Origin of the sequence: Herpetosiphon gulosus, assembly GCF_039545135.1 — a bacterium.
GTDB classification, from domain to species: domain Bacteria; phylum Chloroflexota; class Chloroflexia; order Chloroflexales; family Herpetosiphonaceae; genus Herpetosiphon; species Herpetosiphon gulosus.
Window position 1 is genome coordinate 1 of record NZ_BAABRU010000005.1, and the last position, 57671, is coordinate 57671.

Here is a 57671-nt window from a genome sequence, read left to right on the forward strand (position 1 = left end):
CAAATTGGTACGTGTCGAGGTGGTTGTGCCCCACGCTGCTCCATCCCGAACCAGGCCGTGAACGCGACACACACCGAGGCTACTGCAGCACCCGCTGTGGGAACGTAGGAGGATGCGTACCGCTCCATAAAGACTCCGTTGGTAATCCAACGGAGTCTTTTGTTTTTAGCATCGTAATGATCGAAAAGCCATGGATCGTACATCCATGGCTTTTTGATTTGGACTTATGGTTGATAGAAGACGCTGTAACTGAGATTATTGGTTTGCAGTTGCCAGCCATCACGTTGAAGTGCTTGGGCTAAGCGGCTCTTATTTTCTACAATCGCACAGCCAATTGTATATTGATTAAATACTGCTTGATAATCACCAGTGTTTTCCATCGCAACGTTGGTTTGGATAAAATCACGGCTATACGGATCAAAGCGGTTATCAATAAATACGGGCTTTTGGGGCAGGAACCAGATTAATTCGCCACCAATATCATAGCTATTATACATATTGCTAGGGCATTGCTTCAATGCTGTTAGAATTGGCTCGGAAAGCAGCGGTTGGCGTTGGTTCCAGACAAAAAACACTAATAGGATGGCAATGATGCTGGTGATGCCAACTAAACCCAATTCTATTGGCTCAACTTTACTGGATTTAACAGTAATTGCTTGCTTGGGCGCTAACATTTGAGCTAGACATAAAACTGCTAAGCCATCAAAAAAGATACTTTGACGCACTGAACGAAATGCCATAAAGCCAAATAGCATGGTTGCCAAGAGCAAAAACCAATCGTAACTCGTGCTTGGCTTGAAGCGCTTTCTATACCAAATAACCCCAACTAAACCAACTAACAAGAAGAATGGATAACTATTGATACTTGTGATACTTTGGCTACGCCATTCTTCAATAAAACTATAAGTACTACTATCTAAAGAGTTAAGCGTAAAAAGCCAAAGCTTATAGCCATGTGGATTTGCCAAGGTTGCAATAACTGATACAGTACCAATCAGTAGCCAATGGATAATTGCCTCACGTTTGATTAACGCAGCAATGCCAACCAGCCCAAGCAGCACAATCCCAATCACAAATCCAGCATGCAAATTTGCCCAAACTAACATAAACGGTACAATCCACCAATGCAGCTTTGGCTGGCGAATCAGTACAATTAAACTGATAAATAGAAAAAATGAGATAATTTGTGGCCGAATACTCCAAGCATTAATATTATCAATAATACCTAAGGTGATTAAGAAGAGAGTTAATTTAGAACCAGTTGGGCTTATTCGATAGATAATTAACCATGTAAGCGTTACTAATAATGCAAATACGATCACCAATAAGCTCAGCCCACCGATTGAATAAATAAGATACATCAATAACTGGGTTAGCCACTCATGATTTGGCCAATCGGCATTGAGGTTTGTCCAGCTATAGAGATCGCTGGTAATAATACTTTTTTGTTGAAAAATATCTTGACCTGTACGCAAGAGCCACCATGTATCGCTGCCAAAATTCATACAGGCACTCATTGCAAAAATCAATATAAATGCAATCAGAGTTAGATAATTTTGTTGAAGCAACCAATTTTTAAGGGCTTTGAGCATCGTAATCCTCGCTAAGCGTTAACGGCTGAATATGAGGATTATACTGGATTTGCGGCCTAAACCGCCAAGCCTACTCGTTAATCATTACGATTAATCAAGTAGGCTTCGTAGTTTAGCGGTTGATCGTCGAAAGTACCCGACTTAGTACATCGTTGATCGAATGTTTGGTTGTATCGAGGTAAATATCGGCAGCAGCTCGCGCTTCTTGTAAACGCTGTTGCTGCTGGTTGTGCAACCAAGCAGGGAAACTGGGTCGGCCACGTTCATGCACGGCTGGTAAATCTACATCAAGATAAATTAAATAGTTGGCTTGATGTTTGCGCCAAAGCCCGCGAATGCCCGAATGTTCTTGGGCGATTACTCGCACTTGGATTCCATAGGTTTCCAACCCTTGGCGTAAGGTTGATTTACCTGCGGCACATGGCCCCACAATTACCACTGTTTCAGCTTGATTACCCATCGGCGGTTCCTTTCAGCGTATCTGCTGACCGCCAGCTTGGTAACGATGAAGCCTGTGAATTAGGCTCGTTCGACCGGAAAACACACGGTCATGCGGCGAACTTTATTTTCCGACTCCATCGGTAAGGCGGCCATCACGATCACGCTCATATCGTCGTTCGGTCGATTTTGATCAAGTTCCACGGCACGTCCTAGTAAATCATCGGTAACTTCTTGGGCTGTTCGTCCTTGGCGAACATTAAAATTGCCAAGATAGTTGTCTAGCTCAATACTTTCGTTATAGCGGCGGCCTGCATGCAGAATGCCATCGGTAAATACCACCACATATACATAAGGCCGTAAGCTAATTTTGGTGATGACTGGTTTGGTCATCGAGTAGAGCCCAATTGGTGTCGATGGCTCGTTGTAGGTCGTCATCCCCTGCTCATCGATGACATAAAATGGGCAAGGGTTATTTCTTGATACTAACACACTTCGCGCTGAAAGATCTACTGAAAGTATATTAAGCGTTGCTGAGACTTGCCCATGACGATAGGCATACAGGTAATCGTGAACCGCGCGAGCAACAGCACCATCGCGTGCTCCATCTTTAAGCATTGAAATTGCCCTAGTGGTTACAAGGTTACTCAGGGTCTTGGCTCCTCGCCCACTACCTTGCCCATCGGCTAATACAAACGAAAATCCGCCATGCGGTCGTTCGATCATCTCAAGGGTGTCGCCGCTTTCTGGAGTGGCATACTTGCCAATTTTTGCAACACCAACTTGCAGTTCCAACATAACAATCCTCAGATTTCTAGTATTGATGGTGCGATTGCCTTACTTGCATCATACCACGAGACAGCCCGCCTTGGGTGCGGTACAATTGGCCTCGCAACAGAAGGAGGTCTCTGTGGAGCAGCGTGTTTTACGATTTGAAACGCACACTGGGGTACGCATCTACAGCCTTCCTGTAGAGGTTTTTCCTCAATTTTATGCCAATGTGTATCTGGTTGTCGCCGATGGTTTGGTCTGTTTGATCGATACTGGCTCTGGTCATGGTAATTCCAATAATGATCTCGTCGCAGGCTTTGCAGCAATTCAAGCTCAATGGGGCGAAAAGCTGAGTTTAGCCGATGTTAATCAGATTATTCTGACCCATGCCCATATTGATCATTTTGGCGGTTTGGCCTTTATCCGGCAATTTACCCAAGCCCCAACCGCTATCCACATTGCCGATCGGCGGGTGATTACCAATTATGATGGGCGCTTGTTGTTTGCTTCCAAGGCGTTAAGTCGCTTTTTGCGCCATGCTGGGGTTTCGGCTGAGCAACATCAGCATTTGATGGGCATGTATTTGCATAATAAAGATGCCTTTCGGCCTCAGCCAATTGAGCAAACTTTTGAAGATGGCGATCGGCTTTGCAATTTGTTTGAGGTTATTTACACACCTGGCCATTGCCCGGGCCAAGTTTGTTTGCGTTTGGATGAGGTGTTGTTTAGTGCTGATCATATTTTGGCGCGAACCGCTCCGCATCTTGCGCCCGAAATGATTACCCCAGGTACAGGTTTGGAGCATTATATTAGTGGCTTGCACCAAGTAGCTAAACTCACTGGCATTGAATTGACCTTAGGCGGCCACGAGCAGCCAATCGAAAACTTAGCCCAGCGTTTGGAGCAAATTTTCGCTTCTAATCAACGTAAAATCGATCGGATTAGCGATTTGCTCAAGGCCCAGCCGCAAACTGTAGCCCAGCTTAGCGCCGCCATGTATCGAGGCTTGCAGGGCTACGATCAGTTATTAGGCATCGAAAAAGTGGGAGCATTCGTTGAATATTTGTATTTGCGCGGCTATGTGCGGCCAGTCAATATCGCCCCCGATGATGATGATCGTGATCCAATCAATGTGATGTATGAATTGTTTTAAGTGTTTCCCTATGTTCCGCTAGCACCAATGATCCGTTGTTTTATCGAGCGATGTCTGTCTGCCCTCATTGCACTTTAGGGGGTGCCGGGGGATTAAAGCCCCCGGCGTTTCCCGCCTTGAGGCGGGACGGAAGGGTGGTGATCACCGATGAATGTTAATCGTCAATGATTTGGTTAAAACCTTACCCTTGAAAGAGCAGACCAAGCGATGAGGGTGACTACTTACTCGCCAGTGAAGAAGGTTTGGATATCATATTGCACGTTGTTGGCCCATTTGCTAATTGGGTTGTCGAGGGCAATATCGTTCAGTGTGCTCATTTGGCCAGTTACCAGCAAAATCCCCACGGCAATCAACAAAATACCGCTGATCACGCTGGTGGAGTGTAAAATCACGACGCGCTTGCCAAGATTAAATTCTAAAGCCCGCCCACGCAGAATCTTCCAGCCCTTGGAGCCTTGGCCAAGTTTGTTGAAGAAGGTTGCCACGATCATCAAGGGCAAGGCCAATCCAAGCACATAGATAAAGGTCAACGTTGCGCCAGCAATAATCGAAGCGCCAGTTGAGATCAATAGGGTCAAAATTGCCCCAAGAATTGGCCCAATACAAGCCGTCCAACCGAGGGCAAAGGTTAATCCATACAGATAGGCGCTGCCAACAGTGGCGCTAGAGCTACGTTTGATATTCGCTCCGGTAAAGCCAATTCCGAAAATGCTCATCACACCCATAACAATGATAATCACCCCGCCAATTTGGGCAAACAAATCTTTGTTGGATGAAATGCCACGAATCGCTTGGCTGGTGGCAGTAATCGCCATGCCCAACACCACCATTGTAGTTGCCAAGCCAGCAAAAAATGCTAACGATGAGATGACTGTGCGTTGGCGTTTTTGGGCAAGGCTTTCAGCACCCGCACTATTAATGCCAAATGTCCATGCAAAGTAGGCTGGTAATACTGGCAAGGTACAGGGCGAGAGGAATGATAAAACTCCCGCCATAAAAGCCGGAACCGCCAAGGTGATTACATTTTGGCCACCTTGGGCGACTCCAATCAGCAAAATTGCCGCTACCACAAACACGGCTAGCCCAATTATAGCCATGGTAAACAGTCGGGAGGGTTGGCGCTGTGTTTGCGCTTGTTGCATAGCTTATCCTTCGTGACGAATTAAGGCATCGGTCATTCGACAAACATCGACCATTGCGGCAACATCGTGCACCCGCACAATATCGGCTCCTGCTTGAATTGCATAGGCCACGGTGGCGGCTGTACCCCAGAGTCGTTGCTCAACAGGTCGGTTTAATGTTATCCCAATCATGGATTTTCGGCTAGTGCCAACCAACAAGGGGTAGCCTAAGCTGGCAATTGTGCGTAGTTGACGTAATATTTGTAGATTTTGCTCAGGGCTTTTGCCAAAACCAATGCCTGGGTCAAGCACAATCAAATCGTTGGCGATGCCTGCTTGCAGCGCCAACTCGATGCTCTGGCGTAATTCAGCACAAACCTCGCCGATAATATCGCCATATTCGCTAGCAGCGTAATTTGTGCCATGGGCAAATTGTTCAACCGTGCTGACTCGATTGTGCATCAAAATGATTGGGACTTGGGCTTGTGCCACCAGCTGTGCCAGCGCCATATTCCAACTACCATCAGCTTGGCGTAAGCCCCAAATATCATTAACCACATTTGCGCCAGCCTCAAGCGCAGCCGCGACAACTTCGGCTTTGTAGCTATCAATCGAAATTGGTAATTGGCAAACTTGGCGAATTGCTTGAATCGCCGGGACAACCCGCGCAATCTCCTGCTCGATGCTCACACTGCTAGCTCCAGGCCGTGTCGATTCGCCACCAATATCCAAAATATCGGCTCCTGCAGCGGCAAACTCCAGCGCTTGCTGCTGAATTTGGCTGGTTCCCGCCTCAAACAAGCCATCGTTGGAGAAGGAATCGGGGGTGACATTGACAATGCCCATGACCAAGGTTTTTCGACCCCAATCCCATTGAGTTGCACCAAGTTTGAGGCTGCCCCGCGCTTGATTGTGTAGCAATAACGCGCCAATTTGTTGAGCTAAGGCTTGCAAGGCAGGCAACGGAATCGCTTGAAACTTGCCACATAAGGTTCGCCACGAGCGTTCATTGGCCCACGCCAATACATTAGTTGGCTGCGTACTTTGGCCTAGGTAGACGTGTGGGCTGACTAAGGCATCGCCATCGAGCGCCAATAATTCTTGCTTCACAATCATGGCCGTATGCGGATCAACCTGATCGCAATGCAGCATAATCAAGTTGGCTTTGGTCAATACTCGTTCAGCAGCATTAGGATACGTTTCAATTTGGGCGATCACCTGCAACAGTTCTTGGCGTTGCTGGGGATAATATTGACGGATATTATAGGCAAATTCAGGCATGATCGAATCTTTCGTGCTAAGTCATGGCCATTCTAGCTGATATGTTGTGAGTTGCGACTCAGTTCAATAGCTGATTTTAAGGGTTAATCCGCATTCTGCCCAATTGGAAGCCCGATTTTGAGTCACGAAGGACACGAAGCGCACAAAGAGTAATTACTTCATGTTCTTTGTGGGCTTCGTGGCTCATTCTGCCTTTTGAGATTTCAGTTTCTTGGCTTTTAGCAGATTCAGAATGGCTAAGGTTTCCAGGCGAGGAGTAACCCATTCAGTAGGCCATAACCATATCTAAGGCTACCAAAATAATGCTGGATCAGCGTTTCAAAGTTGTGCTTGCTGACCATCGCCTCGTGAGCAGCTTGGTTGCGGATGCTGACGATCTGACTTAACATATCGATCCATTTGGTAAATGGAAGTTGCTGGCCGGGTGCAATATTGGCATTCCAATGGCCATTGTTCACGATATGCTTCTCAAGAGTAAGGAATGTCTGACCGCCGTAAAATTTGGCGTTGCCAAGCGTACCAAGCGTTTGCATTAGTTCCTTGCCGTTGGTTCCGTACAACACAGGTGTGACGCGATAGAGGGTATTTCGGGTGATGAGTTCTAACACGCCAGTGAAAAGCAGGGTTGGCCCTGCAAAATTGGCGGCACGCAGTTGCTCGGTCTGTTCCCACAGAAACCGTGCCAGCGCTAGCGTCTCGCGACTATTAGAATCAAACAGCGGTGTTTCATCAAATAGATCATCAATTTCTAGGCGATTGCGGAGCCAAGCCAAATAATCGGCCAAGTTGGGCTGGATAAATTGCTGATAGCGTTTGACGACCATCCGCACCTGTGTAGTCGCTGTCTCCAGAATTTCTTGATTGGGTGTCTTGGTTGAGTCACGTGTTGCCTTAATTGTATCGATGACATCCTGTAATTCAACGAGGCGGCGTGGAGGCTGAACTCTGTCCATCCCTTTGATGTGACAGACCATAGCATTGTTACAGCAATCATCTACATGGACTAGATCGACGCGCCAAGGCGCGATATGCGGCTTTGGACATAGCAGCAAATCATCCAATGAACCTGCCAGTTGCTGACCGTCGCGTTGCACCAACCCTGCAATTGAGGCAATCTGGCCATGGGCATTGGTGCTGAGTTGATCGAGGAATACACCGTGGCAGCGCACCGCAACCCTCTGACTGAGTTGTTTGTGAACATGAGCAAGCAGGGTTTCGAACAGCTGATGAAGTTGTTGATTATCCATAGCGAACTGCGGCTGAGCTTGCCAAAGCAACACGCGCATATCGGGCGCACTTGGTTGGATGGTCGCAAGTGGTTGGATCTGGTAGAGTGGTTTAAACAAGTTTTGGTCAGACAGTGGCTGATCGAGCTTTGGTTGCTCCGCCTCTCTAGTTTCCTGATGAGCTTGATCATCATCTCCAGCGAATGCTGGCCTTGATTTGGGTTCAGCGGCCTGAAGAAATGCAAAGAGGAGCGCCCCATGCCGTCCACCAGTTAGATTGAGATCGGCAATCATGCGTTTGAGTGGGTCTGATGCTGCTTGCGCTGACGTATGAGGTTTGTAGTATTTGGCATCGAGCATATAACCAGGTTCCTGCCAGATCTTGGTTGCGCCATCGACGACCTGTTGTGGTTCTATACGGGTGATATAGAAATCTGGACGGACGCGCGGAGCGCTATTTTTGTTGATCTGTAACGGCGGCACATCTTCCCACCAGATTGGAATCTCCAGGTCGTGGGTCATGCGGTACTTGACTGGCTCAGTTCCCCAATCAAAGCTTAGGGTGTGGCGGCGGGTGTTAGAAGCATTGGGCCTATCTTCCCACTTAACCTCAATGCCTTTGTATTCCAAGAACGCTGCCAATTCATAGAAAATCCACATCTGATAGAGGTAATTGTCGCGGCTGGGGCTGGAGCCAAGCATGGTCAGCGGCTCGTCGTTGTGTGTGCGATCAAGCAAGCGTAGCGAAGCCAACTTATGCCGCCAAATTAATAGATCATCATAAGCGCTATTGCGCCCGGGGATCTGCTGCTCCGCAATGCTTCGTTCAAGCTCGTCAATGGTTTGAGAGCTATAACCAGAGAGAATCTCTTCGGCGGCATTGATCAAGCCAACGAATTGTGGGAATACTAGCTCGCGGGTGCAGGTATCGACGATTTCGTTGAGCGGATGGCGCAGCGCCTGCATATCGTCGCGGGCAATCTCTACAGCAAGCAAATGCTGAACGGCCATGCGGTATTCGAGCAGCGTCGCCACCGTAAGCAGGTTTTCGGGGGTGGCGAAATGTCGCCGCCGCTGGCGCGTGTGAACATCGAGTGGTAGTTCGCCAGGCCGATTTGCCCATGTTGCAGCTATGGTTCGCGCCCAGTCAATGCGCCCGCGTGGTGGTAGTTCCTCGACCTGAACCTCGCGTGGTGAGGCCACGCTCAGTCGTCGTTTGATTCGCGGCAGAATGGTCTCAAAGAGTTCGTCGCGCAAGTAGAAAAGCACTGCCAGACGGCGGTATTGCTCCAGAAGCGGATGCTCGAAGCGCTCTTGCTCAGCAATTTGCTCGCCGAAAGTTTCGGCAAATCGCTGAGCATCATAGCGCATCAACAATTCGACCATTCTGCCCTGCATCCAGATAAAGGCTTCACGTTCGGCAACCGTTGGCTGCGCCATGGCTATAGCCCTCGCTCGCTGATTAAGTGGCTCAGGCGGCGTAAAAAGACGCTATTAGTTGGCAGTGCCAGCATGCCGGGTTTGAACAAGCGTTGAGTTTGCGCCTCTGTGATGGTCTGGCCGATATCGCTTGTGCCGTTGCGAGCTTCGTCTACCTCGTGCAGCAGAGCATAGATTTCGGGTCGGCGATTGGCTGGTAAGGTATGAATGGTTGCATTGATCGCCTTGGTTAGCGCAGGAGTATCGGCTGTTTTCACATAGTCCCGCACGATCCGCTGCTCATCGCGGGTCATGACCTGAAGTTGATCAACCAGTGAATCGGCAAGGGCAGTGTCAAGCGCATGGGGCCAGCTCATATTGACCAACATGCCAGCAAAGATGTTGGTATAGATGGCGATTGCTTGGGCTGTGCCAAGCTGCCGGAAGATGCGAATCACCTCGAACAGCCGCCAGAACGAATCGAGGGCTGCTGCTGCTGCACCACTGGCGTTTAGCTCGTAGCGTGGAGCACCTTGCTCGTCGCTGACTGGCTCAATCAAAACATCACCGTATTGATAGGCCATTCGTCCGTTGGCGCGTGGCAGGGCTATGATCTCGCTAAATCCTTGCTCCTGCAGCCGATTCAGGGCTGTACGGGCAGCGATGCCGCGTTCGTAGCGAGTGTAGGTTGCTGATGGAGGTAGTACGTCGATGAAGTCGAAGCGCCGCTTGATTGCTTCGCTCATCTGGCTGAGAAAGTGGCGATCGAACGAGTTGAGCGTGCCGATGATGCGGAAGTCGGCTGGCAGTGGGATGGATATTGAGCCAAAATCCCCCGATGGAACATTGAGTCTGGCGTTGTTTCCACCACCGAGCATCGTTAGCAAGCCACCGAAGGCGGCATCAACTGGTGCACGAGTGAATTCATCGATCACCAGCCAGACACCGCGATAGCGCTGGCCATCTTCAACGTAATCACGGCGGTTGTAGCCATCGGTCGTTGGTGGTCGGTGACCGTTATCGGTGTCAGCGTAGTGACGCAGTAAGGCTTGGGTCAGGTGGCCATATTGGATATCGTAGGCAAGGCTGCCATTATCGCTGTTCAGCCGTGGCGCGATACCGCCAATAATGTCGCGCACGCCCCAGTCCTCAGTTGCAGTGACGATAATCGGATTGTAACCTTTGCGATGAACGGTTATCTGCTCGACTGGTGTTTGCTCTAGGCTTGTGGTTAGTCGGGTGAAGTGCTGTTGTGGCTCCTCCCAGAGCAGGGTTGGCAATCGTTTGGCCAGCTCGGTTTTTCCAGTGCCAGGTGGCCCACTCAGCACAATATTGCGCCCAGCCATCAGCGAACGATAGATGCGGCGTAGAATCTGGTCGTCGATCAGCATATCTTCGCCTAGTGTGCGCAGACCGGCCTCGTGGTTGGCAGCCACTGGCAGCGGTCCGTTGGCATGGTCGATATCGGTTTTGAGTTGGCCGTTGATGTCATCGAGCAGGGTGCGCAGAAAGTCGGAGTACATCCGGCTGGCGGCATCCTCCTCATCCGACGTATCGAACACATCGTCGCTCCAGCGCCAGTCGGTCTGTCCCATTTCGACCAGCCCGGCCTGCGAATACCAAGTCAACAATTTGCGATTGTCATCGCCCAACTCAGGGGCGAAGTCACTGATTGACTGTGGCATCGGAGCGGCGTGGTGACGTTGGAAGATCATCCGCGCAGGCAAAGTGTACTGGTCGGCAGTACCCTCGATCGGAATCAGCAGAGCCAGCACCATCAGCCGCAATAGCGTGTCGCTATTCCCTGTGGCATAGTCTTGGCGACGATACTGCCCTGGTTCAGCGACGGTTAGCAGTCGCAACTGACCCAATGCCTCGGCCAGCGCCTCGCCATCTAGGTCAGCGGGTAAGTGATCATTCTCATCCTTGGCCGCCTGTAGTAGGCTATTGGCACTATAGGAATGATCTTCTAGATCGCTAACGAAGTCGCGATACGAGGCCAAACTACTCCAAATGTTGGGTAGCCGAGACTCGTTGCGTGGCGCTGGATCAACGGCCTCGCTGAGGGTGAGCAGGACAACATAATCTTCCCTCGTTAATGGGCGCACGGTATGGGGGTTCACGATTTTGTTGTAGAGTGGTTGGTGCTGCTCATTAAGCATTGTTGCCACATTGGTCGGAGTTGCTGGCAGATCCGACCATGCTACACGCAGCCGCCGCTGCAACGTGCCGCCGAACAGCCCCGCTGGGGTTCCGGCCAGCGGATCATGCTCGTCGAAGGGGCTGGTGACCACCCCGAATCCGCCGATGTTGCCGTTTTGGACATAAGCGACGATGCGATCGCCTACCTTAATCGAGCGAAAATAGTTGACGCTGGTGCTATTAGGATTATCGATGAAACCGATGGCAACGACATTGTGCTGACGGGAATCCTCCCAGTAGGAACGTGGTTGGTGAATGCGCCAGAAGCGGAGTTCTTTCCCCAACTTGTGCACAGATTCATCGACTTCGCTGAAAGACTCGCTGTTGTCGGTTGTGCTATCTGGCTCGATCGTTGGTACGAGCTGCCACAAACTATTGCCTTGGCGGTTGAAACGATCATCGCTGCTCATGGCGCTGGATAGGGCCGTGGTTGTAACGTTGGCGGCGATAAGCTTACGTTGTTTGGCTCGATTCAAGATATCGTTGATATCGAGCGGGCTGCCGCTAGCTTTGCTTAGGATTGTGTAGGCTGCATCGTCAAGGCTCATCGTTGCCTCCGTCGCCGTTTGGGCGGCCTCAATAATCGTGCGTAAATTCTCGAGCGAAATTGGACGGATGCTCTGGCCGTTGAAAGCGACCACTAGCCCCTTGTTCAGCCACTCCAACTGGTTGATGAGGGCTTTGCCGTTGCCCTTGAGATTAAGTGGTACGGGAAACTCGCGCTGATCCAAGGTTAGGGTGTAGAGCGTTTCGTTGGTACGTTGCCCTTGGGCCTCGGTTACCTCTACAACCTCGGCCCATGCGGTGAATGCATAGTGAGGAGCGGGCCGATAGATGATCAAACGAACTGCTGGACCACCGTTCTGAAAAGCCTTCAGCGCATTGGTAAGCTGGCGATGTGCGCCACTAGCATAGTTGGTGTAGGCATAAGTTTCGCCATAGACCTGTGAACCCCAGTCGCGGCTATGGATGACCACAAAGGTGGGGCTATTATCGGTAACTTGCCAGAGTTCATCCAGCGAGCGCTTGACCATACGTCGGGTGATCTCTTGGAGTAGTTGGTAGTCTTCCTTGCTATTGAGGATGAAACGCTGTCCAACGGTTGCTCGCAACATACGATCTTGGAGCGTGGTCGGGTCTTCAAGTTCGAAGTGTAGGTATTGCTGGTCTTCCACTGAGAGGTCGCGGAGCCACATCCACATACCGCCGCGCTTATTGATCCGACCGCGTTGCATCCAGCGGCCATTAATCAGCACCCAGAAGGTTTGCCGATTGCCCGGACGAAATTCGATCCGCAGCCCGAATTCTTGTTCTAGCCATTCGGGATATTCGGCAGCGATGTGTAACGCCAGCGGATGGGTGGTATCAATCTGTTCCCGCCATTGTGCTAGGCTCAACTTAGCTGTTGGATGCTCGTTGTTATCGTCCTGATCGTCGCTGTCGTTCTCGGCAGCTGAGCTAGGCTCCTGCTGGACGATCCAGATAAATGATTGGACATCAATCATGTCGCGTGCTCCAAGCGACTGTAGTCGATCAAGGATTGCGGCGCTTAGCTCGCGAAGCTGCTGGTAGGCGGCGGCAGTCGGATGGGTTTGCCAGTTTATCGAGGGCTTAATTTGCTTGATCAGCGCACGGAACGGCATCGGTTTAACGAAGATATGTTGTGCTGGATCGTGAAGCATCAGGTGATAGGTCGCACTTGGCCAGCATTTAGCATTGGTTTGACTCAACCCGGCGATCCACGCTTCGAAACGCTGGTCGAATGGAGTGTTGCCATAGAGCAACTCATACATCGCGCGAACTAGCGTTGAGGGCTCCCCATCAAGTATCGGTCGCACATCCCATTGGTTGAGCAGGTTGTTGCCGCTCATTGCTCGCCTGATTTGGATGTGAGCTTCTTCGATATTATCGGCCTCGATCAGCTGCTTGAAGCCTTGTTGTTCTAGCACATTACGAAGTTTTTCTACCGCGTGAATTTTATACTCGCGTTCATCTTCCAAATATCTTCTGGATTCAAACGAGTCATAGCGTTGCTTAAATTGCTCAATCAGTGCATCTAGCGCGGCCTCGTCGAAAATTTTGGTTGTTGGAGGCTTGGTTGCTGTATGCTGGTTGGTTTTGAGCAGCGAGTCTGAGCTTTGAATTGCGCTAGATGGGGAGAGATCAGTCGGTTCCAAGGGACTCGATGAAGCAGGCTGATCCCATGGTGCGCTATAGTTGACTTCGGCTAGCCGGCGACGGGCGATAGCACGCTCAGCATCGGTAAACAGGGTCGCATACTCCGGCTTGAGGACGATTGCCTCTACCGTCAAGTCTAGCCTTTTCGCTTCCCAAAGCTTGGTGAAACCTTCCGAGATGCCTTCTTTATGCAGGAGGTGGCGCGTAGTGGCCAGAGCACCACGCTCACGCAACATAGCCAGCAGGTAGGTTGGCTTGTAGTTGAGGTCTTTGGCCGATTCTTCGGAAATACCGTTCAGATCATCGTTCAGCCGTTGTTCAAGATCGCTCAATGATCACTTTCCTCCAACTACAAAGAGGCTTAGTTTCGTGTAAAGGCGCAAAGAAGTTTGATAATTATGATTTTTTCAAGTATAGCATGTATACAGTTTCAGCGTGCAGTTTACCTCAACCCAACGAGTGATATTTATGCTGCCCACTTGACCTATTATGTAATTGCGATAACGTTCGCTGTATCGCTGTGGCGACCTTGCATGCAGCCTAATTAGAAGTCGGCTTGGATATCTAGCCCGAAGATATAAATCTTTTTCACTGCTTTGACATGCTAACAATTGTTCTGATAGCCCAAAGCCGCATCTTTGTGCTTTTCGTGCTCTTCGTGGATCAATCGTCATACATTTTTATGTTCTATGTTCTATGCTCTTTGTTTTATCCTTCATCCTTTGCTCTATCTTCCCCACATGTGGGACGGCTATGCTATAATCTGCGCTTGGATTGAGTTTTTGAAGCTGTCTGCTGAACAGGAGCCGGATCGTGCTACCTCGAACGTTTGGCAACTATACGATTGAGCGTGAACTAGATCGGGGAGGGGTTGCAGCAGTTTTTCTTGGTCAGCATCGGGCTTTGCCACGCCAAGTGGCAATTAAGGTGTTGCTTAATCATACCGAGGAGCTAGTTGAGCGCTTTCAGCGTGAGGCCGAAATCACTAGCAAGCTGCGCCATCCTCAAATTATCGAAATTTATGATCATGGGATGCAAGGGCCATTTGCCTATACGGTGATGGCGGCAGCACTGGGTGGCTCGTTGAAGCGTATGCTCGAAACCGCTCCACAGCAACGGCTCAGCCCTGATGTAGCGCTCAGCGTGTTTTACCAAATTGGCGAGGCTTTGGATTTTGCGCATAGCCAAGGGATTATTCATCGTGATGTTTCGCCTGGCAATATTTTGTTTGATCAGGGTTTACAGCAGGCGATGCTTTGCGATTTTGGGATTGCTCGCTCGGCGCAAACCCAGAGTAATACTACCAATCGCGTAGTTATGGGCACGCCTGGCTATTTCTCGCCTGAACATCTGCGGGGAGCACGCGAAGTCAATGCTCAATCCGATATTTTTGGGCTTGGTTTGATTTTCTATGCGATGTTGTCTGGCCGTCTACCGTGGGCCGACCCGCTGGATTATGCCGACCCTGAAAATGTTCAATCGTTTCCACCTATCTCGACGTTAGTTGGTCTTTCGCCTGACATCGACCCGATAATGGTCAAATTGTTATCGGTTGATCCCGCTCAGCGCTATCGGACAGTGGCCGAAGCGAGTGCGGCGCTACGTCGGATTTTTTCGGAGCATCCTGCCTTGACTACCAGTGAAGGGAGCGTCTCTGTGCAGCGCCACTCGCTCTATCTAGCCCCATCCTTCCAAGCGGAAGGTCTCCAACCAAACGCCGTCGAAGAATATCTTGGTCCATACCTGAAAGCCGAACATATCAAACGTGCCCATCGACGGGCCGCGATTTTGAGCCAGCCTGAGCATTTGGTCAATTTGCTTGAAGCTTGGAGCATGGGTGAACGCTTTCGCCGCCGTAACATTGGCCGCTTAGCAACCTTCTATCGCGTGCAAAGCCAAAATATTTATTACTATAAGCTTGATGTGTTGTATGAATTGCGCGGCGAAGCTTTTGTTAAGCAAGAGGCTGATCGCGAACGCCAGCCCATGACTGGTGAGATGGAGTTGGGGGTTTGGGACGTTAAGCTGCCTGAGATCACCGATTTCGTTGCTACCGAAGGCTTGGTTGATCGAATCAAGGGCTCGGAGCAGGTTAGCCAATGTGGGCGTTGTGCTGGTAAGTGCAATATCTTATGTCAAAAATGTAAAGGCAACGGTCGGGTAACGATCACCAAAACTGTCGAAAAGATGGTTGATGTGACCGATGCAAATGGCAATAAAGTTCAAACTCCGACCCAAGTTGTTGAAAACGAAGTTCAAACCTGTAGCGATTGTAAAGGTAAAGGCTATTTGGTCTGCCCCGATTGTCAGGGGATTGGCATGATCGTCAAGCGCAAAGCCTTTAATTGGCAACGCATTCCGCAAACGTGGCAGATCAACGATGATTTGCCGGCGGTTGATGAGGCTGTGCTGCAAAGTGAAGCAGTCGAGGTTTGTAATTATACGCTCAGCATGATTCCCAAAGAATGGGCGTTAATTCCTAAACTTGATAGCTTGGTTGAAAAAGCCATGACTGAGGTGACTAAGGATAAGCGGATTGTGTTGGCACGTTTGGTAGCGCATATGGTGCCTGTAACCAAGCTACAATTTACGATTGGTCAACAGCTTGATGATGGCGATGTGATCAAGCTCTATGATAATGATAGCGATGCGGATACGCCTAGCGTGCCAGTAATTATTGAGGAACATGGCGAATTGCCAGGCGATCTGTTTACCCTGCATCTGCTCGGCTTCAAAAATAGCATTAGCGAAGAAGAGGCGCGAGTATTCCGCGATTGGTCACGGATTATGAGTTGGCTAGGGGTTGGTTTGCTAGCGGCTGCCTTCGTGATCACCTTTATCTTTATTATCTTTGTTTACTAGGCCAACTAGTTCGGCTAAACAAGCGCGGTGAGGTTCGAATCAACCTCACCGCGCTTCTGTTTTAGAAGTAGCGACTCAAATTCTCGAAGATTTTATCGATATCACCAGTGCTACCTTGAACTAATTCTGTGCGTGAGAAATCGGCAATTTGTTGCAAAATTGAAGTTTCAGCATCAGCACCATAGGCAATCGGGAAGATTTGAATGCTCGATTCGCCAAAATTGCCTAGCATTTGCTCGATTGAAAGCTGGCTGGCCGTATCAGCGCCATCGCTCAGCACCACAATCGCGTTAATTCGATCAGGTTGTTTGAGGTTTTCCAGCTCCTGACGCGCTAAATCAATTGCATCGTAGAGCGAGGTATTGCCATCGGGCACGAGTCCTTGGGTTTGCATTTGCAAATTGGCCATGTTTTCGCTGCGCGTGGCGAGGGGCACCAACACGGCTGGGCTTGATGAGAAGCCGATCATGCCAACGTTATCTTTGCTTGGCAAGCGATTGAGAAACACTTCAACCCCAAGTTTGGCTTGATCCATTTTGTCGTCGTCGCGCATCGAGCCAGAGCTATCGACCACCAACATAATATTGGCTGGCTTGCGATTATTGGCCCAAGCATTTTTGGCGGCCACAATCACATCGGCTGGTGGGGTTGCCAACGAATTCCGTGGTTGATTGGGGTCTACGCCGAATTGGGCAGTTAATGGTGATGCCAACGCTACATCAACGTTCGCTGGCCGGAAGCCTTGCTGCATTGCTAAATTTTGGCTTTCGGCTGTGAGCAAGAAATCGTAGAAAACGCTAGCAGCGGCTTTTTGATCGGCTGTTGCATCGCTCATCACAATAAAAGGATTATCGTGAATAAACGTGCCTTCTTTGGGATAGATTGCCACCAACGGCACATTGGGAGCTTGTTTATTGAAATCGATCAGGGTAATTTCTTCCATCGGGAAGGCTGAAATATAGGCCATGCCATATTTTTGCATGTTTTGGCTAAATACCAAGGTATTCGAGCCATAGTGCTTGATGCCTTGAGCTAAATCACGCAAAAATTGTTGGCTTTTTTCTTGATTGATGTCTTCGACCGTAAGATCGCTGGTTTTGCCGTTGGCTGCATACAACTCAGCCAGCACAGTTGAAAGCGCGGTGGTGCTAATGTCGGGGTCGGTGTGGCCCCACGAGAAGCGGCCCCAATCTTGTTGACCAAATTTGCCCCAGCCCTCGGCATCCTGAATCAGCGCCAACATATCCGACCAACCCACCTCTTTGCCGGGGTAGCCCATGGCTTCAGCCATTGGTTTCCACATCGAGATAACCACTGGTGTTAGTACCAACGATTGGGGATCGGCTTCGGCAATGTTGGGATTATTGCTTTCTTTCTTCAATACTTCCAGCCAAGTCGAGGCCGAAGGTGTCCAGATCGTTGTCTGAAGTTGACCAGCCCGAATTTGGGTGCGGGCTGTGCCTGAGGAAAGCTCTTTGCCCTCAACGATTACCCGTTTGCCGTTGGATTGCACATTTTGATTGTTGAAAGTGGCGATGCGTTCTTCAAGCCATTTGGTTTTCTCTGGGCTGTAGGTGATGCTAATCAGTAGATCGTTTGCGCCTACAACTGGCCCACTGGTTTGATTAGTGGAGGTAGGTTGTTGGGCTGCATCGCCACAAGCTGCAAGCACCAGCATAATAACGACTAGAAAACTACGGAAGAAGCGTTGCATAAGCTTATTCTCCTTAAACTGTCAAGCTCTATTGTAGCGCTTTGTGAGGCGTTAAGATAGGTTCGTTGCTGGTACGTGGATTGGATGGCTGGGGTTACGCTTGGTTGCGCAGCACCATGCGAATGCCTTGTTGCAAGGTGGGGTAGGTCTGGAGATCGCCGAGATCGCCGCCAACGCTGATTAATGCTTGCGCCACATCAGGCTGAATTCCGGTCAAAATCAGGTCTGCACCGAGTAAGCGAATGCCTTGAGCTGCGCGTAACAAACGGCTGGCAACCTCACGATCAACATTTGGCACACCAGTCATATCGAGCAAGGCAACCCGCGCTCGTTGGTTCGACAAGCCTTCGAGCAGATTATTGGTAATTTGCTGGAGTCGTTCGCCATCAAGCGCCCCGACCAACGGCATAACGACCACATTATCGCTGAGCGGAATTAATGGAGCGCTCAAGCGAGCCAATACTGCAGCATGACCACGAATAATCTCATCTTGCAGCCGATTGCGCTCTTGCTCAGTGCGGCGGCGGATGCGAATATCACGGAGGAAGGCGATCCAGAGTTGCTGCTCGCCGAGTTGCATTGTGCCCAAGACCATTTCAACAGGTTGAGTTTCGTTGTTTGGCAAGCGCACATCAAACTCATAGGTTGTGGTTTGTTGTTGGATACTGGCTAATTCGACTCCCAGCACGTCAGCAATATTTAATTGATCGACGTTGCGACCCAAAATACGTTCGGCAGCGCGATTGGCTGAGCGAATAATGCCCTGCTGATCGTAGGTAATAATCGCTTCAGCAGCATGATCAACGATTGCTTGGCGTTGGCTGCTCGATTCGACCATGGCGCTGGCGATTGAGTTGAAGGAAGTTGCAACTTGGCCCAATTCATCGCGAGTATCAATTGTTACATTGCTCAAGGTATTCGAGGTTAGCATGCTACCAGCGGCCCGTTGAAAGGCGCGAACTGTATCCATTACTGCGCTATAAAAGCCCAAGAAGAGATATATCGCAAGCAGAACAAGCAGCGTGATCAGGCTAATAAAAAAGATTCGGCGATTTTGAGCTTGATTGATCCGCTGATTGAGCACATTATCAAGCTGAATTGACGTTTGATCCCACAAGCCAAAGCTCGCATTCAGAGTGCGTTCAGTTTCTTGGCGAAAGATAGTCGTATCAATCGTTGGAGTTTCAACTCGAATCACTTGCAAAATTATTTGAAAGCTTAATTCTTCGGTTGCCTGAATAAACGTGCGGACTGCACTTTCCAGTAATGGACGCAAGCTTTCATTATTGCTAAATACTACGCCTAAGCTATAGTTGATTTTGGTATTGGTTTCTTGGAGTTGGCTATTGACGACCGTCAGCGTGTTTTTTTCTTCGCTGCTGACTGTGCCGCGAGTAATTGCATTGCCACCAGCGCCAGCAACTCGGGCGGTAGCAGCCTGATGGGCAGGCAAGGTTTCAATCAAGGCATTCATTAAATAATAGCTATCGATGTTTGGATCGAGAATTAAGCCTGATTGATCGCCGATACGCTGCATACATGCCCGAACTGCCTGAATTAAGCGATCATGGGCGGCATTGCTATCGGGAACACTGCGCAAGGTTAATTGGGCTTGCAGCCGTTCCCATTCATTAAACAGGATCGTTACTTGCGTTTGAGTATCATAGCGATCGTGAAATTGCGCATCAAACGCTTTAAATGCCTCAAGATCTTGGGAAAGCTCTTCGTTTTTAAGTAAAAGTGGGGTTAAAAATGCTTGATCACCGCCAAGATAACGCTCGGCGATTAATTGTTGCTCGATAATATCTTGCATAATTTCACGTAGCGGTTGCAAATAGGTCGTGCCAGTCAGTTCGCTCTGCGTGAAATTAATTTGGCGTTGAATTTCGGTTAATTGGGCACTCAGCAAAAAGGTTAATGGAATGGCGAAAACCAAGCTCAATAACCCAAATTTTTGGGGATACGTTAGGCGTTTCATCAGCCATGTGGCTGGAGTAAAGAATGCACGCATGGTTCGGATACCTAATGGCTGAGGTGTGGTTGCACCTTATCATAGCATATCTGGATATTTTTGTGCAGTAGGACTTTGTATCCCCCATTTGGCTGGGCTTGAGGCGTTGTCGTAGCTTAGAACACGCTGGGTTAGTGGGTTGGGTTTGGTGGTAGTAAGGCCTGCTCAATAAATTGCAACAAGGTTGGTTCGTAATGGCTAACATCACTTTCACCGCGAATCATGGCCATCGTCACGACCCATTCAATTAAGCCCGCCAGAATTTCGGCCAAGGCCAACGGTTGATAGCTGTAGATGGTGTTTTGCTGCATCCGCTGCTCTAAGGCGGTGGCCAAGAGGGCGTGTAAGCGGAGACGAGCAGGGAGTTGTTGCTCTGCTTCAAGATTCAAGCCAGCTTCTAGCCCCAATAAACGGAATAAATCGGTATGTTGCAGCGAAAAGCGAATCGCCGTTTGGACACATTCGCGAATCATGGTTGGGGTTGATTCAAGCGCCAAAATCGGCATAATTACCTCGGTCAAGCCCTCTAAAACTGAATCAGCCAGCGCCATGGCGAGGGTTTGCTTGGAATCAAAATAGAGATAAAGCGTGCCAGTAGCCATCTCGGCGCGGGCGGCAATATCGAGCATCCGAGCTTTGGTGTAGCCTTGTTCCATAAAAATTTCACGGGCAGCGCGGAGAATTGCTTCGCGGCGGTGAGGATCGGCGGTGCGTGCCACTCGTTGGCTCCTTTGAACATTTGGACAATCTAGCGATGTTGGCTTGATTATAGCAAAACTCCATGCTGGCTCAAGCGCTAAAAATTGCAACTAAAGAATGGTTTTAGACCATTCTGAAGGGCTAAAATTGCCTAAAAAGTGGCTTGCACAGCGTTTTAGCTATGATATACTGGCCGCAAGTGAATGTTTTGGTCGCGAGCTCAAATGTAGCTCTGCTGCCCCACACGCAATCGGCTTCCTCGCTTGAGTTTTGCGTTGACCCGAACCCTTTCACCCCGAAATCTGGTCTTAACCTTTTTTGGAAGGAATCCTATGAGTTTCACCGACAAAACCCTCGTCTGTGTCGATTGCGGGAATGACTTCGTTTTTACTGCTGGTGAACAAGAGTTTTACGCACAAAAAGGCTTTACCAACGAACCACGTCGCTGTACTCAATGTCGTCAAAGCAAAAAACAACAGCGGAGCGAGCCAAGTAGCCGCTCATCATTTAGCCGAGATAGCAGTTTTGGTGGTGGTCGCGAGCGCAGCCGCGAGTATGGCGGTCGCGATAGTTTTGGTGGTGGTGGGCGTTCTAGCTTCGGTGGTGGCAATCGCCGCGATGCTGCTGGCCAAGCTTCACGCGAAATGTACGATACGGTGTGTGCTGAGTGTGGACGAACCACAACAGTGCCCTTCAAGCCAACTCAAGGCCGTCCGGTCTATTGCCGCGATTGTTTTCAAAAGCAACGAACTTCTTCACGTTGGTAGGGTCGGGTAGCGTAGCATAAATTTTGGTGGGGCAGCCGTTCAGTCGCCAATTGTGGCGGCTGAATTTGTTTTAATCGCTAGCGATCTTGAGCAGTTTAGCCGAATTATGCCAGAAATAACCCTAACGAGGGTCTTTGTAGAGCGAGACCCCCGCTTGATCGTGCTGTGAGGATTCCCTATGGAGATGCCAGCCCTGATTGGATTGCTCGTTGATGCTGTGCTTGCTGTTCGACCCGACGCTGATCGCCTAACCGTTGAGGCGGCGTTTAGTGCGCTGTTGGCTGGTAAACCAACCCTACTTGATGATGTTCCTTTATCTCTGCTGATTGATCAATCAAGCAAGCAATCGCATGCGACAATCTTGTATGCAGGCCAGACCATTGCTGTTGATCTGCCCCAACCAATCGATCCGCTGGTCGCGGCGCTGGCTGCGGTTGCCTCACTGCCGCTCACGACTGTGCCTGCGGCGCGGACTGATCAACCGTCGGTCTCACACCTGCCGTTTGAATCGAGTAGCAGCTTTGTTGGGCGTGAGCAAGAATTATTAGCGCTGGCTGCTGCGATTGGCCATGCTCAGCCAACGGTCGTGTTGCCAGCCGTCGCTACTGGCCTTGGCGGAATTGGCAAAACCAGCCTTGTTACAGAGTTTGCCTATCGCTATCGCAGCTATTTCCATGGCGGCGTATTCTGGATCAACTGCGCTGATCCGGAGCAGGTTGCTAATCAAATTGCTGCATGTGCCGAGGCGCTGGCGCTTGATCCAACAGGTTTAACGCTTGATGCTCAGGTGCAACACGTTTTAGCGGCATGGCAATCGCCGCTGCCGCGCCTGCTAATTTTCGATAACTGTGAAGATTTGGCAATCCTTGAACGTTGGATGCCAACGCTGGGTGGTTGTCGGGTGTTAGTCACCGCCCGCAATCAATTATCAACGACGGCCTCAATGCGGCTTGGGGTTTTGGCTCCTGCCGAAAGCCGCGCCTTGCTGCAACAGCTTTGCCCACGCCTGACAACTGCTGAGGCCGATGCAATTGCCGCTGATCTTGGGAATTTGCCGCTAGCTTTGCAGCTTGCAGGCAATTATCTCAATACCTATGATCAACAGAGTGTTGCCCAATATCGCCAAGATTTAGCAGTTACCCATCATTCGCTCAAAGGCGGGGCTGGGTTGCCCTCGCCAACCCGCCATGAACAAGATGTTGAAGCGACGTTTATGCTCAGTTTGAACCAATTTGATTCGGCCAATCCGCTGGAGATGCTGGCCTTAGATATGTTGGATGGCGCGGCCTGGTGTGCGCCGGGTGTGCCCATTCCGCGTGAGCTTGTGCTCGATTTTGTTCCCAATGAGACTGATGATCAAACTGCGCTGGCATCGCTGCAATTGTTGGATCAACGTGGGTTAATTGATGGTAGTGAGATGCTGGTTGTGCATCGTTTGTTGGCGCAAGTTGTTCAGGTGCATCGCGGCTCAGTGCAAATTCGCGACCTAGTTGAGTATCGGATAAACGAGCATGCCTTTCGGATTAGTTCAACACGCGTGCCAAAGTACATGCTGCCACTGGAGCCACATTTGCGCCATGTGACTCTGCGAGCGCTGACACGCGAGGATGAACGGATCGCTCGCTTGTGCAATAGTCTTGGCTATTGGGAACATCTGCGTGGGATGTATGGCGAGGCTGAGCGCTGGTATGAACGGGGTTTAGTCATTATGCAAAAGGTCTTGGGTCTAGAGCATCAAAATACTGCCCGCATAATGAATAATTTGGCAGGTATTCGTTTGGAGCAAATGCGCTATGCCGAGGCCCAAGCTTTGTATGAGCAGGTTTTGGCGATTTGGAAGGTGGCGTTAGGCCCAGAACATCCCGATACCGCTCGCTGTATGAACAATCTGGCCTCGGCTTTAGGGCGACAAGGACAGAATGCCGAGGCCTTGGCGATGCTTGAACAAGCATTGGCAGTTTGGGAAGCAGCCTTAGGCCCAGAGCATCCCGATACCGCGATTAGCATCAACAATCTGGCGGTAGCTTTGGAGGGCGAAGGCCGCTATGCCGAAGCCCAGGCGTTGCATGAACGAGCAGTGAAAGTATTGGAGGCAACCTTAGGGTCGGATCATCCCGACATGGCAACCAGTTTGAACAGTTTGGCCCGATTATTGGAACATCAAGGCAAATATTCACAAGCTCTGCCATTCTATCAACAGGCGTTGGCGATTCGCGAAAAAGCCTTGAATCCAGAACACCCCGACATTGCAATTAGCCTGAACGAGCTCGCAGGATTGCTGCTAGAACAAAAACGTTATGCTGAGGCGCAGGCCTTATATGAACGAGCGCTGACGATTCGCGAATTGGTGTTTGGCCCAGAGCATGCCGATACAATCACCGTTATGGCGAATTTAGCGGTGGCGTTGGAGCGGCGCGGGCAATACCGCGAAGCGCTGGCCTTGCATGCACAGGCATTGACCATTAGTCAAAAAGTCTTGGGCGATAACCACCAGACGAGCCAACGGATTCATGCTAGCCATGTCCGAACCGTCCAAGCGATTCAAGAAGCATTCGACCAATCGGCAGCCAAACGATCCAGTGGCAAACGCACCAACGATGAGCAAATCAAGCAATGGAAGTAGCGCCAAAATAATTGCTCAATGGCATTTTGGCCCAAGGTTTAGTATGATCGTCGCATACTAGCTGTTTTTGGAGGTAGACAATGGCGTTATTGGCCGAGAAAGTGGCATTAATTACTGGAGCTGGACGCGGGATTGGAGCGGCTGCAGCGCGATTGTTTAGCCAGCATGGGGCGCGAGTGGTGTTGTGCGATTTGGATGCTGCGCCAGTTGAACAATTGGCGGCTGAATTAAAGGCTGCTGGTGGTCAAGCCTTGGCGTTTACTGGCGATGTGACCAGCGCTGAATTTGCGTCGCAAGTCATTGCCGCCACCTTAGAGCACTTCGGTGGCTTAGATGTGTTGGTCAATAATGCTGGCTATACGTGGGATGGTGTATTGCACACCATGGATGATGCTCAATGGCAAGCCATGCTTGATGTGCATTTATCAGCTCCCTTTCGACTGATTCGGGCAGCGGCTCCCTATTTGCGCGATACCGCCAAAGCCGAAATCAAGGCTCATGGTGCGGCCAAAGCCCGCAAAATTATCAATGTTTCTTCGGTTTCGGGCGTATATGGCAATGCTGGGCAAGTCAATTATTCGGCGGCCAAATCAGGTGTCATTGGTCTAACCAAAACCCTTGCCAAGGAATGGGGCCGTTTCAATGTCCAAACCAATGCGGTTTGCTATGGCTTTATCGAAACCCGCCTGACCGCTGCCAAAGAACAAGGCGAGACGATTCAGCGTGGCGATCAGGCAATTAAACTTGGTGTGCCCGAAAATCTGATGGCGGGAATTACCATGTTTCACCCAATGGGGCGGGCTGGTACACCAGAAGAAGCGGCAGGCCCGATGGTCTTTTTGGCTTCGAGCTTGGCCAATTATGTGAACGGCGAAATTCTCGAAGTAACTGGTGGTATGGGGATTTAGTCAATCTATCAAGCAGAGGTGCAGGCAAAATAACTCCTGCACCCCCAAGCATCTAGGTTGAGGATTGTTCCTATGAGTTCTAAGCCTCAGCTTCGTGTCCTTCGTGGCTCAACCAACTAGCCCGCAACTTGTTCTTTGCCATTGGTCGATTCGATGATGCCGCGATCAAGTAGCTCTTGTAAACCTTGCGCAACTGCTTCGATCGTGAAATCAATTTGCTCGATCGTATGAGCGCTGGTCAAGAAGTTAACATCGCGGCGCAGAATTACCCCACGTTTGGCCAATGTGCCCAGCAAGGCTTCCATCAAACGAGCATGGGTTGGCATATCAGGCGCAAAGGCGAAGAAGGGAATTGCATCATAGCCACACACGCGCAAGGCTACTCCTAGCGCCTCGGCTTTGGCATTCACGCCTTCGCGCAACCGTTGGCCAAGCTTGGTCACATGCTCAAAATAATTAGTGTTGCGATAGACGTTGATCACTTCATAGCAAACTTCCAGCGAGAGCATTTCGCCGCCAAAGGTGGTTGAAACTTGCAAATCTGATAAGCGTTCGAGATATTTTTTGGGGCCAGCGATCGCTGAAAGTGGCATACCTGCGGCGATGCCCTTCGAGAGACAGACGAAATCGGCATCAACGCCATAGAATTCTTGCGCTCCACCCAAGGCCAAGCGGAAGCCTGTTACTACTTCATCGAGCACAAATAAAGCGCCAACCGCATGACAAGCGGCTTTGACTTCGTTCAAATACTCAGTATCCAAGCAGTGTTTGTAGGGCATCGAAAGCAAGACGGCGGCCAATTGATCGCCATGTTTGTTGATCGCAGCGATCAAGTTGGGCTTTTCGTGGGGAGCCATCAACGAGACTTGTTCGGTGTATTGGCTGAGCACGGCGGGTACGCCGGGGGTGTAATACATAAAATGGTCGTGCCAGCCGTTGTAGCCAACCGTGATAATGCGTTCGCGCTTGGTAAGGTGGCGAGCCAAGCGCACAGCAGCCGAAGTGGCATCAGCCCCAGTTTTGAAGAAGCGAGCCATTTCAGCATTCGGAATAATATCGATCAATGCTTGAGTTGCTCGTAGCTCAACTTCAGTGGGCAGCGAATGAATCAGCCCTTTATCCAAATTGTTGCGAATTGCCTCGACCACCGCTGGATGGTTGTGGCCCAAGGTGGTTGCGCCTAAGCCACAAATAAAATCGATGTATTGATTGCCATCAACATCGGTTACCAACGCGCCATCGCCATGATCAATAAAAACTGGAAACGAACCATAAGCAAATTGCTCTGGCCGTTTCATTAACGATTGGGTTGTCCCTGGAACAATCGCTTCGGCTTGGGCTAACAATTCCATCGATTTGGTGAGATTTAGGGCTTCGCCGCTGACCTTAGGCAGTTGTGCTGCACTCATGCTGCTCGATCCTTCCATATATGCTCGACGTTTAGTTGTATGATTATGTAGAATAAAATCAATTTAGTCGGATTAAATAGATTTTATTTGAGCGCTAGTATACGGAAGCGACGTTGGTTTGTCAAAATCTTTGACCTAGCCGCATATTTGGCTATAGGCTTTTGGCTTTTGGCTATCGGGGATTGCTTGATGTAACAGGTGTTCCGATAGCTCATAGGCTTGATCTCCCCATCCTTCGTGTTCTTCGTGGATCAAAAAATAAACTTTGTGTCCTTTGTGGTTGCTAAAAACAGATTTTTGCTAAGGAACAATGATTTGCTGTGTTTGCCCAGCCCATTCGATTGAAAGAACCTCACCACGAGCAATATTTTGGGTTAATTCAACGCGCAATGGTTGCTGCGGCTTGAGATCAAGCGTGGCTTGCCAAAGGGTTTGGCCTGCCGTGCTAATCCGAATTGGCGTTGCATTGACAGCTTGGCTTGGCTGAATTGCCACAATTAGATTGCCGTTGCTGGTCGTTTGCAAGCCAACCGCACCATAACGATTGCCCGCGCTCAAATCGCCTAAATCGTGCAAGGGCAGCCAATGGGCTTCGAACGAACGACTTTGACCTGCGGCTAAACTTGGGTAATCCCAAAACGTAGCTTGTGCGCCATGCCAGAGTTCGGCATAATCGCTGTCATCGGTGGTGTAAAGGCTGCGATCAAATTGGTCGCCAAAGGCAAAGGTTTTAATGCCAGGCAAGTTAGGATCAAGATCAACCAACATCAGACCTTGGTTGAGCGCCGGATCATACACGCCAGCCCATTTTCCACTCAGGTTGTCGGCGGCAAAGAGGCCGATATAGCCGTTCCACGTTGCATAACGACTGAGATCACGCTGATTGAAATTGGGCCAGCTGATCGTTTGTTGCGGTGCTGGTAGGGCTGAATCTTGAGTTGCATGGACAATCATCTGCTGGGTTGGCACGACAAAATGTAAGCTCCGTTGCAGCTGGTTGATGCCACCAGGCGCAATCATCGCATTCATCCAAAATTGAAATGTCTGCGGGCTAGCGGTTGGGTTGCGATAATTGCCACGCATATTGACGATTTGGCTATCGTTATTTAGCTCAATCGTGATTTCAATTTGGATGCCAGTGTGGCGTTCAGTGGTTGAAACGATCACCCGTGCCGCCTCGTTAGTTTGCTCCAAGCGATAATCCCATGGCTCAGATTCGAGGTAGCCATGCTCCTCGGTTGGGGCGGCCCATTCAATGCCGCCAGCCGCCAGCCACCAACCGCGTTGCCCCAAATGACTAGCTTTGATCACTGGATTTTGATAGAGCAAGTTCTGGCCTGTGGCTTTGTTGATCAGCTGATAAACTCGCCCGCCCAGCTCTGGCAAGATCGTTAGCGTGACATAACGATTTTCAAGCTTGAGCAAACGATAATTTTTAGGTTGATAGCCCGTGATTTTGCTGCGATCAATCCGTTTGTAGGGGTAAATTGGGTCGTTGGGTAGGCTATCGACGAGCGCTGGCTGATAGCCTTCGGTATTCAAGGCCAACGTGCCAGCCTCAGAAACCTTGGCCGCAATGCTGCTATCCTGAAAATAATAGATTGGCGTGGCATAGCGCCAGCGATAGTAATGGCTGCCCACATTGCCCATTTCAACTTGCCAATTCGCCGAATTATTGGGATTGTAGGTGAGCACACGGCGCTCAAAAGCTTGGAATAACACTCGTTGGGCTTGGCCGTTAATCGTTGTATCGATCCAATAGGCCTCAGTAATTGGGTAACCGAATGTACCAAGTACATTGGTTACGCTACCCAGCGCTTGCTGAAAATCGAAAAATACTTTGGGCACGTTGTGGCCCGTAACGCTTTCATACTGCACGATGGTCGTGTTGGCAGTTGCCAAATTTGGCTCGTCGCTGATCTGGCCGTTTGCCGCTAGTAGGCTGCTAATCCGCTGGCCTTGGCGATTTTCGCTGCGATGATCGCCGTTGGTGGTGGCGATCGGCTCAAGGCTGGCATAGGTTGGGCTTGGGCTATCGGGGTCGCCAGCAATTGGCACGTTGGCCGCTGAACGAGCCTCAAATTGCTGATCACCAATTTGCATTTTGCCGCTGATCAACTCAACGACCAACAAACCATTGGTTGCAAACCACTCACTGGTACGATCAGCGTTAGGTTGGCTAATTTCCATGCGAGCTTTATCAAAATATTGCACAAGGCGGCTGGCTTGAGGCGATTGCTGATAGCGCTCGATAATCCGTGGGCCGATGTTTTGGCCCCAAACCCATGAACGGATGGTTTGGCCATCGGCCACTGCTTGATCGGCGCGTTGCCAGCGTTGGCGAAAGGCTGTATCGGCAAACCCATCAGTAAACGCAGCATAACTTGGGCGTTGTGGCACAAAACTCAAACTGACAATTAATAAGCAAAAACTCAGGGTTATTCGGCGAAACATAGATTCCTCCAACATCAAATTCTACGGTGAGTATAGCGCTGTGGCGGGCCAAAAACCATAGTTTGAGGCTGAAGCTGGCCTGAGAAACCTGAAAATTCTGCTTGGTTGCTTGTCTAATATGGGCCAATTATGCTCTATAGTATGGCTAGTGTGTGAATGCTCAAAAGGGGGCTGCTGCAATGAACGATCTGCAAATTGCTGAACAACTGCAAGCTAGTTATAGTCTGTTTGCGCCAATTCGGGCGCATTTTCGTGGGCCTGAAGTCGAACGCGGTGGCTGCCCACGCCATGGCATGCATGCAGTCTATGCCAAAAAATATGGCGAACATCTGGCAACAATCTATCCAGGCATCAACGCGATTGGGGTTGAATCGTCGTTTGATGCGGCTCAATTGCCTGCAATCATGGCGGCGTTGGGTAGTTTGCGCGAGGTGTTGTTGGCGAATTTGGCCCATCGGATTGTTGAATATGCTCAAGCCAGCAAGCCCTATGTTTTGCCAGCCTACTTGCGCAGTATCGAAGTGGCGCTTGAACATTTTGCCAAACGTCATCCTGAGCAATTGGCGGCGCTTGATGCGGTGTTTTGCGTGGCTGGTGGCGAGGGTTTTCGCGATTTAATCGTGTTTCATGGCGGGCATCTTTTAGAGCAAGCCAAAGCTGGGGCGCTCTGGACGAATATTGATATGTATTCATTGGTCGATTTACATGATCGCCAAACAGCTGAGGGCTTAGAAAAGTTTGAGGTTTGGTGCTTAGGCGGCGATTTGGCCAAAGCGGTGCTGACTGAATTTCAGAAAGCGGCCTTGATGTTGGTAATTCAAGGCTGGCAACCACAGCCGCTTACCAAAGAATTAGCCTTATTGCCAGCCGATCTGAATCGCCATTTTGGCCAGAAGGTGCGTAATTTATTGCACAAAGCCTTGGCTCAGTATGTTTTAGGGTGAAAATATAGTAGCTCCCTTCACCCTGACCCCTCTCCCGCCGCTGTGGGAGAGGGATTCTTACAAGAGTAGTTTTTCATTACGTTCCGTTTCGTACCAACGATTCGATGGTTTATTGATGGATAGTTGATTACCACTAGGCCCATTTTAGGGGGTGCAGGGGGCTTTAATCCCCCTGCGTCTCCCGCCTTGAGGCGGGACGGAAGGGTGGTGATCAGATTGCTTGTTAAAAACCCATCCTTGATAGGAATATTAATGGCGAATGCGCGATTGGATGGTTTGGCTGATGATATGCGCCAAATCAGGGCGTTGAATATCGGCATGGGTAAAGGTCAACTTCGCGTAGCGCTCGTTGAGGTCAAAATCGGCAAACAGCTTAGCAAAGCCATGCAACCGCTTGTCGATTTCCAAATAGACATCAACTCCATAATCTTGCAAATCGAGCACAACCTCTAATTCTTCGATGTGGAAACTTTGGTGGCCATAGGGCTTGAACTCAAGTTCTTGCACAAATGGATAGGGGCCGCGCCAGCGAGAGTTGTATTCGTTGTGCACGGTGTAAAGCTGGAAGCCAATTTGCTGAATGGCCTGAATAATCGTTGCTTGCGAAGGATGGGGCTGAATCTGCAATTGATCAACATCACCTGCATCGACCCCGCCACTGATCGATAAACCAGTGCGAATAAAGACTGGCTGATGGCCCATGGTCAAGGGCGTATCGAGCGGCAAGTTAATGCTAAAGGGAATGCGTTGTTGAGCGCCTGGTTGAAGCTTAAACCGCTGCGTCAGTGGATATTGCCCAATCGTGTGATCTTGGGTCATTTTGCTATCGTCGTACTCGCGGGTATAACGAGCGACCAAAAACAAATACAGTGCCTCGATATCTTGTTCGACATCACCGCCCATAATATGCACTTCGCCAGTGATCGTGCCACCTGGAGCGGTTGTATTATTGTGGAGATGGGTTTCGATACGAGCATTGCCAATACCAACGCTGGCGAGCAATTTACGGAACATGCACATCCTCCTAAGTTGATCGATTTGTTATGGCGTTATACGTAGACACAGTATCAAAAGGTTTCATAATTAATCCTGACAATGTTGTAACACACAATGCACACACATTTCAAGGGTGGCGCAGCGACAACGTAGCCCGCGCTGGAGTAATTGTTGCACATGGCTAGCTTGTTCGAGCAATTGGCTAAGATCGGCCAATTTTTGCTTGGCTAATTGCCGCCATAAGCCTGCTAATGGAGCCTGTTGCTGTTCATGTTGAAATAGCAATTGAATCTCGGTGAGGCTAAAGCCAAGCCGCTGAGTTGTGCGAATAAACGCCAGACGCTCGAAAATCTGCTGATCATAATAACGCCGACCATTCTGCCGTGCAGCAGGCGGCAATAAATTAATTTCTTCATAATAACGAATAGTTGAGGCTTTGATTCCCGCCTGTTTGGCGACCATACTGATACTAAGTTGTTGCATATGCCGACCCCTGAAATTGCTGCTTGACTTCCAGTTAACTTGAACTTGTAGACTGCCAACGAGCTAGTGTAATCATGCAATAGCTGTCAAGTGGAGGTCTCGTTCATGCAAACCGTGATCGATCAGCCAGTTCAGATTAGCGATGCCAGCTTTGAAACGCAGGTATTACAATCGGATACGCCAGTAATTGTCGATTTTTGGGCACCTTGGTGTGTCCATTGCCGCGTGATTGCGCCAATTTTGGCCAAATTAGCTCAGCGTTATGCTGGTGAAATTGTGGTTGCTAAAATCAACACCGACGAAGATGTGCAATATGCCAGCCGTTTGGGTGTGCGTGGTTTGCCCACAATGGTGGTATTTCAACATGGCCAAGAGGTTGATCGCTGGATTGGGGCGATGAGTGAAGCAGCATTTGAGCAACGTGTGCAACGGCTGCTTGGGCGTTAAATTATAACAGGCAGGCTGCTTCTCACGGCGGCCTGCCTGTTTATTCTTCCTCGGTAAATTATCTAGGCTCCCACAAGCGGACTATTGGCATTCTTCCAACCTACTCCATTGTTCTTCTCTCCCACAAGCGTTGACGATAGATTGATGGCGGCTGATGTAACAGTGTTACAGCGGCCACTGTGGGTTTGCAATGGCTGGCAATGTAGCCCTCTACAGCTACAGAGCGCACGGCTGGCGACCATGAGACCTCCTAGTGGTGACCGATGGAGTGCTGCGACGCTTGAATTTGGTTGTTTGCCTAGCACAGACTGTTCGTTGAAATCGATAGTCGGATATAATGATGCTACGCCACAGCCACATTCGCACTGGCTCGGTTGCTTTATTAAGTTGTTGGTTGAATTAATTGTCGATAATGCTACGATAGCATACAATCAAACCAAGAGAGTGCAATATCTCTCTTTGTTGTGTCTAGAGTTTTGCTAGAGAACCTTGGAGAAATTACGAATCCGTAACTGAGGATTGGGTGGCTGAAGTAGGTTGAGAAAGATAGCGCTCAAGCTCAGCCGCCGTTGTGTACCAATAGCGATCAAGTTTGATGCCACGGATTTTACCTTTATTAAGGTAAACGCGCAAGGTGCCTTCGGTGAGCGACTGAGCAGGGTAATATTCACGGGTATAAGCCGCCGCCTGCTGCAAGGAGAGCAGTTGGCTGGCTGGTGGGTCGTAGGTTAGACCAGAGGGCTGTTCCATGCCACATCCTTGGCCAAATAAAATGCTCCGCCAATTACTCCGCGGCGAGATGTTATCGCAAACGTTGCAGCAGTGGGTCGATAATCATGGTGGTCGGCAGGTAGTTGTGCAAACGTTGCGCGATGGCATGAGCCACGATGTTGATGCACTTGCCTTCTTTGAACAGCAGGTAAATCGTTATACCACAGAAAGCCAAAAAGCTGCAAATCTTAATATGGCCGATAGCACTTATTACGCCAAACGTGGCCGTTTTTATGAGCAACTACGTCATTTGCTCGATCATCTGCCCAGCCTGCGTCCTACTACAATCATCGGTCTGCCGATTCCGCTTACGCCTTTGGTTGGCCGCCAAGCAGTTTTGCAAGAGTTGCTAGAGCTTTGCCGTGAATATCGCCTAGTGACCTTGCATGGGATAGGTGGCATCGGCAAAACCCGCCTCGCGATTGCTCTCGCCAGCTATATTGCTAATGCTGGCTTTGCGCAAGAAGTGGTTTTTATCGATTTGCGCAATGAATACACTGTGCACGATAGCTGGCATGCGCTGCTCAATCGCTGGTTCGGCGACCCCAAAGCCGATTTAACGAGTTATATTCAGCAATCCAATCGGCGCACAGTGCTGATCATTGATAACTGTGAGCATATTCGGGCGGTTGCTGAGATGCTGTTGCCATTGCTCAATTTTGGCAATATTTCGATTATTACCACGACGCAAATTGCCCTGAGCATCAATGGCGAACGGCGTTTTCCAGTGCCAGCGCTTAGCCTTGAAGAAGGCATTTTGCTGTTTGAGCAACGTGCTCGCGATTTGAACCGCCAAGTTGAGCGCCGTCAAACTGAGCAAATTGTCCAGCGTTTGGCGGGGCATCCTTTGGCGATTGAAATTGCCGCTTCGCAATTGTTGTTGGTTTCGCTCAACGATATTTTGGCCATGACCAACGTCGAAATGCTAGAGATTGAATCGTTGGCGAATGGCTCGGCCTCGCATCGCACCTTGCGCCAAATGGTTGAGTATACGTTTTCGTTGTTAAATGATGATGTGCAAGCTGCTTGTCTCCGCTTGGCGCTGTTTGAACATCATTTTAGCCTAGCCCAAGCCACCCAAGCTTTTAAAGTCAATTGGCGGGTTGCTAGCGGTTTGGTCGATGCGTCGTGTTTAGAGGGCAGCGTCGATAGCCGTGGCGAAACGCGGTTTAGCATGCCGATTGTGATTCGTTTATATGCGCGGCAGGTGGCACTCGAACGCGATGTTTATCATCAGTTGATGCTGGAATTTACTCAATATTGGGCCAATGAAATTAAGCAGATGTTGCAACGCTGGGAGCAAACGATCGAACGCGCCAAAGATCATGGCGAATTGCTCACGCCGATGAATGATCTTTCGTTGTTACGCGAGAGTTATACGACGATTCGTGGCTGTTTGCAATGGGCGGCGATCTATGAGCATACACAATTATTGGAGTTGGTGGGTGGTTTGTGGAAATTTTGGCTGCATTATGAAAGCCCCGAAGGTCGTTTATGGCTGCGTTCAGCTATGAGCATGGCCAGCGAACAGCAACGCAGCGAATTACAACAAATTCTGGTGCTATTTAGCTAAAGATCGGTACTGGTATATCGCCTGTCCATGTATGCTCCCAAACCGCTTCGCCAGCCAATAAACGGCTAATCTGTTGCGGAAAGTAGGCCGGACGAATTGGCTTGCCTAAAAAGCCAAAAAAGCCCAAGGTTTTGGCGCGTTCAACAATGCTCATATCGCTAAATCCTGTCAAGGCAATACAGGGGGCAATTGAGCGCAAGGAACCAACCAAATCGAAGCCCGATTGATCTGGCAACTGCACATCAAGCAAAATGAGGGCAGGTTGCAAGGCTTGAATGGCTTGGGCCGTTGCCACTCGGCCATTGGGGAAGAAGTGTAAGTGATGCCCTTGTTGATGTAATGTGCTCCGAATGATTAATAGGGTATCTGGTTGGTCTTCGATCACAACAAGCGTAGCGATACCAGCCTCCTTGGATTGCAATATGTGGCTGAATTGTACCGCGAAAGCAGCGGCATGGGCAATAGGGCATACCGCTGCTCAACGATTGTTAGCCGCCGCTCGAATGCGCAACCGATTTTTGCAATTGCTTGGAGCTACGCCAAATTAAGAAGGGAATGAGCACCAGCCAAATCAAGACGGAAATAACCCATGGTTGTAAAATTGTGCCACCGCCAAGTTGGCCTTGGAGATCTAAAGTCCAAGTAGTTGCCTGACCTTCAGTAACACTCTGAATCCACATAATTAGGCTAAAGAAAGGGCTAAACGACAAAATCACAACCCCAAGATTGCGAATAAAGCCATTCTCGACAATTGACTCAAACAATGCTTGATCATTCGAGAGCACTGCGAGAACCAGGATCGCCAGTAATGGCAGCCCAATTGCCAAGATTAGGGCTAAACCAAGGGTTGCCATCATTGCCCCACGGCTGGTTTTGGCCCACGAAGCGCCCCAAATCCCGACGCTACCATAGCCCAAAACCGTGACCAATTGAATTGCTAAGGCAATCCATAGGTCGCGGGCTTCGATTCCCCCAATCAGCAAGGCCAATGCGCCAATTGGCAAGCTGGCTAAACTAAGCAAAAAGAGGAATAAACACGGCGCAATCAGTTTGCCCAAGATGATTTGGTAGCGCCGTACAGGTGTAACCATTAACACATCGATGGTTTGGCGATCGCGTTCGCTGCCCAGCGATGAGGCATTGAGCGATGGCGCAAAAAAGGTCAGTTGAAACAAGGCTACGGCGGCAGCGGTGCTATATAAACTTAAGCCAATCTCGCTGCGATCAACAAAACTACTTTCGCTTTGACCAGCGTAAATCAGCACACACAAGCCACTAAGAATGAATAAGTAGATGCTGAGCATGGTAAACGCCCGGTTGCCGCGCAAATACGAGCGAAATTCCTTTTGCAAAATTGCCTTCATGCCACCACTCCCTGTGTCACATGCAAAAAGACTTCTTCAAGGTCGGATTGGCGTTCGGCAAAGTGATTGACCCGAAAGCCTTGGCTGACGAGGTTGCTCAAAATTGCGCTGCTCTCTTCAGCTGTCCCGCTGAAGTTGATCGCCAATTTGCCGCCTGCTTGATCATCGGCTAGCTCATTGGCTAAATGCACATCGTTGATCGTTGACAGTTGTTTGAGCATTTGCAAAGCTGGCATTGCCCGTTCAAGCACTTGGACTTCAATCAATTTATGTGGGCGTAAATCCTGCATAATTTGTTCGACTGGGCCGCTTGCCAGCAGTGTGCCACGCTCAATAATGCCAATATGGCTACACATTTCGGCTAGCTCCGACAAAATGTGTGAGCTGACCATAATCGTTTTGCCCATACGGCTTAATTCGCGCAGCAACTCGCGTAGCTCGATCCGGGCGCGTGGGTCAAGCCCGCTGGCTGGTTCATCGAGAATTAACAAACTGGGATCGTGGGCCATGGTGCGAGCCAAACTGAGGCGCTGTTTCATCCCACGGCTGAGATTCATCACATAACTATCGTGTTTTTCGGTCAGATCGACCAATTGCAATAATTCTTGAATCAAACTCGTGCGGCGAGGTTGTTTGATGCCATAGATGTGGGCAAAGAAATCGAGATATTCCCAGACCCGCATGCTTTCGTAAACCCCAAAATAATCGGGCATAAAACCAATCATTTTGCGCACCGCATCGGGATCTTTACGCACTGAAATGCCATTGACAAAGGCTTCGCCAGCGGTTGGTTGGAGCAAGGTGGTCAAAATTCGCATGGTGGTGGTTTTACCAGCACCATTTGGCCCAATAAAACCATAGACCGCGCCTTTGGGAATGCTCAGGTTGACCTGATTGAGCGCTAGGTGTGTGCCAAAACGCTGGGTTAAATTGTGAGTTTCAACGATCAATTCCATCAGCGTTGCTCCAAATCAAGATACAAATTGTAGATATTGCTACTCTTTTGCGGAGCGGCGACCCCATCGACCATAATTTCGTTGAGCACCTCGGTATCAAGCACTGTGATATGCGGCTCAGTATACAGCGAATTTTTGGGCAGTCCATTGTAGTTGGTGCGCTCGTTGCCTGCATTCCAGAGCAATTGTAGGGCTTGGGTTAATTGGTCGTTGTTGTTGAGATAGGGGCTGCTTTGCATGACACGATCAAGGCTGTTATCAATCGTAATCGAAGCCCTAGGTTCGAGTGCTGGCAAAATAATACTTTCTTCGCCATTGAACAGAATTGCATATTCAACCTTGCGTTCGCTGCGATTGGTAATGGTTGCGCCATCCCACGAATTGGCTTTGGCTACCTGAACCTCAAAATTGTAGGGAACTGCGGCTGGACCAATTGCGGCGAGGGTTTGCATTTGGCCGATGTTGCTTTGCCAATTGGGCAAGCGGGTTTTGCCATCGTTGGTTTGCTCGATTGTGCCCGAACCCTCATCTCCAAAGCCTTGAGTTGGTTGGTTGCCAGCAATTAAATTGGCATCAATACTGCCATTCCATGCGCCGCGTCGGCCTGCATTGAAGCCATAATTAACACTGAGCCGACCTTGATCAGCGCCCAGTTGGCTATCAATAATGTTAATCGTGGTGACATTGATATTGCCAGTGCGTAGATCGCCGCCAGCCAAATACATAATGCCCACGAATCCAAGCACAACCAACGGAATGCTAAACCAAGCCCATTCCCGCCGATCCAAGCGCCGCAAAATAAAGTAATTGATCGGGCCAATCAGCAATATGTAGCCAAATAAAATTCCCATCAAGCCTAAAACTGAAGGCAAATTTTGATCAACCCCACGGATCTGGATTGACCATGGCGAGAGCGTTACATTCCAATCGCGATAGAGTTGGGGTTGCAAGAGCACAGGCCAAACTAATCGATCATTAACTTCGGCGGGTAAGTCGCTAGGATTGAAAGCGCTAACGAGGATTTGGCCCATGCCAAGCTTGCGACTGGCTACCAAGGCTTCATTATTGGCCCCAATGCCGAAAATGCTAGCATCGGCGGTTGGTTGAAGTTGGTTAACCCGCAAATTGATTTGGGCAAAAGCTGGAGTATTGCGACTATTGAGGGTTGTCAATACCGCCGAACTATTGCTGCGACTAAGACTGGCAGGCAAGAGTGCTGCTAATTCTTTAGGCAGTTCGGCGCTATTTGGTCCACCACTAACGATTAATGTGCCACCAGTTGCCACCCAACGTTCTAAGGCGGCGGCTTGCTCAGCAGTCGGCTGAACATCTTGCAGCACAATTGCCCCAAAGTTAAACAATTCGCCATCGGTGCTTGGCAGTTGCGCTGGATCAAGCGGCATAACCGTGGTTGGGCGGCCTGGAACTGATGCTCCAGCTAAACTTGAGGCTGGCCCGCCAAATACGCCTACCAACACCTCTTGACTATCGTGCACCCGCACATTGCTGCGGTTGCGAGCTAGTTGCTTGCCTTGCGCATCAATAACTTTGATTTCGACAACTGTTTGATTGAGATTGGCTCGCATTAACAAGCGTACTTGTTTGCGCGAACCACCAGGCAAATCGACATTTTGCAGCAAATCGGCTTGCCCAAAGCCTGTTGTCACCACAACTTGGGCTTGAAGGTCGGCTCCGCTATTTTCGATAGTTGTAATAATTGGATACCAGCCACCATTTAGCACATGACCTTGGGCATCAAAGCCAACTTGATCGATGGTGATAGTGATGGAATCGGCATTTTGGGCATAACTTGGGCTGGGCCAAAGTAGATAGACAAGGGCTAACCCAAGCCAAAACCACCCACGCCACTGGGCTGACTGCGCCATGAAAACTCCTTCGCACAACAGATTCTGACTCCCAAATGAAGCTTAGGTTCCGGTTTCCAACCGCTCGGTTGGCGGCAATTTGGCTTCGATATGGCTGCGATGATCATCAAACAGCACTTGTAGTTCATCGCGTTGTAGTTGATGATAATGCTGTAAAAGCATTAAGGTGCTATCAAATTCGCGGTCACGCGCCCGCTGCTCGAATTGGTCGCGATAATCGGAAATCACCGCCAGCACGCTATCGGGTGCAGCTACGCCACGAAAGGTAAAATTCTCGTTTTGCCCAGCGGTAAATAGCTCGACATCGCCATACTTCAAAATGCGTGCCCATAAATTTTCTTGATTCAGCGAAACATTCTGAATTTTATCCCAGGTTGTTTCACGTTTGGTTTCACGGCCCAAGGGCTTGCGCTCAATATCAATAATGTTGATTGGCGTAACAATATATTCATCGTTGCGCCAATCGATCACCTCGTAAATCAGCCAGCCGATACAAAAGATATCGAGTATCGCCAAAAAGACTAACGACCCACCAGACCGAATAAAATCGTAGCCGAGCAGCAGCGACCACGATAAATTGATGATTAGAAAGAGCAAAATTGGGTTAGCAGCCTCGACAAAAAGAAAGAGCCAATGTTTGCGCCAAATAATCGAATTGCCGCGCACCTCGGGGCTTGGCGGAATAATGCCCAAAAGTGTACGGCCAGTTTGTTCTGGTGGAATAAAATCGCTCAGCGGTGGCAAGCTTGGCATTGTGCCTTGTTTGAGCACTTTGGCTCTGACGATTTGCTGAATATGCTCAACATGCTCGACTTCTTTGAGCGGCGCAACAAATTCGAGAATTGTGTCGCGTACCAACGTAGGATTGACGATCCCGACGAAGGCAATGTTGCGCAAACGGCTGGCAGTTTGGACTTCAATTTCGCCATAATCGAAATAACGCGAAACCACTGATTCAGTGACGGTTTTTACGTCTTCAATTTCGCGCACATACAGCTCATTGCGCTGGACGCTGATCAAAAAACGTGAATTATAAGAAATAACCCGCTGATTGGTGACGACCAAGGCATCGTTGCGCCAATCGAAATAGCTATAAATCATGGCTCCGAAAAAGATCGTGCCAGCACCAAACAGCACAGTGTTCAGGGTATCAACGCCAACCACCGAGACCCGCCATAAGAAAATCACGGTACAAATAAACCAAAAAGTAAACCAAATTGAAAGATTGCGGGCCAAAATCAGCCAATGGCGATAGGCGATCAACTTGACCCGTTCATCAGCTTGGAGATTGATATTAAAACTGAGTTGAGGCACGTTGGTTGGCATAACATCCCATCCTATTCATAGCTGAGTTGGCTAACATTCGTGCCGCCATAGGCTTGCGGTAATAGAGCTGCAACTTGGGCCATAATTTGCTCAGCCAAATAATCGTGTTGGTGGGCGATTGGCAAGTTGTTTTGGGCCAGTTGCTCCAAGGTTTGGGGCTTGCCAATCGTAATCGTAACCGTTGGCCGACCAAACCAGGGAAATTTACCCAAAAATACCCGCTCCATGCCGGTAATTGCAATTGGAATAATCGGTGCGCCGCTTTGCTTGGCCAGCAGCACTACGCCAGCCCGCGCTTGTTGCAATGTTCGAGTGGTCGAGCGTGTGCCCTCAGGATAGAGGCCGATACATTGGCCTTGGCTGAGCAATTGCAGCGCCCGCCGAAACGCCGTGCGATCGGCTTCGCCACGCCGAACCGGAAACGCTCCTGCTCGCGTAATCACCCAATCCATAAAACCACCATCGAACATTTCAGCTTTGGTCATAAAATAGACATGGCGTTTGACATAACCGATGATCGTGGCTGGATCGGAGTAGCTAATGTGGTTAGAAATCAAAATTGCCGCGCCATGTTTGGGACTATGTTGGCTGCCTCGGACGATCACGCGGCGAGTGAAGATAAAAAAGAGCACTTTGGCGAGATAGTGATAAAAACGATAGAAGCGGCTCATTGATTACCCTCCCACATCAGCGTTGCTATTGCTATAGTATTTTGTTTGTAAGCCAATCGTCAAGCGTCAAAAGCTGTGACTGCGCTCAGCAAATGTAACAATGCTTAAACAAAAACGACGTGGAGCAACCTCCACGCCGTTGTTTTGCCGAAATTATGCTTGGGCTTCGACCCCGATTACGCTCAAGATTGCCTGAAACACCTCTTCTGGCGAGCGGCCATCAGTGGTGATGGTGATCGCATCGTCGGCCAAGAAGGTGTTGGCGGCATCTTTGGCATCGCGGCGATTCAAGTCGTCAAGCACTTCGCGATAGCTGATCGAGCGGCCACGGGCGTTGAGTTCTTGGGCGCGGCGTTGGGCACGCTCCTCAACCGAAGCATCAAGATAAATTTTCAACTGGGCATCGGGCATAATGACCGCCCCAATATCGCGGCCAGCCATCACGACATTGCCCGATTTACCAATGTGGCGTTGAATATCGCGCAGTGCCTCGCGGACTGCTGGTTGAGCGGCGACTTGTGAAACATTGCGTTCAACATTGGCGGCGCGTAACGGCCAAGTAATATCTTCGCCATTGGCTAACACCGTGTATTGGCGGCCATCGGCGATAGTTGGCGGAAGCACTTCAAAGTTGCTGGTTTGGGCGAGTTTGGCGAGAGCGGCGGCATCAGCGAGATCAACGGCTTGTTCGAGGGCTACATAGGTCAAGGCGCGATAGAGCACCCCCGTATCAAAATAGATATAGCCAAAATGATCTGCTAACAACTTGCCGAGCGTACTTTTTCCCGACGCTGCCGGGCCATCAATTGCAATTGTATGTGGTGTAGTCATAGTGAAAAACACAGATAATCCTTGCTGGATACCTCCGAACAGGCAATATTTGAGCGCATGCTGAAAGGTGAAGGGTACACATCGCAACCACTCTCCTGTTGAGTACCCAGCGTATGCAATACCCCACTACGGGAGTGAGGGGACAGTAAATCATGAAAAGGCTAGAAAGGCCATGGTTCTATTGTAGCATAATGATCTAATTTTGCTTAGATTATGGCAACGAGCCAGACGATCTGCTATAATCGCACGCCGAACCATGATCATAGTTGGAGGTTGCGATGCGCTCTGGCATCTGGCGAAGTTGTTGTCTATTGCTCTTAGTATTTCTGACTGGTTGCGGCAGCAGCCTGACAATCTACGATATTACCAGCAATCCTGCAAATTATAACGGTCAAGAAATTACGGTCGAAGGCGTTTACCTTTGGAAGCCGGGTAATCCTGGGTTGTCGGTATTGGCCAAGGCGGTGTCAACCCGCAACGATGGTACCGATGCTCAGCCCGTTGATAGCCTAGTGTGGCTTGATGAGTTTCCGGCTGAGGCGAGCGCCAATTTGCATCGCCCAATCGATAGTGTTTATGGCGCGGTGCGGGTCAAAGGCAAATTTGAAACTGGCGCGTTTGGCCCAGATGGCAGTTTTACCAGCCGTTTGGTGGTGCAATCTGCCGAAGCGATTGAGCGCGTTGAGCGCGTTGAGTATCCAGCGCCAACCGAAGCTCAGCCCAACCAGGTTTCAATCTACGAGCTAGAGAAAAATCCTTCGGCTTACAACGGCCAAACTGTGACCACTCGTGGCATGTATTACTGGACTCAAGCCAGTTCTGGTTTGTTGACAACTGGGGTGCAAAGCGAAAAGCCACTTGGCGATGACGTGGCCAGTGGGGTTAATCCGCAGCCGATGGGCACGCCAATTTCGATGGAAGGCTTTCCGCCTGATCTTTCGAGCCAACTCAACGTCGGACCAGGCAATGGCTTTGTTTGGGGCTTGGTTGAGGTAACTGGCACGTTCCAAACGGGCGGACAATTTGGCTTGGAAGGCCGCCATGGCTCACAATTGATTCTCGACCCAGCATCAGTTAAACCGATCAAATAAGCATTCATCAGCATAGAAGGCTGCAATGTACTACTTCCTAAAGGCTATGCACGAGGATGATATTCCGCGTGTCCAAGAAATAGAGCGCCAAAGTTTTTCAGCGCCATGGTCGGCCAATACCTATCGCCGTGAGTTAAGCTCGCCTGCGACCAGCCGCTATATCGTGGCTCGTTCAAGCCCAAGCTTGCCGCCCGATGAGCCAATTATGCCGTATGTGCCACGGCGCTCGTTGCTCCAGACCTTGTTGCCATCGGTGTTTACCAAGCCGCAGCCAGTCAGCCCCTTTCCCTTGGTGGGTTATGCTGGTTTGTGGTTGATGGTCGATGAAGGCCATATCACCACAATTGCCGTGGCTCCATCGCAGCGCAGCCAAGGCCTTGGCGAGTTGCTGCTGAATGGTTTGATCGACCAAGGCCTTGATATGGGAGCAACCCGCCTGACCTTAGAAGTGCGGATTTCGAATGAATCGGCGCAAAAGCTCTATTTGAAATATGGCTTCGAGCCAAGCGGCACGCGGGTGCGCTACTACACCGATAACGGCGAAGATGCCCTGATTATGTGGACTGATGTAATCACTGAGCCAAGCTATCAACACCGTTTGAGCGAGCTGCGTGAACGTTTGGCGTTACGCCTTCAGCGTCAGGCGGGGATGGTCGAATAGTCCTGTTGCACAAATGCTTGATGTTGGCTATGATGCATAAATTCAGGCTGCTAACCCACTGTGGTTGTCAGGTGCGGCGAGGGCGCTCTACCATCAACGAGGATGTTGGTCATTGTTCGCTGGTTAACATGGGACGGTGCCGTTTGTTATTAATGGTTGAGGTTGCTTCCACCGTCGAAGTGGCCTACCGAAGGAGCTTGCATGAAGATCGTCGTTGCAGGAACAGGCTTTGTGGGATTGCCCCACGCTGCGGTCTGCTCAGAATATGGTCATGAAGTCTATGCCTATGATATCGATACTAAGCGGATTGCGGCCTACAAAACCGCTAAGCGCGAAGAAATTGAAAAATATGTCAATGAGCCAGGCTTGGCCAGCATTATCCAAGAAAATATCAACCGTTCTCTGCATTTCATTGATGATCTTGAGCCGGTAATCGAAGGGGTCGATGCCTTTTTCTTGTGTTTGCCAACCCCACCCAATCGCGATGGCTCCTCGAACTTGAGCTACTATTTCGATGCGGTCAATCATTTGGCGAAGCTGTTGGCCAAACGTGCTGATCAACGCCGCGTGGTAATTATCAATAAAAGCACGGTTCCGGTTGGCACAGGCCGCCAACTTGAGGAAGTGCTCAAAAGCCATAATGTGCCAAACGTGGGGATTGCCTCAAACCCTGAATTCTTGCCCGAAGGTAATGCCGTTGAAAAATCACGCCATCCTGATCGGGTCGTGGTTGGGGCTGATACCGAGGAAGATTTCCGGATTTTGCGCCGAATCTACTCACAATTTATCAATCATGTGCGGATTGCCTTTATCGAAACCACCCCTGAAACGGCTGAATCGATTAAATATGTCGCCAACACCTTGTTGCTGACCTACATTTCGTTTTGGAACGGTGTTGGCGGGCGTTTGGCTGAATCTGTCTCAAATGTGCGCATGGAAGACCTTAAGCGTGGCGTGACCGCCGATACCCGCATTAGCAAATGGGGTTCGTTCGTGTCGAACGGCGCTGGTGGCTCATGCTTTGGCAAAGACATTCAATCGTTGATTTATCAACTCAAGAGTCGCAACCAAAGCACCGATTTGCTCGAATCGGTCTATGAAATTAACGAATATCAAAAGACCTATTTGATCGATCGGGCAGCAGCGGAAGCTGGCGTGAAGTTTAACAATAAAGTTGTGGCTTTGCTGGGCTTGGCGTTTAAACAACGCACCAACGATATGCGCGATGCCTCGGCCTTGAAGGTTGTCGAAAGCTTGCTTGGCCGTGGGGTCAAAGAAGTTCGCGCCTACGACCCAATGGCCGAAGAAGAAGCCAAGCGCTTTTTCAACCCTGAGCAAAACCATTTGTTCGAGCGCATCAGCTATCATCCTTCGGCTAAAGCAGCGCTCGAAGGCAGCGATATGCTGTTTATCTCGACCGACTGGGAAGAGTTCCGTGGGCTTTCGAGCACAATTGAAAGCACCGTGCCCGCACCATATTTGATCATTGATGGCCGCCGTATGATTCCCGACTACAACGAGTTGGTCGAACGCGGCTATAGCTATTTGGCAGTTGGCTCACCCTACTTAAACAAATAGCGATTATTTCTGCTTCAGCCGCCCTTGATTGGTTAAGATCAAGGGCGGTTGGTTGTTTTAGGCTTATTGTTCAACCCGAAAAATATCAATTCTTGATTTTTCTCGATTAATCAAGGCAAACATTGATTCATTTGGATGCCATACAGCAGACATTTCAAATTTACCTTCAATTTTGTGCTTTTGCTTTGTCTGTTGGTCATAAATAGTCATTGATCCATCAATACTGTAAATCAAATATCTATTATCGGCAGACCATGATGGTTCTCCAAGTTTATAGTTTTCATCAACCAAATTAGCAGTTTGAGTTTCACGGTCAATAATCCATAGGGCGCGATCCCAAGATTGATTAGCAGAAGTAACAACTGCAATCCATGATCCGTCTATTGATGGGGTTACTTGAAAAATAGTGTGATCTAAATTTTCTTTCAAGAAACTATTTCTGGATTGAATAACCCATGAATCAGACTTACCTATATATTGCAATTCTGATTGAGTATGGGCATATAAGCCATCATTAGTTAGGTTAGTTGAGGTAATCCATCCAGTTTTACTGATTAACTGCTCCGATTGTGGCTTTCCATCCCAGATTATCTTATTTTGTTCAATCTGCTGAATCGATTGATAGGCATAATGAAATAATCCTTTTGATGCAGTTGTTAGGGTTTTGATAGGGTGTCCTGTTTGATCAATCAACTTAAATTGTTGTTGTTGTTCAATAAATGTTGCTGCAATTGTACAACATTCTTCTGTCCATCGAGGTAAGTTGCCATTGTATGTTTGCCCATCGACCGCAACCGCAATGCTTACCGTATCTGAAGTAATAACTGAAACATTTGACTTCTGAATATCAAGAATCAATAGTCTGCCAACTAATGCATTAACATTGGTATCAACCGATGTTGCTTGAGCATAGAGCAGATATTGATTATTGGGAGACCACCCAGAGAGTACTGTCGGAATATGGTTTGATGCAACGGGATATGACTTTTCTACATAGACTTGCAATGGGGCAGGATCAGTATTGGTGACTGTTGGAATGGCCGTTAAATCAGGTAGATCTTGGATTGGCTCGGATGTTGCGGATAACGGCGTAGGATAGCTACTTGTTTGGGATTCTTGGTCAAGATTGGCTGGTTGTAAGGTTGGTTGGGAAACCCTCCCACATGCAGTGAGCATGCTTAGCATGAATCCAATGAGTGCAAGACGACGCATTGTATGGCTCCTAGTGAACAGAGATTGAGCGCAAGAAGATCGTTATTTAAGGGGGATTCTGCCCTCACTCTCAGAAGAATCTATTCGAGACTAGCAGACATGTGGTGTGTTAGCAAGCTATGTGATTATCCGGATGTGAAATTTTTGTGCCTAGTCGGATAATGCGAGTTTGCGTATTTGATCGAATGAGGGGGTGATATTACCCCCAAACTGACTTTATAATAATTGTTTGCCTAGCCTACGCTGCGCTGTTGATATTGCTGAGCTAGTTGCAAGACCTCGCTCAGCGACCATTGATCGTAGCCATGCACCCCATATTTGCAGGCCACAATTGTGCCATCGGGCGCAATCAGGAAATCGGCAGGCAAGCCCAGCGGGTTCTGGCCTTTTTCGGGCATGCCCACTCCATGCTTGAATAAGCCTTTGAGCATTGGCAACCATGATTTAGGGTGCAATACTGCCCAAATCGAGCTATCAACTCCAAAAGCAGCATAGAGTTTTTTGGTGGGGTCGGCAATCAGGGCAAATGGAGCCTCGGCATGGCTGGCGAGCATAGCAGTTTTCGATGAGTGAAATACTGCAACTTCTTGAATACCAGCTTCAGCTAGGGCCGAGTAGCCTTGAATAAATGAACGAATATGCAGATTACACATTGGGCAGCCCGCAAAGCGTCGAAATTGCAGATGGGTCAATTGCTGCGGGTGCGGAATGCTCAGCGCTTGATCGGCAATGCTTGTCAAATTGCGGGGATTAATCGTTTGGCCTGCTTGATAACGTGGCATCGGCTTGCTCCTTGCTAGTAGGTTGGGTATAATGAATTATGTAGTAATTATTACAGAATAGTATAATAAGTTTAAGCAAAGAAAGCAAGAGGACTGTGATGTCTGGGCAAGAACTTCCATTAGCCAATAATCAACGACGTGGCCGACCACGCGAATTTGATCGAACCACTGCCTTGGAGTGTGCGATGCGCCAATTTTGGCAGCATGGCTACGAAACGCTCTCGATGGCTGATCTGACCACCTGCTTGGGAATTAATCCGCCGAGTTTGTATGCAGCCTTTGGCAGCAAGCAAGCCTTTTTTCTTGAAGCTATCGACCATTATTTGGCGACGCGCGGAGCCTACGTTTATGCCGTGCCCAGCGACCAAAGCTCACCACGGGCAATGCTGACCCAACTGCTACAACGGGCGGCTGAGGCCTTCAGCGATGCTGCTTACCCAGCGGGCTGTTTTGTTTTGGCCAGCATTGCCACCACCTACGATTCGCATGAAATTGAGCAAGCGATTGTGGATCGCTGCCAGCAACACATGAGCAAAATTAACGAATTGGTCGATTTGGGAGTGCAAACAGGCGAGCTGCCAGCCACTACTAATCCTGATGAACTTGCTCAATTTTTCATTTGTGTGCTGCAAGGCATGTCGTTGCAAGCACGGTTAGGAGCCAGCACCAACCAACTCCAAGCGATTGTGGCGAATGCGCTGCAATTATGGCCACAAACCATGCGTTTGCGCTAGGCTAGTTTCTGGTACAATGCCTCTCCGGAGGTTCAACTGTGGAACGCACAACGCTTGTAAGTGCTCTAACCACAACGTCATCACCGTTTCCTTGGACGGTGAGCATTGTGATTCCAGCCTTTAATGAAGCCGCAACAATTGGCGGGGTGGTGCAAGAAGTTCACACACGCTACCCTGAACTTGAAATTATCGTGGTTGATGATCATTCTGCCGATGCAACCGTGGAAATTGCCACTGCTGCTGGCGCACGTGTGATCACCCGTCCTTATAACATTGGCAACGGCGCTGGGGTCAAAACTGGTGTTCGGGCTGCGACTGGCGAAATCGTGATCATTATGGATGGCGATGGTCAGCACAACCCTGCCGACATCGAACGCTTATTGAGCTATATTGGCGATTACGATATGGTGATTGGCGCTCGTTCGCGCTCAGGCCAAGAAAATTGGCTACGTTGGTTGGGCAATAGCGCCTTGAATGGGCTTGGCTCGTATCTGACAGGCATGGAAATGCAAGATTTGACTTCGGGCTTTCGGGCTTTTCGGCGTTCAATTTTGCTTGATTATATTCACCTCTTGCCAAACCAATTTTCGTGGCCAACTACCAGCGCCTTGGCTTTTGCCAAGGCTGGTTATCATGTGCGCTTCGAGCCAATCGCTATGCAACGCCGCCAAGGTGGCCGCTCCAAGCAAAAGCTGCTGAAAAATGGCTTTAAATTTACCATCATCATCCTGCGGATTATCAGCCTGTTTAATCCAATTCGGGTGTTTATGCCAGTCAGTGGCTTTTTCTTTGTGCTATGTATTATTTCGTATGTGTTGGGAGCGCTGAACGATAATAATTGGTTGCATCTGCCGCCGACGGCGCTATTTTGCTTGATTGCAACCATGTTTTTCTTTTGTTTTGGCTTATTGGCCGAAACGATTGCAGCGCTGCGCTTTGAACGGATTCGCCAATGAAAAAACGAATTATCAATGGGCTTTTGACAGCCTTGGGGCCAGCGATCTTGATTTGGTTTCTGGCTACCAACGATCTTGCCAGCATTTGGAATGTGATTCGTACCACCGATCCTTGGTTGTTTGGTGGTTCGGTGGTTTTGGTATTGCCGTTTCTCTATTCCAAGGGCTGGCGCTGGCGCTTGATTTTGCAAGGCTGGAATATTGAAATTAGCCCATGGTTTGCTTCATTGCTCTATACCTTGGGGATTTTTGTTGGCTCAGTTACGCCTGGACAGGGCGGCGATGCGGTCAAGGCCTGGTATTTGCGCCGCGAAGGCCATCCGCTGGGGCCAAGTTTGCTTTCAATTGTGGTTGATCGCTTCTTCGATGTGGCGATTATGGGCATCATTGCTGGCTCGGGCTTGTATTTTTATCGCACCTTTTTGCCTGGCAATGTGCAGCTGTTGATTGTGGCTTCGCTCTTGGGTGTGGTGGTTGGCGTGGCGATTTTGGCCAGTGCTGGCTTGCGACGTTGGTTTACGACCAACGTTGTGCCGGTGGTTGTTCCTGCCAAATTACGCCAACTGGCGGTCAAAGCTGGCCTCAAAGACCGCGTGCTGCATATGCCGCTCAGCCGCATTGTGACCTTGGTTTTGTTCTCATTCGTGACCTTGGGCTGGACGTTTATTCGGCTGTATTTGCTGTTTCTGGCGACTGGGGTCAAGATTGATATTGGCCCGTACATGGCCATGATTGCAATTATCTCCTTGGTCAGCGTGATTTCGATTGCTGGGATTGGCATTCGCGATGTGGTGATGATTTTGATTATGACCAACTTAGCCCAAACTGGCCAGATGCTGCCCGTGGCTGGTGGTAGCTTCACCAGCGAACAAGCGACCAGTTTGGCATTGGGCATTTCAACCCTCTTTTTGGTGTTGAATGTGATTAATGTGGTGCTCGGCTTCTTGGTTTCGCTACGCTACCCACTGGGCGATGCTTTGCTCAAAACCGATTTAGCCACGGTTGAAGAGTAGTTGTGAGAGGTCAGGGGCTAGGGATCAGGCGCTTGGTTTTGGAACCGCGAAGAGCGCGAAGATCGCCAAGGCTATTTGCCACAGATTAATATGGTTGAGTTTTGGACGATCTAGGCAATAAATAATCATACTTCGTGCGCTTCGTGTTCTTCGTGGATCAAAACTGACCTCTGGCCCCTGATCCCTATGCTATGTTCTATGCTCTATGCTCTTGGTATACGGTGGAATCGCGATTAAGCTCAAGCAAAAGCCCAAAATTGCCACCTCAAAGACCATGCCAGTCCACATATGGGTAATCCAGTTTAGCCCGATACTAGCCATAATGATCAAGTAGTAGCCAAGGAAGAAGCTTGCTGGCAGCAGGCTACAGACCAAGCGTACTGCCAAGGGTCGCTGTTGATTGATCTTCCATGTATGCATTGCAATATCAGCTAACAAGCCAACAATTGCCGCCCAAACGACAACAGGCCAATAGGCTTGCGAGCTTTTGTTATGGACAAACCAAATCAGACCAGTGCTGCCACCAATTAATAGCGTCATTGCCCCAAATGGTAAAGGCCAGAAACGCAGCGAGAGTAGCAAAATTCCAATCAATACCAGGGTGGTGATAATGCCTGTGCTGATGCCACGCATATCAATATTCGACATGGTTGATTCAATGTATGGCTCAGAGAGAAATGGCGCATTCACAATTGGGCTAGCATATTGGGTAAAGAAACTGACAGCAGACATCAAGAAAAACAGCGACATCACCATCGTGCCCAAATCACGCCAGCCACGCAGATGTGCACCAGCCTGAGCTTGGAGCCAAGCGGTGCGCAACGGAGCAGTGCCAAATAACATTGCGCCGCTGATAATCATTAAGTGGGGAGGACTGAATAAGGCATCAAGCCGTAACTCAAAACCAAACCATTCATGCCACATCAAATCGAGCGGAGCTGCAAACGAAAAGAGGATAATCCCCAGCAAGGCCGGAAAGTAACCTTGGGGCAGTGCCTTGGTCAGTGGATATTGGCGATACATATTGCGAATTTGCACCGTGCCGATCACGGTGGTAATGCCCAAAAAACCCGAATAAAGCACGGCATGCCATGGCGAGAAAAATGTATCGATTAATTGCTCGGCATGAGCCAAACCATCAATAAACAGGCCAATCAGCAGCCAAATGCTGAAGACGATACACAAGACATCAAGGCGCTTACTGAATGGTGGGTAGCCGACAGGGGCCGGATTCAGCCGTGATGCAGTGGTTTTGGTTGGGCCGACCGTTGCCATTCTTGGCCTCCTTGGGTTGATAGTTCGGCGGCGATAAAGAGCTAGCAGCTTGGATGCTAATTGCAAGAATGGCTCGACCGCCTTGTCATAAGATATGCCAATAGTAGCATAGATTCAACAATCGGCGATAGCCAAAAGGTAAACGCTAAGTAAACCAAAAGGTGCTATCTAGCCTAGTTTTCCTACACTTAAATTAAACGCACTCCATAGACGCATGGAGTGCATTTGAACTTCCTATCGGATTGATTTAGGCAGGTTTGGTCGTGGATTCGTAGGGTGGAGCCACCAAGAAACTCAGAATCAAGCCAACAATTGCTACCTCGAAAATCATGCCTGTCCACATATGGGTAATCCATGTGAGGCCAGGCCCAGCCATAATAATCAGGTAATAGCCAAGGAAGAAGCCGGCTGGCAATAAACTACATAACAAGCGAATGCCCAAGCGATTATGGCGATCGATCTTCCAATAGTGCATAGCGCAATCGGCAGCAAGGCCAATCACCACGGCCCAAACTAAAACAGGCCAGTATTGCATGACGCGAGAGGCACGCATCGCCCACAGCAAGAACATGCTGCCACCGACGAGCAGCGTGATCGAGCCAAATGGCAAGGGCCAGAAACGTAGCGACAACAGCAAAATACTAATTAATACGAAGGTGCTGATATGGGCTGAGGCGATGCCCCACAGGTCAGCCCGATACATCTCAATTTCGGGCGCACCAACATAGGGCAATGAAAGCCACTTGGGTGAGGCCAAAGGATGGGCATATTGGGTCATAAAGGCGATCGTGACCATCAGAAAAAACAGCGACATGACCATTGGCGCTAAGCCACCACGCCAGCCTGCTAATTTTTCACCTTGCTGCATGCGAATCCACGCAGTGCGCAATGGAGCGGTTCCAAATAACATCGCTCCAGAAATCAGCATCAAGTGCGGCGGACTGAGCAAGGCATCAAGCCGCAACTCAAAGCCAAACACATCATGCCAAATAAAATCCAGCGGGGCGGCAATTGCAAATAAGATGATGCCCACGAGTGCCAGTAAATAGCCACGTGGCAAGGCTCGCCAAAGCGTGTAGCCTTTATACATATTGCGCAGTTGTAGCCCACCGATCCATAAGGCTACCGCCAAAAAGCCCGAGTAGAGAATCAAGTGCCATGGAGTGAAGAAGGTATCCACGGCGTTAGCAGCATGGGCTGCGCCATCAGCGAATAAGCCAATCAACCACCATGCCGCAAAGACCATTGACATGAAATCAAAGGTGATACTCGATGGTGGATATTCGTCTGGGCGAGGCAAACTCGAAACATTCCGACCAATCCGTCCGATTGAGGCCATATCAAACCCCCTAATTCTTGATAGTGTCAGACCGCTGCGGATACGTGGGGTGGTAGCCTTTCCACAAGCATGGGGGAAATGCTGCTACTGGTCGATGTTGCTGCTCAAACGTGGAGTAGCCCTATTATGCCATAAAATCATAGTCTAGTGGTAGATTATCGAGAACATAGAGCAAGAGCATAGAACATAGCATAGGGAGCAGGGGCTAGAGATCAGGGTTCAGTTTTGATCCACGAAGGGCACGAAGCACACGAAGTAATGAGGCTATAGGCTTCTAAGTCCTCGCCTCTGATCCCTCACCCCTCGTCCCTCGTTCTTGAGTAACTTAAGTTAGAATATTAATTTAGGACTATCGGCACGCATCCAGAAGATGTAGTTATGGTATAGTTTTGCTTTGATTGAAGTGATCGAGTCTGACCCACGTTTTTGATTCACACAGAAGGAAATCCATTGTGACGAAGTTAATTCTCGCACCTGAGGTGCAAGCAGCGTTTGCCAATAGCCAACCAGTGGTGGCCTTGGAATCTACCGTGATTAGCCATGGCTTGCCTTACCCGCATAATCGTGAGATTGCTTTGCAACTTGAGGCGACTGTACGAGCGGGAGGAGCCGTGCCTGCCACGATTGCCGTGATTCAAGGGCTGGTGCATGTTGGGCTAACCAACGAGCAAATTGAGCATTTTGCCACCGCCAAGGATGTGCTCAAACTTAGCCGTCGCGATATTGGCTACGCTGTGGCTGCTGGCCGTGATGGCGCTACTACGGTTGCTGCAACCATGGCCATCGCTGAATTGGCTGGCATTCAGGTGTTTGCAACTGGCGGGATTGGCGGCGTGCATCGGGGCGCTCGCGACACCTGGGATGTTTCAGCCGATCTTGGTGAGTTGGGCAAAAGCTCAGTTTTGGTGGTCTGCGCTGGCGCTAAATCGATTCTTGATTTGCCAGCAACTCTCGAAGTGCTCGAAACCTATGGTGTGCCCGTGGTTGGCTATACCACCGAAGAATTGCCAGCGTTTTATAGCGCTCACAGTGGTTTGCAATTGGGTCGCCGCGTTGATGATCCAGCGCAAGCCGCCGCCGCATGGGCCGCCCATCGGCTGTATGGCGGGGGCAGTGGCATGGTTTTAGCAGTGCCACCACCAGTCGAAAAAGCGCTTGACCCTCAATTTGTTGAGGCGGCGATTGGGCGGGCAATTGCCCAAGCCGAAGCAGCAGGCATTCGTGGCGCAGCAGTTACGCCATTTTTGCTGAGTGCCATGGCCCGCGAAACTGAAGGCGAAAGCATCGCCACCAACACCGCTTTACTTAATAATAATGCTCAGGTAGCTGCTCAAGTTGCAGTTGCTTTGTTCCAATCAGTTTAAGTTATTCAAGGAGTTTTTCGCATGTCTCAACCTCGTCGTGGTCGTCGCCAAGTGGGCCAACAATCGCGTTTGCCATTGTTTTTTGGCATCGGGGCCGTGCTATTGGTGATTGTGGTGATTGCCGTTGTGGTGCTTAATGGTGGAAATGAAGTTGAAAAGGTGACGGTTGCCGAAGGAACGACAGCACCCTCAACGACTGGGGTTGTTCAAGAATTGCCTGATGAAGGCCAACAACATGTTGCCGATGGCGAAAAAGTCGCCTACAAGCAAAATCCCCCAACCTCGGGCAGCCACTGGGCTGGCCCTGCTCAATGGGGTCTGTACCAAACCAATCCCCCTGAAGATGAGCGGATTGTGCACAATATGGAGCATGGTGGGGTAATTATTTGGTTCAAGCCGAGTGCCTTGAGCGCCGCAGAAAACGATCAATTAGTTAAATTGTTTACCGCTTTAAGCGCTGAACAATATCGCACGATTTTGGTTAGCCGCGAAAATATGGATACCAAAATTGCCATGACTGCGTGGAACCATCGCCAATTGCTGGATAGTGTTGATGAAACTGCCATTCGCGCCTTCTTCAATGAGTTTATTCTCAAAGGCCCAGAGTGCGTTAACTTGCGCTGCCCTCAATAGACTTGATTAAATGAATGCGCCCACTTCGTGTTTTGAAGTGGGCGCATTTTTTATTGATCAATTTAACCTAGTTGCCGTAGCGCCAGCGGCGATAGTGTTGGCCTACATTGCCCATCTCGACCTGAAAGGCAGGTGCATTGGTTGGGGTATAGGTCAAGATCCGCCGTTCAAAGGCTTGGACTAACATCCAGGTTTCAGTGCCACCAAGTTTTGCCCGCATCCAGTAGGCATCGCTCAGTGGATAACCGAAGGCAAAAACCCAATCAACAACTTGTTTGTCGTTAACAAAGCGGCCATTTTCATAGACCGTGCCAGTTTGGTTCATAAAATTCCAGAAGACATCGGGAATATTATGCTGGGTTTGGCTGACATAGTGGGCGTTGGTGACAACGCTTGGCGCAGTAATGCCGCTGGTCGTCGCATCGCGTTTGAGTTGGGTGCTGATGGTTTGTCCAGTTTTATCGGGCTGGTTGGTCAATACATTGCGCAGTGAGCTATAGCCCGGTGCAACATCGTTAATTGCTCGTGGATCGCCGCCCAAGGCTTCATCAGCAGGGATGCGTTGTTCGAACGAGCTATCGCCAATCTGGACTTGGCCGCGAATCATCTCGACCACCAATAAACCGTTGGTGACGAACCATGGCTGGTTGCGATCACCGTTGGGATTATTGACCTCCATGCGTGATTTATCGAAATATTGGACGAGCCGCGTGCTGCCACCATATGGCTCGTATTGGCCTTTGGCGATTGCTGGCCCCCAAACCCATGAACGGTTGGTGCGGCCATCTTGCACAGGCTTATCGGTGCGTTGCCAGGTTTTTTCAAAATTGGCATCGGCGAAGCCATCGGGAATTGGCGGCACATTATTTTTGAAGGCACTAATTTTTTCGCGTGAAATATCGAGGTACAAGTTGCCATAAGCTTGGCTTGGCTCAAGCTGGCTGCCTTCATACCATTCATTCCAACTGGTTAGAATGATTGCCTTGGGTTGATAATTGATCGCCGTATCCCAGCCAGCGCGATAGTAATTGCCGTTTTCGCGATCGCGGAAGTGACCGTTGCGATAGAGCAAATCATCATAACCAGGCATAACAGTTGCCACAAATGGTTTGTTACTATTGCGGCTGCTGTTATATTCGCGCAAGTTGCGGCTATACGAATTCATCGCATCGCCCTGCTTACGTTCCCAGGTAATATCGAAAAAGTGAATCGCATCGAACACATCGAGCAGGCTGAAATTTACCCCGCCCCCAAGCCAAAATTGATTGCGATTGGGATCAACACGACTGCGCAGATCTGTCCAATCACTGAGCGAACCACGGCCACCAGGCAAAATTGTATCGTTCCAGAAGACGAAAACTGGCTTGCCATCCCAGCGCCAATAGGCATTGCTGCTAGCGAGGCCGGCCATTTCGCGCATATTATCGACAATTGCCTGCGTTGAGTTAAGCGTGCCATCGGCAACCGGATCAACGCTGAATACCACGTTGAAATTGCCTTCTTGCTCAGCCAATTGCAATAAGCGGGCACAGGTATAGCGCCATGTACAGATAAAACCATCGATGCCAGCATTTTTGGCTTGGCGAATATGGTTGAGCATGGTGCTATCGCGGTCACTCTCATAGAGTTCCAGCGGGCGGTCGCGAATTTTGTCGAGATACCAGGTTTGGCTGCCCCACCAGCCATAGTAGTAGGCAAAAACCGGACGCGAAGGCTCGGCGGCACTGGTTGAGGGCGAATTCGAGGGGATGAGAATCAGGCTCAAAATCAAGCCCAGCAGGATCACAATCCGTCGCATGTTTGCTCCTTTCGTCCACTGCGACTCAGGTATTTGGTATTGTACAAGCAAAATCGGCAAAAAGGGGCTAGTTTTTTGTGATCCACGAAGGACACGAAGACCACGAAGATCGCGAAGACTGTTTGCTAGCCACAGATTGACACAGATTGATATGATTATGGGTCTTCATCCTTCATCCTTCATCCCTCCAAATTGTCCTACCTCGATTGTTTGACAAAACCATGGTCGTTGTGTACACTACCGCCCTATAAGACCCTCTACTTTCTCCCAATCCAACCCGCTACCATTGCAGGTAGCCGTCGTTCAATGATTGCACCTTTGCGTTGAATGTGGCTTTTAAGGAGGTTTTTGCCTCATCACTAAAACCATGTATGGCTTTGGGCTAGCCAGTTTTAGGCTTTCCTCGCTTTTAAACAAGGAGCAACTGGAATTATGAAACGTTTCCTTTCATTCTCGCTTGTCTTGACCATGATCATGGTGATTTTGGCCGCATGTGGTACCCAAACTGAAAGTGGCGGCACAACCGCAGCATCAACCACGGTTACGATTGTTAGTAGCTTACCCCGCACCGGTTCCTCAAAAGGACAAACAGATACCATTGTAAACGCCATTAAGATGCGTTTAGAAGAAGCCAACTACTCAGCATGCGAAGGCAAAGCTACAATCAAATACGAAGACCTTGATGATGCAACCGCAGCTAAAGGCGCTTGGGATGAAGCGAAAGAAGCTGAAAACGCCAATGCAGCTGCTTCAAACAAAGATGTGATGGTCTATATCGGGACCTTCAACTCAGGTGCTGCCAAGATCTCGATTCCGATCTTGAACAATGCTGGGATTGTGATGATCAGCCCTGCCAATACCTACCCTGGCTTGACCAAGGATGGCAAAGGCGATGCTGGTGAACCAGGCGTTTACTATCCCAAAGGTACGCGTAACTACACCCGCGTGGTGCCAGCCGACGATTTACAAGGCGCTGCCGCAGGCAACTGGGCCAAAGAATTGGGCGTAACCAATGTCTACATCTTGGATGATACCGAGTTGTATGGCAAAGGGATTGCTGACGTATTTGCTAGCACCGCTGAAAAGAATGGGATCAAGATTGCAGGCCGCGATAGCATCGATGCCAAAGCGAGCGATTATAAAGCTTTGATGTCGAAAATTGCTGCAACTAACCCCGACATGATCTACTTCGGTGGGATCACCCAAAGCAATGCAGGCCAATTGGTCAAAGATATGCGGGCTGCTGGTATGACCGCCGATAAAGTTAAGTTCATGGGTCCAGACGGGATCTTCGAACAAGCCTTTATCGACGCTGCTGGTGCTGATAACGCTGAAGGCGTTTATGCGACCTTCGGTGGCGTTCCACCAGCTAAACTTGAAGGCAAAGGTGCCGAATGGTACAACGCCTACAAGACCAAATTCAGTGCTGAACCAGAAGCCTACGCTGTGTACGGCTACGAATCAACCAATGTGGCGTTGGCTGCGATCAACAAATCGTGCGATAGCCTCACCCGCGAAACCATCTTGAAAAACGTTTTCGCAACCAAAGATTTTGATGGCGTGTTGGGCAAGTGGAGCTTCGACGCAAGCGGCGACACCACCCTGACCCAAATGAGCGGCCAGCAAATCAAGAATGGCGTGTTCGAATTCGTACAAATCCTCAAGTAAGGTTAGATACCGTTTCCAAGGGACGATCCTCTGCTGATCGTCCCTTTCCCCTGTGTGGATTGTGTCGTTGCCAGCCCCTTGCTGGGTACAGAGGAATAACGCGCTATGGCAGCATCTCAAACTCCAACGTCGCCGCAGTCGGCTCCGCTTGTACCACGTGAGCCATTTCTGACCAAGCGACGGGCTTTTTCGATTGTCGGCCTGATTATCTTCCTCGGATTCTTTGCCATTCCCATTTACCAAACGATTTTGCTTGAGATGATTGGCGATACAGGTCAACTCATGCAACAGATCGTGATTGGTTTGACCAAAGGCACCTACATTGCAGTGATTGCACTAGGCTATACCTTGGTCTATGGGATTTTAGAGTTGATCAACTTTGCCCACGGCGATTTATTTATGATTGGGGCATTTCTCTCGTTGATCTTTATTAGTTTATTTGGCTTAGACCCCAAAACCAGTTCAGGCTTAACGATTTTCTTTTCGTTAAT

45 protein-coding genes (1 of these 45 running past the window's edge) are annotated in these 57671 nt (G+C 49.5%); 18 read left to right on the forward strand and 27 right to left on the reverse strand.

Features of this window, described 5'->3' with window-relative positions:
- Positions 1-224: 224 nt before the first annotated feature.
- The 3 genes from ABEB26_RS07695 to ABEB26_RS07705 form a co-directional block, all read right to left on the reverse strand.
- The gene (locus ABEB26_RS07695; RefSeq protein WP_345721386.1) at positions 225-1505 is read right to left on the reverse strand and encodes a hypothetical protein; all 1281 of its coding nucleotides are present in this window, start codon (positions 1503-1505) and stop codon (positions 225-227) included.
- A 199-nt stretch (positions 1506-1704) separates the two neighbouring features.
- Positions 1705-2052 carry a hypothetical protein gene (locus ABEB26_RS07700; protein WP_345721387.1) on the reverse strand — a complete coding sequence of 116 codons (348 nt, stop codon included), beginning with the start codon at positions 2050-2052 and terminating at the stop codon, positions 1705-1707.
- Between the two features lie 59 nt (positions 2053-2111).
- On the reverse strand, positions 2112-2828 hold the full coding sequence (locus ABEB26_RS07705; protein WP_345721388.1) for a PP2C family protein-serine/threonine phosphatase: 717 nt from the start codon (positions 2826-2828) through the stop codon (positions 2112-2114).
- A 112-nt stretch (positions 2829-2940) separates the two neighbouring features.
- On the opposite strand from ABEB26_RS07705, the gene ABEB26_RS07710 reads away from it, so the two are divergent.
- Positions 2941-3954: an MBL fold metallo-hydrolase gene (locus ABEB26_RS07710; RefSeq protein WP_345721389.1), complete on the forward strand. Its 1014-nt coding sequence runs from the start codon at positions 2941-2943 to the stop codon at positions 3952-3954.
- Between the two features lie 221 nt (positions 3955-4175).
- On the opposite strand, the gene ABEB26_RS07715 is transcribed toward ABEB26_RS07710, so the two are convergent.
- The 4 genes from ABEB26_RS07715 to ABEB26_RS07730 form a co-directional block, all read right to left on the reverse strand.
- A complete protein-coding gene (locus ABEB26_RS07715; RefSeq protein WP_345721390.1) occupies positions 4176-5096 on the reverse strand; it encodes a cytochrome c biogenesis CcdA family protein in 921 nt (306 codons plus the stop codon).
- A 3-nt stretch (positions 5097-5099) separates the two neighbouring features.
- Positions 5100-6356, reverse strand: coding sequence for a dihydropteroate synthase (gene folP / locus ABEB26_RS07720; protein WP_345721391.1), 1257 nt, complete (start codon positions 6354-6356; stop codon positions 5100-5102).
- A 236-nt stretch (positions 6357-6592) separates the two neighbouring features.
- Entirely contained in the window at positions 6593-9022 is a 2430-nt protein-coding gene (locus ABEB26_RS07725) for a hypothetical protein (RefSeq protein WP_345721392.1), read from the reverse strand.
- A 2-nt stretch (positions 9023-9024) separates the two neighbouring features.
- The gene (locus tag ABEB26_RS07730; protein ID WP_345721393.1) at positions 9025-13713 is read right to left on the reverse strand and encodes an AAA family ATPase; all 4689 of its coding nucleotides are present in this window, start codon (positions 13711-13713) and stop codon (positions 9025-9027) included.
- Between the two features lie 481 nt (positions 13714-14194).
- Here ABEB26_RS07730 and ABEB26_RS07735 point away from each other — a divergent pair, with 481 nt between their 5' ends.
- A complete protein-coding gene (locus ABEB26_RS07735; protein ID WP_345721394.1) occupies positions 14195-16243 on the forward strand; it encodes a protein kinase domain-containing protein in 2049 nt (682 codons plus the stop codon).
- 61 nt (positions 16244-16304) lie between these two features.
- Here the strand turns inward: ABEB26_RS07735 and ABEB26_RS07740 are convergent, their stop codons facing one another.
- The 3 genes from ABEB26_RS07740 to ABEB26_RS07750 all read right to left on the reverse strand — a co-directional run bounded on the left by ABEB26_RS07740 (position 16305) and on the right by ABEB26_RS07750 (position 20687).
- Positions 16305-17957 carry an extracellular solute-binding protein gene (locus ABEB26_RS07740; protein ID WP_345721395.1) on the reverse strand — a complete coding sequence of 551 codons (1653 nt, stop codon included), beginning with the start codon at positions 17955-17957 and terminating at the stop codon, positions 16305-16307.
- Positions 17958-18051: 94 nt separating this feature from the next.
- Positions 18052-19968 carry an STAS domain-containing protein gene (locus tag ABEB26_RS07745; RefSeq protein ID WP_345721396.1) on the reverse strand — a complete coding sequence of 639 codons (1917 nt, stop codon included), beginning with the start codon at positions 19966-19968 and terminating at the stop codon, positions 18052-18054.
- A gap of 131 nt (positions 19969-20099) precedes the next feature.
- Positions 20100-20687 (reverse strand): TetR/AcrR family transcriptional regulator, encoded by a 588-nt coding sequence (locus ABEB26_RS07750; protein ID WP_345721397.1) that lies wholly within the window; start codon positions 20685-20687, stop codon positions 20100-20102.
- 312 nt (positions 20688-20999) lie between these two features.
- Between ABEB26_RS07750 and ABEB26_RS07755 the strand changes: the two genes are divergently transcribed.
- From ABEB26_RS07755 to ABEB26_RS07765, 3 genes are all read left to right on the forward strand, one after another.
- Positions 21000-21434 (forward strand): zinc-ribbon domain containing protein, encoded by a 435-nt coding sequence (locus ABEB26_RS07755; RefSeq protein ID WP_012190695.1) that lies wholly within the window; start codon positions 21000-21002, stop codon positions 21432-21434.
- 178 nt (positions 21435-21612) lie between these two features.
- Positions 21613-24057, forward strand: a complete 2445-nt coding sequence (locus ABEB26_RS07760; protein WP_345721398.1) for a tetratricopeptide repeat protein — start codon at positions 21613-21615, stop codon at positions 24055-24057.
- Positions 24058-24137: 80 nt separating this feature from the next.
- Positions 24138-24965, forward strand: a complete 828-nt coding sequence (locus ABEB26_RS07765) for an SDR family NAD(P)-dependent oxidoreductase (RefSeq protein ID WP_345721399.1) — start codon at positions 24138-24140, stop codon at positions 24963-24965.
- Between the two features lie 116 nt (positions 24966-25081).
- On the opposite strand, the gene ABEB26_RS07770 is transcribed toward ABEB26_RS07765, so the two are convergent.
- Together ABEB26_RS07770 and ABEB26_RS07775 are read right to left on the reverse strand one after the other, a co-directional pair.
- A complete protein-coding gene (locus ABEB26_RS07770; protein ID WP_345721400.1) occupies positions 25082-26374 on the reverse strand; it encodes an aminotransferase class III-fold pyridoxal phosphate-dependent enzyme in 1293 nt (430 codons plus the stop codon).
- 300 nt (positions 26375-26674) lie between these two features.
- Positions 26675-28828 (reverse strand): DUF5107 domain-containing protein, encoded by a 2154-nt coding sequence (locus ABEB26_RS07775; RefSeq protein WP_345721401.1) that lies wholly within the window; start codon positions 28826-28828, stop codon positions 26675-26677.
- Positions 28829-29007: 179 nt separating this feature from the next.
- Here ABEB26_RS07775 and ABEB26_RS07780 point away from each other — a divergent pair, with 179 nt between their 5' ends.
- Positions 29008-29772: a hypothetical protein gene (locus ABEB26_RS07780; RefSeq protein ID WP_345721402.1), complete on the forward strand. Its 765-nt coding sequence runs from the start codon at positions 29008-29010 to the stop codon at positions 29770-29772.
- 249 nt (positions 29773-30021) lie between these two features.
- On the opposite strand, the gene ABEB26_RS07785 is transcribed toward ABEB26_RS07780, so the two are convergent.
- Both ABEB26_RS07785 and ABEB26_RS07790 read right to left on the reverse strand, forming a co-directional pair.
- Positions 30022-30786: a sporulation protein gene (locus ABEB26_RS07785; RefSeq protein WP_345721403.1), complete on the reverse strand. Its 765-nt coding sequence runs from the start codon at positions 30784-30786 to the stop codon at positions 30022-30024.
- 69 nt (positions 30787-30855) lie between these two features.
- Positions 30856-31251, reverse strand: coding sequence for a MerR family transcriptional regulator (locus ABEB26_RS07790; RefSeq protein WP_345721404.1), 396 nt, complete (start codon positions 31249-31251; stop codon positions 30856-30858).
- A gap of 105 nt (positions 31252-31356) precedes the next feature.
- Here ABEB26_RS07790 and trxA point away from each other — a divergent pair, with 105 nt between their 5' ends.
- A complete protein-coding gene (gene trxA, locus ABEB26_RS07795) occupies positions 31357-31698 on the forward strand; it encodes a thioredoxin (protein ID WP_345721405.1) in 342 nt (113 codons plus the stop codon).
- A gap of 498 nt (positions 31699-32196) precedes the next feature.
- On the opposite strand, the gene ABEB26_RS07800 is transcribed toward trxA, so the two are convergent.
- Positions 32197-32448: a helix-turn-helix domain-containing protein gene (locus ABEB26_RS07800; protein WP_345721406.1), complete on the reverse strand. Its 252-nt coding sequence runs from the start codon at positions 32446-32448 to the stop codon at positions 32197-32199.
- Between ABEB26_RS07800 and ABEB26_RS07805 the strand changes: the two genes are divergently transcribed.
- Entirely contained in the window at positions 32447-34042 is a 1596-nt protein-coding gene (locus ABEB26_RS07805; protein ID WP_345721407.1) for an ATP-binding protein, read from the forward strand. The two genes, ABEB26_RS07800 and ABEB26_RS07805, sit on opposite strands and share 2 nt — an antisense overlap.
- Here the strand turns inward: ABEB26_RS07805 and ABEB26_RS07810 are convergent.
- The 7 genes from ABEB26_RS07810 to cmk form a co-directional block, all read right to left on the reverse strand.
- Complete coding sequence (locus ABEB26_RS07810) at positions 34035-34463, reverse strand: response regulator (protein ID WP_345721408.1); 429 nt, start codon at positions 34461-34463, stop codon at positions 34035-34037. The genes ABEB26_RS07805 and ABEB26_RS07810 overlap by 8 nt on opposite strands.
- A gap of 67 nt (positions 34464-34530) precedes the next feature.
- Entirely contained in the window at positions 34531-35406 is an 876-nt protein-coding gene (locus ABEB26_RS07815; RefSeq protein ID WP_345721409.1) for an ABC transporter permease, read from the reverse strand.
- Entirely contained in the window at positions 35403-36362 is a 960-nt protein-coding gene (locus ABEB26_RS07820; protein ID WP_345721410.1) for an ABC transporter ATP-binding protein, read from the reverse strand. Before ABEB26_RS07820 ends, ABEB26_RS07815 begins: the two co-directional genes overlap by 4 nt.
- The gene (locus ABEB26_RS07825; RefSeq protein ID WP_345721411.1) at positions 36362-38248 is read right to left on the reverse strand and encodes a hypothetical protein; all 1887 of its coding nucleotides are present in this window, start codon (positions 38246-38248) and stop codon (positions 36362-36364) included. The genes ABEB26_RS07820 and ABEB26_RS07825 overlap by 1 nt, the downstream gene beginning before the upstream one ends.
- Positions 38249-38290: 42 nt before the next feature.
- The gene (locus ABEB26_RS07830) at positions 38291-39574 is read right to left on the reverse strand and encodes a PH domain-containing protein (RefSeq protein ID WP_345721412.1); all 1284 of its coding nucleotides are present in this window, start codon (positions 39572-39574) and stop codon (positions 38291-38293) included.
- Positions 39575-39585: 11 nt separating this feature from the next.
- Positions 39586-40245 (reverse strand): lysophospholipid acyltransferase family protein, encoded by a 660-nt coding sequence (locus ABEB26_RS07835; protein ID WP_345721413.1) that lies wholly within the window; start codon positions 40243-40245, stop codon positions 39586-39588.
- Between the two features lie 153 nt (positions 40246-40398).
- Positions 40399-41088 carry a (d)CMP kinase gene (cmk, locus tag ABEB26_RS07840; protein ID WP_345721414.1) on the reverse strand — a complete coding sequence of 230 codons (690 nt, stop codon included), beginning with the start codon at positions 41086-41088 and terminating at the stop codon, positions 40399-40401.
- A gap of 266 nt (positions 41089-41354) precedes the next feature.
- Here cmk and ABEB26_RS07845 point away from each other — a divergent pair, with 266 nt between their 5' ends.
- The 3 genes from ABEB26_RS07845 (at position 41355) to ABEB26_RS07855 (ending at position 44406) form a co-directional block, all read left to right on the forward strand.
- Positions 41355-42167, forward strand: coding sequence for a hypothetical protein (locus tag ABEB26_RS07845; RefSeq protein WP_345721415.1), 813 nt, complete (start codon positions 41355-41357; stop codon positions 42165-42167).
- A gap of 25 nt (positions 42168-42192) precedes the next feature.
- Complete coding sequence (gene rimI / locus ABEB26_RS07850; protein ID WP_345721416.1) at positions 42193-42828, forward strand: ribosomal protein S18-alanine N-acetyltransferase; 636 nt, start codon at positions 42193-42195, stop codon at positions 42826-42828.
- Positions 42829-43029: 201 nt separating this feature from the next.
- Complete coding sequence (locus ABEB26_RS07855) at positions 43030-44406, forward strand: UDP-glucose dehydrogenase family protein (RefSeq protein ID WP_345721417.1); 1377 nt, start codon at positions 43030-43032, stop codon at positions 44404-44406.
- 63 nt (positions 44407-44469) lie between these two features.
- Here ABEB26_RS07855 and ABEB26_RS07860 read toward each other — a convergent pair whose 3' ends face one another.
- The gene (locus ABEB26_RS07860; RefSeq protein ID WP_345721418.1) at positions 44470-45618 is read right to left on the reverse strand and encodes a hypothetical protein; all 1149 of its coding nucleotides are present in this window, start codon (positions 45616-45618) and stop codon (positions 44470-44472) included.
- Positions 45619-45851: 233 nt separating this feature from the next.
- The gene (locus ABEB26_RS07865; protein ID WP_345721419.1) at positions 45852-46400 is read right to left on the reverse strand and encodes a peroxiredoxin-like family protein; all 549 of its coding nucleotides are present in this window, start codon (positions 46398-46400) and stop codon (positions 45852-45854) included.
- Between the two features lie 98 nt (positions 46401-46498).
- On the opposite strand from ABEB26_RS07865, the gene ABEB26_RS07870 reads away from it, so the two are divergent.
- The 3 genes from ABEB26_RS07870 to ABEB26_RS07880 are packed head-to-tail and all read left to right on the forward strand — an operon-like array spanning position 46499 to position 49103.
- Entirely contained in the window at positions 46499-47134 is a 636-nt protein-coding gene (locus tag ABEB26_RS07870) for a TetR/AcrR family transcriptional regulator (protein ID WP_345721420.1), read from the forward strand.
- Positions 47135-47172: 38 nt separating this feature from the next.
- On the forward strand, positions 47173-48090 hold the full coding sequence (locus ABEB26_RS07875; RefSeq protein ID WP_345721421.1) for a glycosyltransferase family 2 protein: 918 nt from the start codon (positions 47173-47175) through the stop codon (positions 48088-48090).
- Positions 48087-49103, forward strand: coding sequence for a lysylphosphatidylglycerol synthase transmembrane domain-containing protein (locus ABEB26_RS07880; RefSeq protein ID WP_345721422.1), 1017 nt, complete (start codon positions 48087-48089; stop codon positions 49101-49103). Before ABEB26_RS07875 ends, ABEB26_RS07880 begins: the two co-directional genes overlap by 4 nt.
- A gap of 189 nt (positions 49104-49292) precedes the next feature.
- Here ABEB26_RS07880 and ABEB26_RS07885 read toward each other — a convergent pair whose 3' ends face one another.
- Both ABEB26_RS07885 and ABEB26_RS07890 read right to left on the reverse strand, forming a co-directional pair.
- The gene (locus ABEB26_RS07885; protein ID WP_345721423.1) at positions 49293-50378 is read right to left on the reverse strand and encodes a hypothetical protein; all 1086 of its coding nucleotides are present in this window, start codon (positions 50376-50378) and stop codon (positions 49293-49295) included.
- A gap of 247 nt (positions 50379-50625) precedes the next feature.
- Positions 50626-51717 carry a hypothetical protein gene (locus ABEB26_RS07890; protein ID WP_345721424.1) on the reverse strand — a complete coding sequence of 364 codons (1092 nt, stop codon included), beginning with the start codon at positions 51715-51717 and terminating at the stop codon, positions 50626-50628.
- Between the two features lie 452 nt (positions 51718-52169).
- Here ABEB26_RS07890 and ABEB26_RS07895 point away from each other — a divergent pair, with 452 nt between their 5' ends.
- Positions 52170-53081, forward strand: a complete 912-nt coding sequence (locus ABEB26_RS07895) for a pseudouridine-5'-phosphate glycosidase (RefSeq protein ID WP_486348297.1) — start codon at positions 52170-52172, stop codon at positions 53079-53081.
- A 21-nt stretch (positions 53082-53102) separates the two neighbouring features.
- A complete protein-coding gene (locus ABEB26_RS07900; RefSeq protein WP_345721425.1) occupies positions 53103-53714 on the forward strand; it encodes a thioredoxin-like domain-containing protein in 612 nt (203 codons plus the stop codon).
- Positions 53715-53781: 67 nt separating this feature from the next.
- Here the strand turns inward: ABEB26_RS07900 and ABEB26_RS07905 are convergent, their stop codons facing one another.
- Complete coding sequence (locus tag ABEB26_RS07905) at positions 53782-55512, reverse strand: glycoside hydrolase family 99-like domain-containing protein (RefSeq protein WP_345721426.1); 1731 nt, start codon at positions 55510-55512, stop codon at positions 53782-53784.
- Positions 55513-55944: 432 nt separating this feature from the next.
- Between ABEB26_RS07905 and ABEB26_RS07910 the strand changes: the two genes are divergently transcribed.
- Together ABEB26_RS07910 and ABEB26_RS07915 are read left to right on the forward strand one after the other, a co-directional pair.
- The gene (locus ABEB26_RS07910; RefSeq protein WP_345721427.1) at positions 55945-57180 is read left to right on the forward strand and encodes a branched-chain amino acid ABC transporter substrate-binding protein; all 1236 of its coding nucleotides are present in this window, start codon (positions 55945-55947) and stop codon (positions 57178-57180) included.
- Positions 57181-57438: 258 nt separating this feature from the next.
- A protein-coding gene (locus tag ABEB26_RS07915) for a branched-chain amino acid ABC transporter permease (RefSeq protein ID WP_486348301.1) crosses the window boundary here: on the forward strand, positions 57439-57671 show its 5' portion. Its footprint extends 781 nt past the window's final position; only the first 233 of its 1014 coding nucleotides appear in the window; the start codon lies at positions 57439-57441; its stop codon lies beyond the right edge, outside the window.

Bases quoted from the DNA above. Each gene is read 5' to 3' on its own strand.
- ABEB26_RS07695 (WP_345721386.1), bottom strand. From the start codon at position 1,505: ATGAATTTTGGCAGCGATACATGGTGGCTCTTGCGTACAGGTCAAGAT.
- ABEB26_RS07700 (WP_345721387.1), bottom strand. From the start codon at position 2,052: ATGGGTAATCAAGCTGAAACAGTGGTAATTGTGGGGCCATGTGCCGCA.
- ABEB26_RS07705 (WP_345721388.1), bottom strand. From the start codon at position 2,828: ATGTTGGAACTGCAAGTTGGTGTTGCAAAAATTGGCAAGTATGCCACT.
- ABEB26_RS07715 (WP_345721390.1), bottom strand. From the start codon at position 5,096: ATGCAACAAGCGCAAACACAGCGCCAACCCTCCCGACTGTTTACCATG.
- folP (WP_345721391.1), bottom strand. From the start codon at position 6,356: ATGCCTGAATTTGCCTATAATATCCGTCAATATTATCCCCAGCAACGC.
- ABEB26_RS07725 (WP_345721392.1), bottom strand. From the start codon at position 9,022: ATGGCGCAGCCAACGGTTGCCGAACGTGAAGCCTTTATCTGGATGCAG.
- ABEB26_RS07740 (WP_345721395.1), bottom strand. From the start codon at position 17,957: ATGCAACGCTTCTTCCGTAGTTTTCTAGTCGTTATTATGCTGGTGCTT.
- ABEB26_RS07745 (WP_345721396.1), bottom strand. From the start codon at position 19,968: ATGCGTGCATTCTTTACTCCAGCCACATGGCTGATGAAACGCCTAACG.
- ABEB26_RS07755 (WP_012190695.1), top strand. From the start codon at position 21,000: ATGAGTTTCACCGACAAAACCCTCGTCTGTGTCGATTGCGGGAATGAC.
- ABEB26_RS07760 (WP_345721398.1), top strand. From the start codon at position 21,613: ATGGAGATGCCAGCCCTGATTGGATTGCTCGTTGATGCTGTGCTTGCT.
- ABEB26_RS07765 (WP_345721399.1), top strand. From the start codon at position 24,138: ATGGCGTTATTGGCCGAGAAAGTGGCATTAATTACTGGAGCTGGACGC.
- ABEB26_RS07770 (WP_345721400.1), bottom strand. From the start codon at position 26,374: ATGAGTGCAGCACAACTGCCTAAGGTCAGCGGCGAAGCCCTAAATCTC.
- ABEB26_RS07775 (WP_345721401.1), bottom strand. From the start codon at position 28,828: ATGTTTCGCCGAATAACCCTGAGTTTTTGCTTATTAATTGTCAGTTTG.
- ABEB26_RS07780 (WP_345721402.1), top strand. From the start codon at position 29,008: ATGAACGATCTGCAAATTGCTGAACAACTGCAAGCTAGTTATAGTCTG.
- ABEB26_RS07785 (WP_345721403.1), bottom strand. From the start codon at position 30,786: ATGTTCCGTAAATTGCTCGCCAGCGTTGGTATTGGCAATGCTCGTATC.
- ABEB26_RS07790 (WP_345721404.1), bottom strand. From the start codon at position 31,251: ATGCAACAACTTAGTATCAGTATGGTCGCCAAACAGGCGGGAATCAAA.
- trxA (WP_345721405.1), top strand. From the start codon at position 31,357: ATGCAAACCGTGATCGATCAGCCAGTTCAGATTAGCGATGCCAGCTTT.
- ABEB26_RS07805 (WP_345721407.1), top strand. From the start codon at position 32,447: ATGCCACATCCTTGGCCAAATAAAATGCTCCGCCAATTACTCCGCGGC.
- ABEB26_RS07800 (WP_345721406.1), bottom strand. From the start codon at position 32,448: ATGGAACAGCCCTCTGGTCTAACCTACGACCCACCAGCCAGCCAACTG.
- ABEB26_RS07815 (WP_345721409.1), bottom strand. From the start codon at position 35,406: ATGAAGGCAATTTTGCAAAAGGAATTTCGCTCGTATTTGCGCGGCAAC.
- ABEB26_RS07820 (WP_345721410.1), bottom strand. From the start codon at position 36,362: ATGGAATTGATCGTTGAAACTCACAATTTAACCCAGCGTTTTGGCACA.
- ABEB26_RS07825 (WP_345721411.1), bottom strand. From the start codon at position 38,248: ATGGCGCAGTCAGCCCAGTGGCGTGGGTGGTTTTGGCTTGGGTTAGCC.
- ABEB26_RS07830 (WP_345721412.1), bottom strand. From the start codon at position 39,574: ATGCCAACCAACGTGCCTCAACTCAGTTTTAATATCAATCTCCAAGCT.
- ABEB26_RS07835 (WP_345721413.1), bottom strand. From the start codon at position 40,245: ATGAGCCGCTTCTATCGTTTTTATCACTATCTCGCCAAAGTGCTCTTT.
- ABEB26_RS07845 (WP_345721415.1), top strand. From the start codon at position 41,355: ATGCGCTCTGGCATCTGGCGAAGTTGTTGTCTATTGCTCTTAGTATTT.
- rimI (WP_345721416.1), top strand. From the start codon at position 42,193: ATGTACTACTTCCTAAAGGCTATGCACGAGGATGATATTCCGCGTGTC.
- ABEB26_RS07855 (WP_345721417.1), top strand. From the start codon at position 43,030: ATGAAGATCGTCGTTGCAGGAACAGGCTTTGTGGGATTGCCCCACGCT.
- ABEB26_RS07860 (WP_345721418.1), bottom strand. From the start codon at position 45,618: ATGCGTCGTCTTGCACTCATTGGATTCATGCTAAGCATGCTCACTGCA.
- ABEB26_RS07865 (WP_345721419.1), bottom strand. From the start codon at position 46,400: ATGCCACGTTATCAAGCAGGCCAAACGATTAATCCCCGCAATTTGACA.
- ABEB26_RS07870 (WP_345721420.1), top strand. From the start codon at position 46,499: ATGTCTGGGCAAGAACTTCCATTAGCCAATAATCAACGACGTGGCCGA.
- ABEB26_RS07880 (WP_345721422.1), top strand. From the start codon at position 48,087: ATGAAAAAACGAATTATCAATGGGCTTTTGACAGCCTTGGGGCCAGCG.
- ABEB26_RS07885 (WP_345721423.1), bottom strand. From the start codon at position 50,378: ATGGCAACGGTCGGCCCAACCAAAACCACTGCATCACGGCTGAATCCG.
- ABEB26_RS07890 (WP_345721424.1), bottom strand. From the start codon at position 51,717: ATGGCCTCAATCGGACGGATTGGTCGGAATGTTTCGAGTTTGCCTCGC.
- ABEB26_RS07900 (WP_345721425.1), top strand. From the start codon at position 53,103: ATGTCTCAACCTCGTCGTGGTCGTCGCCAAGTGGGCCAACAATCGCGT.
- ABEB26_RS07905 (WP_345721426.1), bottom strand. From the start codon at position 55,512: ATGCGACGGATTGTGATCCTGCTGGGCTTGATTTTGAGCCTGATTCTC.
- ABEB26_RS07910 (WP_345721427.1), top strand. From the start codon at position 55,945: ATGAAACGTTTCCTTTCATTCTCGCTTGTCTTGACCATGATCATGGTG.